Consider the following 57671-nt stretch of genomic DNA (forward strand, 5'->3'; position numbering starts at 1 on the left):
GGGTCTGTAAATTAAACTCTGTCCGATCCATCAATCCCTCTGGGGCTAGCCCCAGAGGGATTGGGATTTAATTCCAAGGGAATCCTCTCCCCAAATTTAATATAAAGTTGCTGGACCACCAGGCTCCAATTCTGCAGGGGCGATGTCCATTTCTTCTCGATGTTCCTGGTGGCCAGGTAGACCAGCTTGAGCAGGGCCATATCGTTTGTAAAGGCCCCTTTGGTCTTGGTGACCTTGCGTACCTGGCGGTGGAAGCCCTCCACGGCATTGGTGGTATAGATCAGTTTGCGGATGGGCGGGGTGTATTGGAAGTACTGGGAGAGCTCTTCCCAGTTGTTCTGCCAGGATTCAATGACCACGGGATATTTGCCTCCCCATTTTTCGCCCAGGGCCAGGAGTCCGTCCTCGGCCACCTCCTTACTGGTGGCCCGGTATACCTCTTTGAGGTCCCGCATGAACTCCTTTTGGTCCTTTGAGGCAATATACCTGAGGGAATTGCGTATCTGGTGTACAATGCACTTCTGTACCTGGGTCTTTGGGAATATGCTGAGTATGGCCTCGGTAAAGCCCTTCAGGTTATCGGTACAGGCAATAAGGATGTCCTGCAGTCCACGGTTGTTCAGGTCGGTCAGCACCTGGAGCCAGAAGTTGGCACCCTCGCTCTCGGAGATGTACATGCCCAAAACTTCCTTATATCCCTCCTTGTTGATGCCAAGTATGTTATAAAGGGCCTTGTGCTCGATCTTCCCATCGACCTTTACCTTGTAGTGCATGGCATCCAGCCACACGATGCAATAGAGGGGCTCCAGGGGACGGTTCTGCCACGCCTTTACATCGGGGACGATCCGATCGGTGATCTGGCTTAAGACCGTATGGGAGATCTCCGTATCGTACATCTCCTTGATATGGGACGAGATGTCGCGGTAACTCATCCCAAGGCCGTAGAGCCCGATGATCTTCTCCGAGAGATTGTCCGCCAGGATGGTCTGGCGTTTCTTCACAAGTTCCGGCTCAAAGCTGCTCTGGCGGTCCTGCGGGGTATCGATGTCGAAGGTCCCAAAACCACTTTTCAGCGTCTTTTTTCCCTTGCCATTGCGTTTGTTGCCCTTGGTGCGCTCACCCTCGTCCAGATGGCCGTCCATCTCCGCCTCAAGGGCCTTCTCGATCACATTCTTCAGCATGGGGGCAAAGGCGCCTCCCTCACCGAAAAGGTTCTTGCCCGACATGAACTGCTCGAGCACCTTCTTTTCAAATTCTGTCTGTTCTTTCTTTGTCATGGTACTGTCTGAATAAAATTAATACTTCTAATCTTTTTCAGACAGAGTTCAGTTTACAGTCTCGAAAGGTAATCAACTTGTTGAAGGTTATGGAGAACTGGATGATACCGGCATGGCATTTAAGGATAAAGAAACCATCAATTTCACCTCATCCATGCCTTTAATAAAATCCGAATGTGATTAAAATTATCTTTATTTCCCAATCCTATTTTTATGAAACATCGTTTCCCTTTTCAGTTTACTTCTATTCTCTTTATTTTGATGCTTCAAGTCAACCTAAAAGCTCAAGAAATGGAACTTCCGTATAAAGAAATACCTGATTATCCCTCCAACTATGCTTCGGGAAATGTTGTTTCCAGAATGATTGACGGATTAGGTTTTCGTTATTATTGGGCCACGGAAGGACTTACCGAGAAGGATTTATTGTACCAACCTTCGGAAGGAGGGCGCACGGCAATGCAAACGCTAACCCATATTTTTAGCTTATCCCAATCCATTTTAATGACCAACAAAGGGGAGCACATTATCCGAGCGGATGACATAACGGATTATTCCTTTGATGAATTACGCAAAATGACCTTGAGCAATTTAAAACAAGCCAGTGATTTGGTATTGGGCAAAGACATTGATGCCTTGCAGGAACTCATCATTGTTTTTCGACAAGGAGAGAACACCTCGGAGTTTCCCTATTGGAACATGATCAATGGTATGATTACGGATTGCATCCATCATACCGGTCAAGTAGTTTTGATGCGACGTGCCAGTGGTAATCCACAAAACCCCAATGTAAACGTGTTCTTGGGAAAGACCAAAGAGTAACGTCCAACCTTAATCCACCACCACCTTATAGGTTGGATCTTCCAGAACATTCACTTCGATAATATCGTCGGCATTGGCCAACAATCTCCTACAGTCTCGGCTTAAGTGCTTCAAGTGTACTTTTTTGCCCACTTTTCGATAGCGTTCCGTGATCTTGTTCACGGCCTCAATGGCGGACATATCCACCAACCTGCTTTCCGCAAAGTCAATCACCACTTCTTCAGGATCGTTCAGTACATCAAACTTTTCGGCAAATAATGTGGTGCTTCCAAAGAATAGAGGACCGTATATTTCATAATGCTTCACACCTTCGTCATCCATGCTTTTTCGGGCACGGATGCGTTTTGCGTTGTCCCAAGCAAATACCAATGCGGAAATGATAACGCCCACCAAAACAGCTAGAGCCAAATTATGAAGGAAGACAGTCACCAAGGTCACCAATACCATTACCAATACATCGGATTTTGGCATTCTACGGAAGGTCTTCAAACTCGCCCATTCAAAGGTTCCCAGTGCTACCATAATCATCAGACCTGTAAGGGCGGCCATGGGTACCTTTTCAATCAAGCTGGAACCGAACATGATAAAGACCAACAACATCAAGGCAGCAAAAATACCTGATAGTCGAGCCCTTGCCCCATTCGAGGTGTTGATCAAACTCTGCCCGATCATAGCACAACCACCCATACCGGAGAACAATCCAGAGAGAATGTTCGCTGTTCCTTGAGCAACAGCTTCTTTGTTGCCACGACCACGTGTTTCGGTAATCTCATCCACAATATTCAGGGTCAACAAACTCTCAATCAAACCAACTCCCGCCATAATTGCGGCAAAAGGAAATATAATCTGCAAGGTTTCCCACGTAAAGGGAAGATCAGGAATATGAAAAGGAGGAAATGTTCCTTGAATGGAAGCGATATCCCCAATGGTGCGTGTATCCAATCCAAAGAAGAACACAATACCGAATACCAAAAGAATAGCGGCCAAGGACGCCGGAATTACTTTAGTGAGCTTGGGGAGTCCCCAAATCACCACCATGGTCAACAGTACCAATCCCAAGAAAATATAAAGGGTACTTCCACTCAACCATTCACCGTCGACAGTCTTGAACTGGCTCATCTGCGACATGAAGATGATCACAGCCAACCCGTTCACAAATCCAAAAATCACGGGATGAGGCACCAAACGCATTAATTTACCCAGTCGAAGAATACCAGCCAACAATTGTAAAATTCCTGCAAGAATCACGGTGGCAAAAACATACTCCACTCCATATTGCTGCGCCAAGGTAACGATGACAACCGCCACAGCTCCAGTAGCTCCAGAGATCATTCCCGGTCTACCTCCCAAAATGGAAGTGACCAGTCCCATTACAAATGCCGCATACAAACCGGTCAATGGGGATAGGCCCGCGATAAAGGCAAAGGCGATGGCTTCGGGCACCAAGGCAAGTGCAACGGTTAAGCCCGATAAAATTTCTGTGCGATAGTTTACTTTTTGAGAAAAATCAAAAAGGTTGAGATACTTTTTCATGGCTTCTTTCTTGAAGCGCGCAAAAGTAGCATTATTAAATGCAAGACCCTAATCGCACGGAAATTTTTAAGGATTTGATAATCTACCAGTTAGTCAGCCCCAATAACTTTTCTCCGAGCGGACTTAATTTGGCGGTTTCGTATTTGGTTTGCTCCCATTTTCGTGGATCTCCTGGAAATGCGTAGCCTTCGGGAGCAATTCTATTTTTCCATGAATTGATGCGCCATTGTCGCATTTCTTCATTGTCTTCCTCAGCGGGCATCATGGAAATGTATTGTGCAATCCGAACCTTGTCCCCTGAATTGTTGGGCCGGATTCCATGTGGCTGGGTACTGTTAAAAATCAGAAGGTCTCCAGCTTCCAGTTTTACCTTAACGATTTTGTCCTCCAATCCAGTGATGTCGGGTTGAAAATGGTCACGGTCTTCGGGTTGGGTCAGTTTCCAAGTATCATAATTTCGGTACAGCCAAGGTATGCACTGGAATCCGCCCATGTTCTCATCGGTTTGATCGGCAAGGGCCAATACACCCTGTACATTTTGAGGCTTGGTCTCCGGATCGTAGTCCCAATGAATGAACCCTTTTTTGTTCTCTCCCGGACGTTGCGGCATGTTCAAGTTGGCCCGATCTATGGTCACCCATAACTTTTCCGTTCCCCAAATGTCCACAAAGGCTTCGTATACTTTTTGTGTTTGTCTGTTGTTCCATAAAAGTTGATTGTTATATACTTCTACCATTCCAGTTCCCGTGAGTTCTTTCATTTTCATCTCCGCTCGGGGAGGCGCGTACCAGGTTTCTGGGTCATTCGGGTCTTTTTCATCAAACTCCCATAAAAAATCGGCGGTCGCCTTGGCTTGTTCCTTTGGAACGGCATTTTTGATTACGATATACCCATTTTCCATCCAAAACGCCCAGTCCTCTTCGGAGAGCACGCGTAATGGTTTGCCATTAGATCTATCATTTAGCTTTGTTTTACTGCTGGTTGCCGTAGAGGGGTTTCCAGGAATTGCTTCGTGGGCCTTATTGGCCATTTCCATTTTTTGCTGCATGTTATTTCTATTTTTTTAGTTGCAAAATGCTATACCCCAAAACTATGGGAGCAGATAAGCGGTTTCCACCCTAACATTGACCACTATTTGAACTATTTTGACTTTTAATGATTATTTTTATAAATAATTGACCAATAAAATGAAAATTCAGCTTGAAAACATACAACCCAACGAGAAGAGTTCCTTCCATTTATTGCACAATCCCAAGTTGAACGATCTCTTTTTTTGGCATTTTCATCCGGAGTTTGAACTGGTCTACATCGAGGGTGCAAACGGCAAGCGACACGTAGGGAGGCATATCTCCAATTTTAAGGGAAGTGACCTTGTTTTGATTGGTTCCAATATTCCCCATTTGAATTTTGATCATGGTATTAAAACCGAATATCACAAGGAAGTTTTGCACATCAGTGCGTCCCTTAAAGAAAAGGTGTTTACCGAAATAGAGGAACTGGAAGACGTGTATGAGTTGTTGGACAAGTCACAGCGCGGCATAGCTTTTTATGGTAAAACCAAGGAAACTGTGGGGGGCATAATGAAGCGATTACAAGGAATGAGTCGGTTTGAACAGTTCCTTAAAATTTTACAATTGCTCAAGCTTTTGGCCAAGAGTGATGATTATACGCTGTTACATCAAAAACCAATTATAAACGAAAAGGCCAACAAGCATCAGGAACGTTTGCAAAAGGTGTATTCCTATATTGACGAAAACTATTCCAGAAAAATAGCCTTGGAGGATATTGCGGCATCCATCAATTTAGGTAAAGAAGCTTTTTGCAGGTATTTCAAAAAGAACACTGGGAGCACTTTTACCCATTTCTTGAACCAGTATCGGATTACGCAAGCCAAACGCTTATTGTTGACCGGTAGGAACATTGGCGAAACTTGTTATGAATGTGGTTTTGAGAGCTTGTCTTATTTTAATCGGACCTTTAAAAAAATCAGTGGAGAGAATCCATCGGATTATAAAAAGAGAAACAAATGAAAAAGAACCGCCCCGAGCTTAATTGCCCAGGGCGATTCTTAACTAAATAACCAACCAAAAAAACTGTTTGTACAGTCGAACAAAACTGTTCTTCCTTACTTATCTCGTTGACGGGTAACGTCCATTACAGGGTTATTGGTCTTTGAACGTTTTTTACTTGTTCCGTCGCTTGATTTCAAATATTGAATGTATCCTCTTCCTGTAAATTCATACACCGTTCCGCTGGATACATGGTACAACTCTATGGTACTATCATTGATAACGTACAACTCAAAATAATCATTGCCCAAGAAGTCATAATCGAGTGTTAAAGTTTTGAGCGATCCATCGTTGGCCACATCATACACTTCATAATCTCCTTCATAGTCCCACTGCACATTGGCGAGTGAAATACCCTTTGCATCCACCGAAGACCTGAAATACCCGCCTCCATCATCAAAAAACTGCAAATAGTTCTCCTCATCAAATTCGTTCAGGGCACCGACTTCACTGGTATAGGTTTTCTCCCAAACTTGGTATTCCTGTAAAAAATAGTGGATGTTATCGTAAAATATGAAGTCGTAATCAAAGTTGTTTTTTTGATACCCTTCCAAAATATAGGAAGTATCCGAACGAGGGTCGTAGATTTCCAACGTATTATTATCCAAAGCGATAACTTCCAATAACCAAAGTCCGTCTACATCATGGTCTATTTCCACTTGACCACTATAGGTGGCGTAGGCACCCACATCAATACCAAGACCATTGCCTGTTTTGCCAAGACCTGAAAGGTTGTTATTGGCATACACGATTCCCCTATCAAAAGAAATGGTAAAAGCTCGCTGTAAAAAGGGAACTTCACCGTTTCCGCGGGTTTCGTTGATATCCACATACCAAAGATCATGAGATTCCAAAACCAAGGCGGTATTGATTGGTGGTTCTGTAATCAAATCATCTTCCACAATAACCTCGGTGTAACAAGAACTGGCCATTAGACCAATAAACAAAATTCCAAAGAGTAGTTTTCTATTTTTCATAATCGAGGTTTTAAAGTTCTCTTTACATAAACCAAGCACTGTGCCATAATTTTTAACTCTTTGATAATCAGAATATAATAGGCTGATAAATTTATTTTTTAGCTTTACACACTAATTTGGATGCATGAAAGACAAGCTTACGTTTGGAGTTTTTGGAGGTGGAAGTTGGGGAACGGCCATAGTGAAGATGTTGACCGAAAATTTGGATGAGGTCAATTGGTATATGCGAAGCGATTCCGCAATTCGTCACATTAAAAAAGAATGGCACAATCCTAACTATTTGAGTTCCGTGGAATTTGACGTGGACCAACTGAAGATGAGCTTTGACATTAATGAGGTTGTGGAAGCCTCCGACGTGCTCATTTTTGCCATTCCTTCTGCTTTTTTGGATAGGGAATTGCAGAATTTGACGGTTTCCTTGAAAGATAAAATCATTTTTTCCGCCATTAAGGGGATTGTTCCCGAAAGCGGACGGATTGTTGGAGAACATTTCAATGAGAAATATGAAATCCCTTTTGAGAACATCGGTGTAATCACGGGACCTTGCCATGCCGAAGAGGTGGCCTTGGAGCGATTATCTTACCTTACCATCGCCTGCGCTGATGCCGACAAGGCCAAAATGGTGGCAAAACATTTAAAGAGCGACTATATCCGTACCAAAATCTCCGATGACATTATTGGGACCGAATACGCTGCCATGCTGAAGAACATTTATGCCATTGCCGCGGGCATCGCGCACGGACTCGGCTACGGCGACAATTTCCAAAGTGTGTTGATGAGCAATGCCATCCGTGAAATGAAGCGTTTTATTGACCGCGTGTACAAAATGAAGCGTAACATCAATGCATCGGCATATCTGGGTGATTTATTGGTAACGGGATATTCCACATTCAGTAGGAACCGTATGTTCGGGAATATGATCGGTAAGGGCTACACCGTTAAAAGCGCGATGATGGAAATGAACATGGTGGCCGAAGGCTACTACGCGACCCAAAGTGCCCATGACCTTATGGACAAACTGCAAAAGAAGTCCAAAACACCCATCATAAACGCAGTGTACCAAGTACTTTACAAAAACAAGAATCCCAAAAAGGTATTTGAGAAGTTGACAGAGAAGTTGGATTAACCCCGCTCCAAAGAAAAATCGGAATGCTCCTTTAATTGCGCATCCAATTCGGTTGAAAAGGCCTCCATTTCTTCTACAGAGTAGTTGTATGCCTTCTGGAATTCCTCAAAAACAGCAGCTTTGTTTTTTCGAACGCTGTCGATATCAAAATAAAGTCGACCGGTTCTTCTAATGAAAAAGTCCAGTGGATTCAAAGCCATTTCGTGGGCTATGGCAAATTGAGCCTCAGCCTTGATCATTCGCTCTTTCGGCTTGTCTCCCTTTATCTTGGCATATAGTTCCAAAATGGATTCGGTCTGCTTACCATACGTCGTTACCAAATACCACGTTTCGTATTTGGCAAATCCATCAGCCTGGAGTTGCTCTTGTAGTTTGGAAATGTATTTTTTAACGTGTTTGAACTTTTTAAAATCGTTTCCGCAGAGTGGAATTTTGTCCGTGGTGCAATGCTCCAGTTTTACTTCATGGTCTTCTTCCATTTTTTTGGCGATACGGTTCACGGTTCTTTCGGCCATTTTTCGGTATCCCGTCAGCTTTCCTCCCGCAATACTGACCAATCCCGTTTCGGAAGTGAAAATTTCATCCTTTCGGGATAGTTCTGAAGCCGATTTACCCTCTTCGTGAATCAGCGGTCGCAGTCCTGCCCAAGAGGAAATAATGTCATCCAGCTCCAATTCAATGTTCGGGAACATATTGTTGACTGCCGAAATCAGGTATATAGCATCGGCAAGTTCGGTGGTCACATGGTCCTTATCGGAATTGTAATTGGTATCAGTGGTCCCAATATAGGTTACTTTGCCTCGTGGAATGGCGAACATCATACGTCCGTCGGGAATATCAAAATACACGGATTGCTTTACCGGAAGTTTTTCCTTTGGAAACACCAAATGGACTCCCTTGGTCAAATGCAGTCGCTTGCCTTTTTTGGATTGGTTCACACTTCTAAGCTCATCCACCCATGGTCCAGCAGCATTGATCACATATTTTGACGAAACATTGTACTCTTCTCCGAACACTTCGTCCGTGAACTTTACCCCTGCTACTTTTTCATCCTCGTAAATAAAATCGGTAACCTTGGTATAATTGAAAATCTCTGTGCCAAATTGAAGACTGGTCTTTAAGTTTTCCAAAGTCAATCGAGCGTCATCCGTTCGGTACTCAGCATAGTAGCCTGCGCCGTTCAATATTTTTTTGGGCAAAAGGGGCTCCAATTTCATGGCCTCCTTTTTCTCCAACATCTGTCGTTTATCATCCCCGGAAACCTGGGCCAAAATATCGTACACTTTTAGTCCGATGGATGTCAACCATTTTCCGTAGGAACCGCCTTCGATAAGAGGAAGCAACATTTTTTCCGGAAGCACCAAATGCGGGGCCAATTTATGTACGATGGCTCGTTCGGAACCTACTTCTTTTACCAACCAAAAATCGAACTGCTTTAAGTAACGTAGACCACCATGAATCAATTTGGTGGATTTGCTACTGGTGCCAGAAGCAAAATCGCCTTTTTCGAGCAACAATACCTTCATCCCACGAGAAGAAGCATCCAAAGCAATACCCGCTCCTGTGATTCCCCCTCCAATTACCACTAAGTCATAGGCAGTCTTCGCCGCCTTCTGCAGGTTCTTTTTTCTATCTACGTTGGAAAAAGCAATGTTCTCGCCCATGTTTCTATGTGTTGAATTCGTATTCGCGTTCCACCTTGCAAATCCTGACCTTATACCAGGAGTACCATGTTTTTATACCATTTTTCTGAGCCTGTCTATGGTCCACATTGGCTTTCCACTCGGCAATGGCCTCCAAACTTTCCCAGTAGCTTACCGTAATGCCCAGTCCGTCCCGGGCACTTTCGATATCCAAAAAGCCAGGTTGTTTTCGGGCCAGCAGTTCCATTTCTTCCGCCATTTCAGCATATCCTTGGTCCCCCTCGGTTCTATGACTGGAAAAAATTACGGCGTAGTATGGTTTTTGCAGTTCCATTTAGCTGATGTATTCTTTCTCCAAGAAATAATTGACCAAGGCCTCCTTCATCAAAACGGCTTGCTCTCCTGCCTTAAGTGGCGGCAATTGCTCCTTCATGGTATAGTGTGGCCATCCATCATCATCAAAAAAATCAAAATCGTAGTAGCCATAAGGCTCCAATAGCCTGCAGATGGCAATATGCATCAAATTGACTTTCTCGTCCTTTTTAAATTTACGATGAAAATTACCGAGTTCCTGAACGCCTACCAAATAGACAATTCCGTCCAGCTCCAGCGGGTCTCCATCCGAAAATTGGGCAGAGAGTTTCTCCACCAAAAATTCCCATCGTTCCTTTAATTGATCGTCTCTTGACATGTGTTTTGCTATGAGTACCAAAGGTACAAATCAATATTCTATATTTGTTAAAACCCTTGTATGAGCTTTTTGGATATTATCATCGGTATTCTTTTGGTCTGGGGCCTTTACAAAGGCTTGAAAAATGGCCTTTTTGTGGAATTGGCTTCCCTGATCGCCTTGATCGCGGGAATATACGGTGCCATCCATTTTTCATACATCACGGGCGATTATCTTGCCGAGCGATTTGATTGGAGCGACCAATATCTTAAAATCGCAGCATTTCTGATTACTTTCTTTGCCATTATCATTGTGGTAAACTTGGCCGGAAAATTCTTGACCAAGATTGCCGACTTTGCCATGCTCGGACTATTGAACAAAATCGCCGGGGGCATTTTTGGGGCACTGAAGGTTGCCGTAATCTTAGGGGCATTCCTCATTTTCTTCGAAAAACTTGCCTCCCCGTTGGGTCTCATCAATGAGGAAACCAAAGAACAATCCGTTTTTTATGAGCCTATCAAGGAAATAGGGGATTTGGTGTTTTCCTATGTGTTCGATGATGACGAAACCGTTCCCTCCGAAGAAATTAAAGCCAGGGAAGAGATCATATAAACGGTGCGTTTTTTTCGATAAATGGAATTGTATTCTTATTCAAACCAACCGTTCAGTCCAGTATATTGTATTTCAACGTGATAATCCGTCCTAACATGGAAATTTCATGGAAAAGGACAATGTCTCCCTTAGCTTAGCGAACGAGAACATTAGGGAACTTAGAACACTCCCGGAAAACACCCCGAAAATGAAAAAATTATATGGCACGTTGCTGGTCATAGTATTTGCTGTTGCCCTAAGTGACTGCAGCACATCAACCATTCAAGAAGAGACGCATGATTATACTGAAGCAACCCTAGGGAATGAGAAAATCACTGTGGACCCAAACACAATGGAGACTGAAGTAATGACCCTTGTAAACAACCACAGAAGCTCGAAGGGCCTTCCCATGTTGGAAAACAGTAGTACAACATACAAATATGCCGAAGAGCATAACGACTACATGATTTCCAAAAACAGTCTAAGTCACGATAATTTTCAATCCCGTGCGGAAAAGATTGCCGAAGAAACCCATGCGGTCAGTATATCTGAAAATGTAGCCAGATACTATACTTCCGCAGAAAAAACCTTGGAGGGTTGGCTCAACAGTACATCCCATAAAAAAGCAATGGAGGGGGACTTTACCCACACAACGCTTAGCGTACAATTGGATAAGCAAGGTAGACCCTATTACACACAGATTTTCATGAAGGTGGAATAACCACTCAAAAATATATCAGATAAAGACCCGCTAATCAGTGGGTCTTTTTTGTTAATCGCTATGTTGCCAGCGAGGTTTTTTTTACCTTTCGTAAAATCTTTGAACATGGCAATACAGGCACCTTTCAACCTAAATAAATGGATTGAGGAGAACCGAGACACCTTAAAACCGCCCGTTGGCAATAAAAACTTGTACAAAGAGTCCGGCGATTATATTGTAATGATCGTGGCAGGACCCAACGCTCGAAAAGACTACCACTACAACGAGACCGAGGAACTTTTTTATCAATTGGAAGGCAACATAGAGGTTCACATTCAAGAAGATGGTCAAAAAAGGACCATGAAGCTTGGGCCTGGCGATATGTACCTGCATCCCGCCAAGGTACCGCATTCCCCTGCCCGCCAGGAGGGTTCCATTGGGTTGGTCATCGAGCGTAAACGGGCACATCTGGATGCCGATGACGGATTGCTTTGGTTCTGCGACAACTGTAACCACAAATTGTACGAAGTGTACTTTAAACTGAATGATATCGAAAAGGATTTTCTAGGTCATTTTAAGCACTTTTACGGTTCGGAAGAGTTGCGTACCTGCGATAATTGTGGAACCGTCATGCCGGTTGACGAACGTTTTGTGGCCAAAGAAGAATGATACTCCTTTTCGCAAAAATCGTTATTGGGATTGTGGCATTGCTCCATATCTATTTTTTATGGTTGGAAATGTTCGCATGGACCACCAAAGCAAAAAAAGTATTCCGAACCCTAAAGGAAGATTTGTTCGAACCCACAAAAACACTGGCTGCCAATCAGGGACTTTACAATGGTTTTTTGGCCGCAGGATTGATTTGGTCCCTCATCATTCAAGATGATGCATGGCAAATTTATGTGGGGCTGTTCTTTTTGGGCTGTGTATCGGTAGCAGGTATCTATGGCGCAATAACCGCTTCAAAAAAAATATTTTGGGTTCAGGCGCTTCCAGCGCTGATTGGAATTCTTCTCTTGTTGGTCCATCAATTCCTGTAAACCGTTTATTGGCTTGAAGATTATTTGTATTTTTGTATAAATATAACAATTCATCCATAAAAAGTTATAAATGTCAAAAACAGCAACTGCTTTTGGAATAGAAGAAGCCCTAAAAGAATTAGGCTTAAATCAAATAAACAATGGTACTTCCACAGGAAAAAACTGGTTTTCCGAAGGAGAAATCATTGAATCCTACTCGCCCGTTGATGGTGCCTTGATTGGTAAAGTAAAAGCTACCACCCATGAGGATTACGAGAAAGTCATCAATACAGCTCAACAAGGTTTTAAAGAATGGAGAACCATGCCCGCTCCACAGCGAGGGGAAATCGTTCGAAAATTTAATGATGAGCTTCGCAGATTAAAGGAACCACTGGGCAAATTGGTTTCCTATGAAATGGGCAAAAGCTACCAAGAAGGCCTGGGAGAAGTACAGGAAATGATAGATATCTGTGACTTTGCTGTAGGGCTCTCACGTCAATTGCACGGACTTACCATGCACAGTGAACGCCCCGGGCATAGAATGTACGAACAATATCATCCGCTAGGTGTAGTAGGTATTATTTCCGCATTCAACTTCCCTGTGGCCGTTTGGTCATGGAATACAGCCTTGGCATGGGTGTGTGGCGATGCCTGCATTTGGAAAGGTTCCGAAAAAACACCGATGACCTCCGTAGCATGTCAAAATATAGCGGCTCGTGTGTTCTCCGAAAATGGTGCACCTGAAGGGATTTCTTGTTTGATCACAGGTAACTATAACGTTGGTGGGTTCATGACGAAGGACGAACGCATTCCATTGATTTCCGCAACAGGCTCTACCCGAATGGGAAAAATAGTGGCCAAAACCGTGGCAGAGCGTCTCGGAAAAACCCTATTGGAACTTGGAGGCAATAACGCCATCATCGTAACACCTGATGCCAATATCAAAAACACCGTAATCGGTGCGGTATTTGGTGCCGTGGGTACCTGCGGACAACGCTGTACCTCAACGCGGAGGCTCATTGTACACGAAGATGTATACGACAAGGTCAAAAACGCCATTGTGGACGCCTATAAACAAATACGTATTGGGAATCCGTTGGATGAGAAAAACCATGTAGGACCACTAATCGATAAAGATGCGGTAAAGAATTACCTGAACGCCCTTGAAAAAGTTGAGGCCGAAGGTGGAAAAGTCCTGGTTGAAGGTGGAGTGCTGGAAGGCGAAGGCTATGAAAGCGGTTGCTACGTAAAGCCTGCCATTGCCGAAGCGGAAAACCACTTCGAAATTGTTCAACATGAAACCTTTGGACCCGTGCTGTATATTTTGAAATACAGCGGGGACCTACAGAATGCCTTGGACATGCAAAACGGGGTCAGACAAGGCCTTTCATCAGCCATAATGACCAACAATCTCCGTGAAGCCGAGCGTTTCCTTTCCGTTGAAGGTTCGGACTGTGGTATTGCCAACGTGAATATTGGTACTTCCGGTGCCGAGATAGGAGGGGCCTTTGGTGGTGAGAAAGAAACCGGAGGAGGCAGAGAAAGTGGTTCCGATGCATGGAAGGTTTACATGAGAAGACAAACCAACACCATCAACTACACAACAGAACTTCCGCTTGCACAAGGTATCAAGTTCGATTTATAACAAAAAAAGCCGCCCATTTAGGGTTCAATCTAAATGGGCAGTCTTTAAAACCAGTTTAACTAACTCAAACTTAACTTTAAACCCTATTCCAATGCCGGAACTTAGTCGGGAGAAATAGGGTTCTTTACCTAATATTTGGCCTGAATTTCCAAATATTTTATCAAGAAATTAAATGGTATCTTACCAGTGGTCGTAAAAACTGTATGGTTGGCACTTTTTATTCCATTTCTAGATTTTGATTTTTCCTACAAAACTTCATTTCTTCTCCATCACAGGAATTTTTGAAGGCCAAATCCTCTGCTTTTAAGATTTTTTTAATATTTTAAATGAGAAGTTCTTACAACTCATTTATTATGGATTGGATAGGTTCAACAATGTGGTATTGGATTGTATTGGCCATCACAGGAATCATTTCTGGGGTTCTTGGCTATTTTTTTGGAAAATCCGACACACCCTCCCTGCAGGAAAAATCCTTTGAGATCAATTCCCTTGAAATACAAAATGCCAAGCTAAAATCCGATTTGGAAACTTGTCGAAAACGACTCGATTCATACACCACAACAAGCAAGGAGCTCCAACTTGATAAGGACATCCTCACAAGAAAAGAATCGTTCTCGTTTGATGCGCAACATGCCAAAGCTGCCTTAGGAAAAACCATTAAGGAAAATGATTTGAAGCTCGTGGAAGGCATAGGCCCTAAAATCGAAGGGCTCTTCCACAATTTTGGAATAAAAACTTGGAAAGAGTTAGCGGAAACCTCTGCAGACAAATGCCAAGAAGTACTCGACTCAGGTGGGAAACGTTATCGTATCCATGATCCCGCCTCTTGGCCCATGCAAGCTAAAATGGCCTACGAAGGGCATTGGGAACAATTATTCGAATGGCAGGAAAAACACCGTGCCGGTAAGTACTAAACAGGTAGACTGACTTGTCTTTCTATAACATTCCGTTGGCCTCTACCCATTTAAAGGTATACTGTTGTTGGGAAAATTGCATCCGCTCGGAGATACGCTGTAACCGTTCTGGAAGTTTCATCAAATAAACCCTTGCTTTTTCCGCTTGATCGGACAGTCCTCGAAGGTTTCCTATATCCCAATAGTCGTTGAGCTTTTTCAGAATATCGATATAGTCCTGCGAAGTATACACCCCTAAACGTTGTGCACAATTCGAAAACTGCTCAAATGCCTCGCCAATAGTTCCGCCAGATTCACGTAGAAAATGGGCAGGCATTACTATTTTTTTCTTCATCATATCGGCAAAGGCCAAGACCATTCCGTCCGGGTCTTGCCCCATGATGGTCTTTACGAACTCTCGATACGCCAAATGATGTCTCATTTCATCTCCAGCGATGATAGTGCACATTTTTGCCAAAAGCGGGTTTCCTTTCTTCTTGGCCATTTTACCCACTCTTTTATGGGAAATATTGGTGGCCAACTCCTGAAAAGTGGTGTAGACAAAGTTCTTGTATGGGTCTCTATCCGTTCCTATGTCAAATCCATCGGAAATCAAATGCTGTGTGGTAATCTCAATTTCGCGCATATTCACACGACCCGATAAGTATAAGTACTTGTTCAAGACATCGCCGTGACGATTCTCTTCTGCGGTCCAGGCACGCACCCACTTGCTCCAGCCATTGTCCTTACCATTATGCTGATCTATGCCTTCCACATCCATCAACCAAGATTCATAGGTCGGCAAGGCTTCTTCGGTAATGGTATCCGCAACGAGTGTTACCCAAAAATCATAGCCAAGTTCCTTGGCTTCCCCTCGAATTTTTTCCACTTCATCAAAAAATTTATCACTTTGGGAGTCCGGCAAAAAATCAGTGGGTTGCCATATTTTTTCTGTTGGAATCAAAAATTCATCGATAAACCCTTCTACTTTGGGTTCAATCGCCTGCATTACTTCCAATCTTACATTTTTAATCGACATAGTACGGGGTTTTTACAAAGGTCTTTATAAAATAATGAAAGGAGATTAATTTCTTCCTCTTTCTCCTGGATAAAATGTGTGTACGGGATCACTTTGCCAATATTCCTTGGTTTCCACGTCCAGCATGGTCAGCCCACCCTTGAACGCTGCACCGGTGTCCACGTTCCAAACATTGGCTTTGTTCTGGGGTTGCACCACATCGCTTTTGGATAAGGGAGTATGGCCGATAAAGACTTCCTTGTAGTGTGTCAATCTTTTAGGGAATTTAGCATCCGATGGCTCTAAACTTGGATCCATTGCTTTGGCCAGTTCCCATAAGGTTCGATCCCAATAAAAGGTTTGCTCAAAATATTCATAGTCAATGCCCTTGAGGTTGGTATATCCTGCATGCAGGTACAAACGGCTGTCCTCGGCCAAATAGTGGTTCTTCAGTTCCGCATAAAACTTGAGATGTATCTCCCATTTGTCCCTGTCAGTGTTTAGATAAGATTCCCGAGTTGCCGTACCTCCATGGGCCAACCACTGTGGATTTTCTTTTTGATCCAAGAGCCAAGCCCTGCAAAGTTCATCATGGTTCCCTCGAATAAATGTACAGGTATACTCGCTTTGCAATTGAATCAAAAAATCGATGGTCTCCACTGCTGTGCTCCAAGCATCAACATAATCTCCCAAAAAAATAATATGATCTTCTGGAGTAACCTTGGCCCTCATCATCAATTGTTCCAAAGCCCGTACCCCAGAATGAATGTCGCCCACTACCAGTGTTCGCATAGAAAAGTTTTTGGCAATATTACACACAAATGCTTGGCCTATAAAAAATCATAGCGGCTTTATCACGTATTTAACCTAGAATTCAAATAAACCTAACTGATTTTTGGACATGGTATCAAATTCTATGTACCTTAGAATAATATGAAAAAAGTATACTGCATTGGTGAATTGTTGATAGACTTTGTTGCTGAACGGCAAGGAAGTGACCTTTCCAAGGCCAACGAGTTTACCAAAAAAGCAGGAGGTGCCCCAGCCAATGTAGCCTGTGCTATTTCTAAGCTAGGAGGAAACGGGGTTTTTATCGGATGTGTTGGCGATGACCCATTCGGCAAGTTTCTTTTGGAAACCCTGAAGAATGAAGGAGTGGATATCTCACTGACGCAGCTTTCGGATACTTTTACTACGCTTGCCTTTGTTTCACTCTCCGAAGATGGGGAACGTGATTTTGTTTTTAGCAGGGGAGCCGACAAAGAACTCAAATACAATCCCAACCTGCGGAAGAATCTTCCCGGTAACATTCTTCATTTGGGAGCCGCTACGGCACTTTTGGGTGGGCCTTTGGAAAAAACGTATGCCAAATATCTTTTTGATGGTCTAACCAAGGAAATGTTCATCTGTTTTGACCCCAATTTCAGGATTGACCTTTGGAAAGATGACGAGGAAACCTTTATAAAAAAATGCATGCCCTTTGTGGAGAAGTCCCATCTATGCAAGTTCAGCATGGAAGAAGCACAGCTTATCTCCGGAAAAGAGGATTTGCACGAAGCCTGTGATGTACTTCACAAAGCCGGAACTAAAATCATTACCGTGACCTTGGGCAAAGATGGAACTTTATTGAGCATGAACGGCACCAAAAAAGTGATTCCGAGCATGAAGGTGACCCCTGTTGACACTACGGGAGCTGGTGACGCTTTTATTGGATGTCTACTATATCAAATATCGGATTTGGGAAATTTTGACCCCGTATTCGAGGACTTTTCACTCGTTGAAAAAATGGTCGCCACGGCCAATAAGGCAGGAGCCATCACTACAACAAATTATGGGGCCATTGTGGCTTTGCCCACAAAAGATCAGCTCGAAAAGTAGATGAACCAAGCCAAGTTACATAGACTGCTCTCCCAAAAAGAGAAGAATGATCGAGAACAATTTGATCAACGATTGGCCACTAACCTTACCTTGATTCAAAAACAGTTCTTCTCCCTCTACCCCGAAGAGCAGCATGAAAAACATATTCAAAAGCTATTGAAGCTTCTTCCCAAGTTGTTTTTGGAGCGGCCAGAAGCATTGCGCAAGCAAGACTTGAAACGGTTGCAATCGGGCAACTGGTACCAGTCCGAAAAGCTGATGGGAATGCAGCTTTATGTGGAGCACTTCAATAAAGACCTAAAAGGGCTAAAAGAAAAAATACCTTATTTCAAAAAGCTCGGGGTCAACTTTTTGCATTTGATGCCCATCACTAAAAGGCCCGCGGGAGAAAGTGATGGTGGCTATGCGGTAAACAGCTATCTGGAGGTAGACAGAAAATATGGTTCCAAAGAAGACTTACTGGAATTGACCACGGCATTTCGTAAAAACGGTATCTATTTGATGCTCGATTTTGTGGTCAATCACACCTCCAATGAATTTTCCTGGGCAAAAAAAGCCAAGAAGGGTGATAAAAAATATCAAGGTTATTACTACACCTACGAGGACCTCACTATACCGGCCGAGTTTGAAAAAACCCTGCCAGAAGTGTTTCCCGAAACCTCTCCGGGCAATTTTACCTATATCCCCGAAATGGAAAAATGGGTGATGACGGTTTTCAATAGCTATCAATGGGACCTCAACTACACCAATCCCCAAGTGTTTTTGGAAATGCTGACCAATTTGGTAAAGTTAACGGATATGGGAGTGGATGTCGTACGCTTTGATGCTCTGGCTTTCCTTTGGAAAAAAATCGGGACCATTTCACAAAACCTGCCCGAAGCGCACAATCTTATCTCGCTGTTCCGGATGTGCCTGCAAGTGGTGGCACCAGGCTCCATTCTTTTGGCCGAAGCCATTGTGGCCCCCACGGACATTGTGAAATATTTTGGGGAAGAAGAAAAAAAGGGCAACGAATGCGAAGTCGCCTACAACGCATCTTTGATGGCTCTTCTATGGAATTCCATTGCTACAAAAAAGACACAATTGCTTTACAAGAGTCTGATGCATGTCCCTTCCAAACCAAAAGATTGCACATGGATCAATTACATCCGTTGTCATGATGATATTGGATTGGGATATGAGAACCATCTCATCCAAGAATTGGGATGGAACCCAGAAATGCACCGGAAATTTTTACTGGACTACTATTGCCAACGTTTGGATTGGTCGCCAGCCATGGGTATGCTTTTTATGTACAATCCAAAAACAGGCGATGGCCGAATCACAGGAAGCGCGGCCTCTTTATTGGGACTTGAAAAGGCTATCAAAACCAAGGATGAAGACTTATTGGAATCGTCGGTGCGTAAAATTATCATGTTGCATGGCATTACATTGGCTTTTGGAGGAATCCCGCTGATCTACGCAGGCGACGAAATAGGAACACTGAACGACTATTCCTTCCAAAATGATGTATCCAAAAAAGGGGACGGCCGATGGGTGAACCGACCCATGCAGGATTGGGAAACCATTTCAAGTTTAGCTAATCAAGATTCGCCTCAATCAACAATATTTCATGCGCTTCAACAACTTATCCAAATAAGAAAGGGGAACTCGGTTTTTGCGGATCACAACAATCTTCAGCTTTGCCATACAGGGAACGACCATATTTTTTCTTTTGAAAGAACCCAAGGTCAAAACGGATTGTTGGTCATCTGCAATTTTGATGAAAACCCTCAGGTCATCGATAGCAGTTGGGTCAAAAAATTGGGGTACTTCAGTAAAGGAGAGCCGTTGGACTTGGTATCTGGCGAAAAAGTGGGAATGAACAGCGCACTTTTGGAACTAATGCCCTACCAAATGCTTTGGCTCATGAAATCCTAGGCGTACCTAACCTTTCTCAAAATCCGTTGTGACTCTTTCAAAGATTGATACACATGAGTATCGTAGGCTTTCAACAGTGCTCTGGAATTGTCCATTTTGTCCTTCGCCTCTTCAAAGCCATTTAAATAGCAAATAAGATAGGTGGCGGGCAAATGGGTGATATCCGTATGCTCGGAATCCGTCAATGGAATATGGTTTTCCAGTTTTTTGAGCAGCGCATTATTGGTATTGTACACGTGATACAGCGTTTTTTTATCAAACTGTGGGGGTTCAAATATAAGTTCGCTGTTGATGATGTATTTGCCATTGTCCGAAAATGTGATCGTCATTTCTTCCAAGGGGTAATATTTTTGCTGCGAGCCCAATCCCAATTGCACATATTCCAACGTTTTAAAAGAATCATCATCGTAGTTAATAGTGATTTCATCCAGAGCGGAATAGAATAATTTAACCTGTTCATTGATCAGTTCTATATCCACTCGGGAATAATAGATTTTCCCCTTTACTTTTTTCTTATTGCCCGCCCAACAGACCACAAATTGCTCTTTAAAGACTTTGTAATCACTTGTTAAGTCGGGATGTCTGGTATTGAAGAAATTGATAACGGCATCCAGCGTATACTCGATGTTGTTACGAGCGTGCTGCTCAATGGTGGCCACTTTTTCGGAATTGATGTCCTTCAGTTCAATATCAAAAGCTTTGGGCAGGCTGATACTTCCTTCACGGAAGAAAACCGCCCCTCCGTAGTACTTCCAAATATTTTTACGTAGGGCACAGACCTTTCCGTTGGACCTTATGGTGACCAACCCGATCACCTTGCCTTCAGGCAAATGGGGGAAAGGAATGTTTTCATAGGAAATCAGAGGTGGGTTGTCCAAATAGGCATTGACGAGGTTCTGGATTTTGCTGTCATCAAAAAAATCGACACCAACAATCGTATTGTCCTCATCCTCCACCCCAATCACAATAAAGGAATTGTTTTTGGGATTGCTGTTGGCCAAAGCGCAGACATGCTTTAAAAACTTGGCCTTGCCCTCCTTTTCTCCAATGGATATAAAACGCTTTTTGTCGTAAAAACTATTCTCGTCGTTGTGGGCCAATAAGTTTTTTACGAGTAGGCGTTTATTGATCATAGTTCCTTGTTCACAATTGTGCTGCTGGCCTGTGCTGTGGGCATTACCACAAGGTCGGCAATGTTCACATGATAGGGTCGGGTAACCACAAACAGAATAATGTCCGCAATATCCTCTGGTTTTAAGGGTTGAAAGCCTTTGTATACATTGGATGCCCTTTCGGAATCCCCCTTAAAGCGAACATCGCTGAATTCTGTTTCCACCAAGCCTGGATTAACGGCCCCTACTCGAATGCCATAGGCATTTAAATCTATTCGCATACCCTGGTTGATGGCATCCACGGCATGCTTGCTGGCACAATACACGTTTCCGTTCGGGTAGACTTCCTTGCCCGCTGTGGAACCAATATTGATGATATGGCCCGATTTCCGTTCCGTCATTTTCGGAACAATGGCCTTCGACATGTAGAGCAATCCTTTTACGTTGATGTCCAACATGGCATCCCAATCATCTGGGCTGCCTTTATCAATAGGGTCCAGACCGTGGGCATTTCCCGCATTGTTGATTAAGACATCTATCTCCGAAAATTCTTTCGGCAAACTTTCTATGGCCGAGAATACATCTTCGCGATTTCTCACATCAAAATTCAGCGTGAAAATAGCGGTGTCCCTGCCCAGCTCATTTTGAAGTTGTTCCAGACGTTCCTGTCTTCGTCCGCAAAGAATCAAATTGAAGCCTTGCTTTGCAAAAAGTTCTGCAGTTGCCTTTCCTATTCCACTCGTTGATCCTGTTATTAATGCTATTTTTGACATTGCAATTAAATTCTACGGAACATCGTGTCCTTGGCCCGCTACTAAAAGGGAAAACCAATCCTGAAGTTCCAATTCTATATTCACGGCTGCTGCCGATTGTTCAATTCTTTCCTTGTTCGTAGTTCCAATCACTGGGTGAACCTTTGCCGGGTGCTTCAATATCCAAGCCAGAAGCAATTGGCTTTCATTCGCATTATACTTATCCATAAGTGGCAGCATTGCTTCTTTTATCCGTTCTGTCTGCTCATCGGTTTCCCTGAAAAAGCTTCCCAACGGACTCCAGGCCATCGCCATTCTTTTATTGGTGATACAATCATCAAAAGTTCCATCGTACATAGGGTCGTGGTGCGTTAACGAAAACTCGACCTGGTTTCCTTCAACTGGAATCACATTGTTGAGCATCGCCACTTGTGAAGTCGTAAAATTGGACACCCCGAATTGCTTTATTTTGCCGCTTTGCAACAAATCCTGCGCAGCTTCTGCCATTTCATCTGGTTGCATTAGGGGACTTGGACGGTGCATCAAGAAAAAATCCAGATAATCCGTCTTCAACTTTTTCAAGGATTCTTCCGCTGACCAAATAATATAATCCTTATCGTACTGGTAGTGATTGATCTTGTTGTCCCTACCACGAGTGAGCTGAATCCCACATTTGGAGATCAACTGGATGTCCTCCCGTTTTATTCCGCTATCCCCAAAGGCTGCTCCAAAATCGCCCTCTGTGGAATAGCTGCCATAAATATCGGCATGGTCAAATGTAGTGAGGCCGCATTCGATGCTATGGTGCATCAATCCGATCATTTCTTTCTTGGAAAGTTTTTTTCCCCAACTTCCCCAAGTCATTGCTCCCGATATGATGCGGGAAAATTTTGTTGTCTGTTCCATATGCGCTGAAAGTATAAAATTAAACCCTTAAATCCTTCATAAAACTAGGGGTTTAGCGTTTTTTTTAACCATTAATTAACAGGCAGGTTTTAAATAAATTTTCATTTTGCACACCTTAGTAAAAACACCGACCTTAACACCAAACAATAAAAGTATACAATGGAAGAAAACACTACTATTGATATTAGTGCTGTGAATGAGAAAATTGCCCAAGAAAGCGCTTTTATTGACCTTTTAACGGTTGAAATGAACAAAGCGATTGTAGGGCAGACCCATATGGTGGAACGTCTATTGATCGGCCTATTGGGAAAAGGGCACATTCTGCTGGAAGGTGTTCCCGGACTGGCAAAAACTTTGGCCATCAACACTTTGGCTAAAGCCGTAAAAGGAAGTTTTAGCAGAATACAGTTTACTCCAGATCTTTTGCCTGCCGATGTTATTGGTACACTGATCTACAATATCAAAGAGAACGATTTCTCCATTAAAAAAGGACCCATCTTCGCCAACTTTGTCCTGGCAGATGAGATTAACAGGGCGCCTGCCAAGGTACAATCCGCACTTTTGGAAGCCATGCAGGAAAAACAAGTGACCATCGGCGACGAAACCTTTATTTTGGACAAGCCATTTTTGGTAATGGCCACACAGAACCCCGTGGAACAGGAAGGTACTTACCCACTTCCTGAAGCACAGGTGGACCGATTTATGCTGAAAACGGTAATCGATTATCCCAAACTCAACGAGGAGCAGCTTATCATTCGTCAGAATCTGAAAGGTGCCACCGAACCCATTAAGCCTGTAGTTTCCTTGGAGCAAATTCTAAGGGCACAAGAAACAGTTCGTGAGGTTTACATGGATGAAAAAATTGAAAAATACATACTCGACCTCATCTTCGCAACGCGGTACCCGGAAAAATACAACTTGGAAAGCTTAAAGCCACTCATCAGTTTTGGAGCCTCTCCAAGGGGTAGCATCAACTTGGCAAATGCATCCAAGTGCTATGCGTTCATCAAACGAAGAGGTTATGTGGTCCCCGAAGATGTAAGGGCCGTAGTGCATGATGTACTGCGTCACAGAATCGGAATCACTTACGAGGCCGAGGCAGAAAATATTACTTCCGAAGAAATCATCAACAAGATAGTAAACGAGGTAGAAGTGCCTTAGCGGTTCAATGTTTATCGGAATAAGTAGCAATACTTTAACCAACCCGAAAACCTATTTTTTTTGAACCAAATGGATACAAAGGAACTACTAAAGAAAGTACGCAAAATTGAAATTAAGACCCGACGTCTTTCCGACCATATTTTTGGTGGGGAATACCACTCTACGTTCAAGGGCCGGGGGATGACATTCAGTGAAGTTCGCCAGTATCAGTTTGGTGATGACGTACGAAGCATTGACTGGAACGTGACCGCGCGCTACAACGAGCCCTACGTAAAGGTTTTCGAAGAAGAGCGGGAACTTACCATGATGCTGATGGTGGACGTCAGTGGGTCCGAACTTTTCGGCACCTCTAACCAGTTCAAAAAAGAAATCATTACGGAGATTTCCGCTACACTTGCTTTTTCTGCGCTTCAGAACAATGATAAAGTAGGTGTAATCTTGTTTTCCGATGAGGTAGAGCTTTTTATCCCGCCCAAAAAAGGAAAAAGCCACGTACTCAGAATCATTAGGGAGTTACTGGAGTTTCATCCAAAAAGTAGTGAGACCAATCTTGCAGAAGCATTGAAGTTCCTGACCAACGTGATGAAGAAAAAAGCCATTGTTTTTGTGCTTTCCGATTTTATCGCTGATGATTACGACAATACGCTTCGGATTGTGGGAAACAAACATGATGTTACAGGAATTAGAGTTTATGATGAGCGTGAGGAAGCCATACCGAACCTTGGAATGGTGCAAATGCAAGATGCCGAAACAGGCGAGATACAACTGGTGAACACCCAATCCAAACAAGTACGTTCCGCTTACGGACAACATTATAAAGACAAAGTTGCCTATTTTACCAATTCCTTTAACAAGTCGGGATGCGGTGTGATCAATTGCCGGGCGGATGAAAGTTATGTGAAAAAGCTGTTGGGCTATTTTAAACGAAGAGGATAATGCGAATGGACAACCTACATACAATTGGAAACTTAAATAGTGCCAAATTTATCTTGGTCACTTTATTGTTTCTGATGCTTTTGCCTGCGGTCGGTTTTTCGCAAGCAGAACCCAAGGTAAGTGCTGAAGTGGATACCTTGGCCATCAAGATTGGAGAACAAATCCAATACAAAATAACGGTCGAGGCAGATTCCACCGATGTTGTTTTCTTTCCCGAAGGCCAGACCTTTTCCCCATTGGAAACCGTGGAGGCCATAATGGCGGATACCCTCAAAAATGACAATAAGCTCATTCTTCAAAAAATATATTCCCTCACTCAGTTTGATAGTGGCGCATATACCATTCCAGCTCAGCGAATCGCCGTCAACGAACAACCCTTTTTCACGGATTCCTTCCAAGTAAAGGTTGCCGATGTGGTCGTGGATACCACCAAACAAAAGATGTACGACATCAAACCTTTGATTGAGGTAGAGCGAAGTACAGCTGATATGTGGCTTACCGCACTTTGGATTCTTTTGGGGCTGATTGTGGTCGGCGGATTGGTCTATTGGTTCTTTTTACGCAAAAAGCCGTTGACCGAGGAAGAAAAAGTAGCCTTGCTCCCACCCTACGACCGTGCATTGATAGAGCTGAAAAAGCTGGAGAATTCCAAATACCTGATTCAGGATGAGTACAAGCAGTACTATTCCGAGCTTACCGATATTGTTCGCTCCTATTTGGAAGAAGATGTGCACGTGACCGCCATGGAAAGTACCACCTCGGAACTCATTACCAAATTGGAAATGTTGCGTGATGCCGGGGAGCTCAAGTTGGAGGATGATACCCTTCACCAATTTCAAAAAATATTACAGACTGCCGATTTGGTCAAGTTTGCCAAAAACAAGCCCGCTACGACCGTAGCCGAACAGGATAGAAAATTGGTCGAAGAAATCGTGACCAAAACCCACGAAGGACTTCCAGAACCTACCGAAGAAGATTTGTTGTTGGATGAGGAATACCTGGAGGAACTCGCGAGAAAAAAACAACGCAAAAGAATTTACTGGGCCGCAGCCATTTTTGCTGGAATCATTGTTTTGGGCGGCATTGGGTCAACCATTTATTTTGGGACCAAAAAAGTACGTGACACCGTTTTTGGATACCCCACCAAGGATTTGTTGGAAAGTGAGTGGGTGGCCAGCTCGTACGGTTACCCTCCCGTTCAGATAGAAACACCAGAAGTTTTGGTGCGTCAAGAACTGGAGCTACCAAAGGAAACCGAAGAGCTCATTAAGGAACTTCAAGCTTTTTCCTATGGCAGTTATGTTGGCATTTTTTCCGTCAGTACAAGTTCCATCACTTTTAAAGATCAGGAAGAAGAACCCCAATTTGAAGCCGTAATTGGCTCGACCTTGTCCAATTTTGAACAATTGGGCCTTAAAAATATAATTACCAAACAAGAGGAGTTTGTTACCCAGTCTGGAGTGAAAGGCATGAAGACTTATGGTACGGGCACGTTGGAACGACCCAATGGAGACTCCAAGAGGGCCAAGTACAACATTCTCACCTTTGGCGGTAAAGGTTTTATCCAACAGGTAGTGATCACTTGGGAAGAGGAGGATGAATATGCAGAACAGATCGTAGACCGAATTTTAGGAAGTCTTGATGTAAAAACACAAGTATAAATGTTTGAGAATATAGAATTTGCAAATCCTGAATTTTTCTGGCTGCTGTTGTTGCTGCCGTTGGCTTTGCTATGGTATTTTTTCAAACGGAAAAATGAAATGGCATCCCTCCGTATTTCCAGCATCAAAGGATTTACGGTCAAGAGTTGGGCATCAAAATTAAAACCTGTGCTGTTCGGAATACGATTGTTGGCCTTGGCAGCCATCATTACGGCTTTGGCACGACCTCAAACGGAGGATATTTCAACACGGACAAAAACCACGAAGGGTATCGACATCGTGATGGCAATCGATGTATCTTCCAGTATGTTGGCCCGTGACCTAAAACCCAATCGATTGACCGCCTTGAAGGAAGTAGCGGCCGACTTTATCGAGGGTCGCCCAAACGACCGAATCGGATTGGTAAGCTATGCTGCTGAAAGTTATACCAAGACACCCATTACCAGTGATAAAGCCATTGTATTGAATTCTCTAGAGGAAATCACATATGGCGTCCTGGAAGATGGTACGGCCATAGGAATGGGACTTGCCACATCGGTAAACCGACTAAAAGAAAGCAAGGCGATCAGTAAAGTTATCATTCTTTTAACGGACGGTGTCAATAATTCTGGCTTTATTGAACCTAGAACCGCTGCCGACCTAGCCGTTGAATTTGGCATAAAAACATATACCATAGGCATTGGCACCAATGGAAATGCCCTGTCCCCCATCGCTTACAACAGAGATGGATCCTACCGATACGGAATGCGACAGGTGGAGATTGATGAGGAATTGTTGGAAGAGATTGCAGATGTAACCGGAGGAAAGTATTTCCGAGCCACGGACAACGAATCTTTGGAAGCCATTTATGACGAGATCAACAAGTTGGAAAAAACGGAAATAGAAGAATTCAAATATTATAAATACGAGGAAAAATTCAGGCCATTGATTTTCTTGGCGGGAATTTTATTGCTGTTGGAATGGGCATTGCGAAACTCCATCTTTAAAAGTTTTATTTAGCGAATGATTCAGTTTGACGAAAAAATATACTTCTACCTCTTGGCCATAATTCCAGTTATGGCCCTGGCGTTCTTTTTTCTTCAAATCTGGAAGAAAAAAACACAAAAACGTTTTGCCGATTCGAGTCTCTTGAAGCGTTTGGCACCTAATAAATCCAGCTTCAAGTCAACCCTGAAACTGGTATTTTTATTGGGCGGGCTCGCATTTTTGGTATTAGGTCTGGTCAATCCAAAAATTGGGACCAAACTGGAAACCGTAAAACGTGAAGGTGTCGATATCGTATTCGCCCTTGATGTTTCCAAAAGTATGTTGGCAGAGGATATTGCCCCAAACCGATTGGAAAAATCAAAGCGGATTGTTTCGGAAATCATCAACCAATTAGCCAGTGATCGAATCGGGATAATCGCCTACGCGGGGCAGGCATACCCTCAATTGCCCATCACTACCGACTACGGTGCGGCAAAAATGTTCTTGCAGAGCATGAACACCGATATGCTCTCGTCACAAGGAACCGCAATCAATGCGGCCATAGATTTGGCAAGTACTTATTACGATGACTCGCAACAGACGAACAGAGTGCTTTTTATTGTTTCGGATGGTGAAGACCACTCCGAAAGCTCTACCATCAATGCCGTTGAAAAAGCAACCCAAAATGGCATCCGTGTGTATACCATTGGAGTAGGAAAGGCCAAAGGAGCACCGATTCCCATCAAACGGAACGGCATCGTGGAGAGCTTGAAGAAGGACAATCAGGGCGAAGTGGTCATTACCAAACTGAATGAGGACGTATTGACAGAGATTGCCGACAGGGGCAATGGTGAATATATTGATGGTTCCAACACGGAAAATGCCGTGGAATTCATCAAAGAGGAACTGAACCGAATGGACAAAACAGAGTTTGAAGCCAAGCAATTCGCTGAATACAAGGACCAATTTCAATGGTTTCTGGCCGCAGGCTTTTTATTTCTATTTTTGGACATCTTCGTTTTGGATAGAAAAACACAATGGTTGAAAAAACTGAATCTTTTTAATGAGCATGATGATGAGCAAGATTAAGTTGATGTTTGGACTATTGCTATGTTTTGGCGCGGTCCAAGCCCAAGATGACATTACCGAAAAAGCGAACAAGGAAGCAGAGAAGGCCTTACAAGCCTCTACGAACATAACCTACGAGGCCAATGACAAGTTGACTTCCAATGATTTTGTTACTGCTGAGGCCGACTACAGGAGAGCCATATCCAAGAGCAACAAAAATGCGGCGGCAAGATTTAATCTTGGTACTGCCTATTACAACCGAGAAAGTTTTGGGGAAGCCTTTGGACGCTTCAAGGAAGCCAGTGATACGGCCGATGACAAAGGAGAAAAACATAAAGCCTTTCACAACATGGGCAATGTGTTCATGAAGCAAAAAGACTATAAACAAGCTGTAGAAGCCTACAAACAAGCCCTTAGAAAAAATCCTAACGACGACGAGACCCGTTACAATCTTGCCTTGGCCAAGAAGATGCTCGAAAAACAGCAGGACGAGCAAAAGAACGACCAGAACCAGGACGATCAAGATAAAAAAGACCAAGAGAACGAGGACAAGGATAAAAACCAAGACCAGAACAACGAAGGCGGGGATAACGAAAAGAAAGACGAAGGCGAACAAAAAGAGGACGAAAACAAAGATAAGGGAGATCAAGGAGAAAATGGAGAAGACAAGCCTGAGGAAAACCAAGAGGGCGACGGCGATAAGAAAAAGGAGCAGGAGAAAAAGCCGAATGAAGGAGACCAACCTGAAGGTAAAAAACAACAACCAAGACCCAACCAACTTTCCGAACAGCAGATTCAGAATTTGCTAGAGGCCATGCAAAACGAAGAGAAAAAAGTGCAGGAGAAAATGGAGGCCCGAAAAGTTCGCGGCAAGAAAGTTAAAAACGAGAAGGACTGGTAATGAAACTGTTGAAAGGCAACATATTGCTCTGTTTGGGAATGTTCCTGTTATCGGGACTGTATTCCCATGCCCAGGACGAAACCGAAGGGATTGAGTTCACAATGAACTTGAGCAAAGAGGAATTGGGCATCAACGAGCGTCTTCGGGTGGATTTTACCATGAACAAGGATGGTGACAACTTCAAACCACCCCAATTTGATGGCTTTAATGTGATAATGGGGCCATCCCAATCCATTAGTTCGTCTTGGGTAAATGGTAAACGTAGTTATTCCAAGACCTATACTTACATTCTAAAACCAACAGCAAGAGGGAATTTTACCATCAATCAGGCCACCATCGAAATTGATGGACAAACCTACAAAACAACACCTCAAAAAGTTGAGGTCACGGCTGCGGTGGACAAGCCCAACTCAGAGAAAACCGTGGATGATGTTGCCGATGAAAGTTTGCATTTGGTAGCAGAGGTTTCCAAAGGAAATCCTTACCTGAATGAAGCTGTAACGGTCATCTATAAACTTTACGTGAGTCCCAACATAAGTGTCACGAATTACCGTCCGCTGGACAATCCTACCTATAACAATTTTTGGAGCCAGGATATTCCCGTAACCAAGCACACGGCACAAAACGGAACGTATCAAGGCAAACCATACCGCTATGTGGTCTTGAAACGAGTAGTGCTCTATCCTCAAAAATCAGGTCAGTTGGATATTGAACCCCTTTCCTTGGAAATATTTGTGGATGTTCCGACCAACCGCAGGGACTTTTTCGGTGGTCGAATTTATACTTCTACCAGCAAGACCGTTTCCGCGGGCAAAAGAACCATCAATGTAAAACCATTGCCCGAAGCAGGAAAACCTGCAGATTTTAGTGGTGCGGTCGGGGATTTTGACTTTTCCGTGACCACCAGCAAAACCCAATTGAATGCTTCTGAATCGCTTCAGGCCAAGGTCGAAGTTTCAGGAAAAGGGAACTTAAAACTGTTCCAACTTCCTGAACCGGAGCTTCCAAGTGCTTTGGAGGTATATGACCCTGAATATGAGGAATCCATCAATACCTATAGCTCTGGAATGGAAGGAAAGGTATCGAACAATTATACCATTGTACCATCCTTTAGGGGAAAATATCCAATTCCGAGCATCTCCTTTAGCTACTTTAACCCCAACACGGGCAGTTATGAGACCATCAATTCGGAAGAAATCAACATAGAGGTTATCGAAGGCCCTACGAGCAATACAACCAATGCTACTCCGGCAGCAAACAAACAAGCCGTAGTTCCAATTGGCGAGCAGTTTCATTTCATCAATATAAACCCAAACTTAAGTGCTATTGGGGTAGATCGTTTCTTTGGATCCAACCTGTTTTTCATCCTGTTATTGGCCCCTTTGTTATTGATTCCCATAGCTATTTTCACATTCAAGAAAAGAGAGGCGATCGCAAGCGATGTGGTGGGCAATAAGATTAAAAAAGCAAACAAACTGGCCAGAAAATATCTGTCCACCGCCAAAAAGGAACTGGGCAATAAGGAAGCTTTTTACGTTGCCTTGGAAAAAGGGTTGCACAACTACCTGAAGGCCAAATTGCACATAGAAACATCGGAGTTCAGCAAGGATAAAATCACAAGTATCCTATCCGAAAAGAATGTTGAAAAGGAAGATATTGAAGGGTTCATTGAATTGTTGACCAGTTGTGAAATGGCTCGTTACAGCCCTTTCTCCAATGTACAGATGCAGCAGGATTATGAAAAGGCAAGTGAAGTAATCTCTAATTTGGACAAACAGTTATGAGCATAAAAAAGATGACCTTTTTGGTGTGTTTTCTTAGCCTCTCTTTTGGTTTTGCCCAAAATGAGACGCTGTTCAATGAAGCTACGGAGCTTTACAACAATGGTGAGTACTCCGCTGCCATAGAAAATTATGAGGAAATCCTGGAAAACGGCGAACACTCCGCTTCACTATACTTTAATTTAGGTAATTGCTACTACAAGCTCAATTCCATAGGACCCAGTATATATTACTATGAAAAAGCTTTGCTTTTGAGTCCAAACAATGAGGAAATCAAGAATAATCTACGTTTTGCCCAAAACATGAGGTTGGACGCTATTGAGGAAATGCCGAAAACCGAATTGTCTCGTATTTATAATTCAATCATTGGTATGTTCACGTCAGATCAATGGGCCTATTTGGCAGTGGCATTGGTCTTTTTATTTGTTCTAGCCTATATGGCCTATTACTTTCTTAGGCCTGCTAACCAGAAACGGGCTGCCTTTATTACTAGTATGTTGTCCCTTACCTTGAGTGCAGTGAGTCTATTGTTCGCTTACCTGAACCATCAACAAAACAAGAACGATGATCCTGCCATCGTGTTTGCCAAAGAAGTTAGTGTCAACTCGGAGCCAAATACCAACAGCAACACCGTATTTACCATTCACGAAGGCACCAAAGTGAACATTTTGGACAAGCTTGATGAATGGAGGAGAATCCGTATTGCGGATGGGCAAACAGGATGGTTGTTGGCAGATAACATTAAGTCATTGAAAGATTTTTAGTATTTTAAACCAATAAGTCTACACCTTACGTTAATTTTGTGACAATCATTTGATAATGCGAATACTGGCCATACCTTTTATTTCCATCATGATGATATCAATTTTGTTGACATCATCTTTCATTCCCCTTTTGGGGCAGGAATACAGTACTGCCATTATTCTTGGTTCTTCCGAAGAAGAGAACAATTCTCACGACACCTCCAGTAGTAACATCTTTGACGCGAAATACTTTTTGTCCAAAAGCTTCTTTACCACTAACCCAACACAGTATCAAGAAAAACGAGACAATGCATCAGGTTACTTATTTGCTGTATTGGAATTTACCCTTGAAACTTTAGATCCTCCTCCCCGAAAACTGGTTTAACACCCATATTCATTGTTTAAACCAAGTTTTAACCGTCTTCTACCAAAAGCTTATCTATGTAGAGGACTAATCTTACTTTATCAATATGTTCAAGTATATAAAAAATGACTTACCTGCTAGTATTGTGGTCTTTTTTGTGGCACTACCGCTATGTTTAGGTATTGCCCTGGCCAGTGGTGCCCCCTTGTTTTCGGGACTTATCGCAGGTATAATCGGAGGAATCGTTGTAGGTGCACTGAGTGGTTCCCAAATTGGGGTCAGTGGCCCCGCTGCCGGACTTGCAGCCATAGTTTTAACGGCAATTGGCACCTTGGGAGGGTATCAAAACTTTCTGGTTGCCGTCGTTTTGGGTGGTGTTATCCAACTTATATTCGGATTTCTGAAAGCTGGAATTATCGCCTATTATTTTCCGTCTTCGGTAATTAAAGGTATGCTTACCGGTATCGGAATCATCATCATTTTAAAACAAATACCACATTTCTTTGGATATGATGCCGACCCGGAAGGGGATTGGGCTTTCTTCCAAGTGGATGGGGAAAATACCTTCAGTGAAATTATCAACTCCATTAATTTCATCAGCCCGGGAGCGACCCTGATTGCTGTTGTTGCCTTGGCCATACTTATTCTTTGGAGCCAGGTATTGACGAAAAAATCCAAGATTTTTGAACTTATACAGGGACCTTTGGTCGCGGTGGTCATAGGTATCGTTTACTATTCCTTGACACAAGGCAATGATACTTGGGGGATTTCCTCGGATCATTTGGTCAAGGTTCCCGTGCCAGATAGTTTTGAATCCTTCTTGGGCTTTTTCAGTTTCCCAAATTTCTCTGCCATATCCAATCCAGAGATATGGATAACAGGCTTTACCATTGCATTGGTAGCCAGTTTGGAAACATTGCTCTGTGTGGAAGCAACGGATAAATTGGATCCTGAGAAAAGAACAACCCCCACCAATCGTGAACTTAGGGCACAAGGAGTCGGGAATATGCTTTCTGGTTTGGTAGGAGGTCTTCCGGTCACACAGGTAATTGTTCGTAGTTCGGCCAATATCCAATCCGGAGGTAAAACAAAGGCATCCGCAATCATTCACGGGTTCTTCCTTTTAGGCTCGGTTATTTTAATCCCTACTTTGCTCAACATGATTCCATTGTCCGTTTTGGCGGCCATATTATTTATTGTAGGGTATAAACTTGCAAAGCCGAGTTTGTTCAAAACCATGTACCAGGCAGGTTGGAAACAATTTGTTCCTTTTGTGGTAACCGTGGTAGGTATCGTGTTCACAGACCTTTTGGTCGGAATCAGTTTAGGACTTGGTGTAGGTATTGTGGTTGTGCTGATCAAGAGTTACCAAAACTCCCACTTTTTGCACATCGAGGATAAAAGTAATGGGGCTCATAAAATTAAAATGACCCTTGCGGAAGAAGTTACCTTTTTCAACAAAGGTGCGATTCTGAAAGAGTTGGACAGTCTTCCTGAAAATTCCTATCTTGAATTGGATGTTAGGAAAACACGTTTTCTTGATAATGACATCGTGGAAATCCTTGAAGATTTTTCAAGCAAAGCGAAGAGCAGGAACATTGACATCAAAATCATTTCGGAGAAAGGAGAAGTTGAAAATCCGGATAGTTACATCGAATTCTTTAATCTAAGACCGAAAAAATCGGCATAAAATATAACTATGAAAGCACACACTAAAGAAACACAATCAACGATGACGCCTCAAAAGGCCATCCAATTTTTAAAGGAGGGCAATGAGCGTTTTCAACGAAACCTAAAAGCGAATAGAAACCTTTTGGAGCAAGTGAACGATACTAAGGATGGTCAATTTCCCTTTGCGACCATTTTGAGCTGTATCGATTCAAGGGTATCAGCAGAGCTTGTTTTTGATCAAGGGCTGGGAGACATCTTCAGCATCAGAATCGCAGGAAACTTTGTAAACGAGGACATCTTGGGAAGTATGGAGTTTGCCTGTAAATTGGCTGGAACAAAAACCATCGTGGTCCTAGGGCACACAAGCTGCGGCGCTGTAAAAGGAGCTTGCGACCATGCTCGCCTTGGCAACCTCACGGCATTGATCAACAAAATAGAACCTGCAGTAGCGGCCGTAGAAGAGCCCAAGGATGAATCCTTGCGAAACTCTAAAAACCTGGAGTTTGTGGATGCGGTATCCGTCAAAAATGTTGAGATGACCTTGGAGAACATCAGAAATCAAAGCGATGTCCTCAAAGAAATGGAAGACAACGGAGAAATTGCCATAGTCGGTGCCATGTATGACATCTCCGATGGTAAGGTAACTTTCTTGTAACCTATTATAACTTAAAGTAAATAAAAGCCGATGAGATTGTTCATCGGCTTTTTGTGTTTTTAAAATTGTTATATTCAGGCGGTAGAAACACAGCCTAAACCATGTTCAAACATCTGAGAGGAGATTTATTTGGGGGGATTACCGCTGGCATTGTAGCCTTGCCCTTGGCCCTGGCTTTTGGCGTGAGTTCTGGACTAGGACCAAGTGCCGGTTTGTACGGTGCCATTTTCATCAGTTTTTTTGCTGCGCTTTTTGGGGGAACCAACACTCAAATATCCGGCCCCACCGCTCCAATGACTGCTGTGAGCATGGTGGTCATTGCAGGAATCATAGCTATTAATGATGGAGATATCAATAAGGCCCTTCCTGCCATCCTTACGGTTTTCTTATTAGCTGGAATCATGCAGATTGGTTTGGGCCTATTGGGCATGGGGAAATATATAAAGTACATTCCATATCCTGTTGTTTCGGGCTTTATGACCGCAATCGGGGTCATTATCCTGGTTACCCAAATATTACCTGCCGTAGGGTACTACCCAAAAGAGGATGAAGCCTATGTCAATCAATTTATGCCCGAGGCCGAAGAGGAGCTCTTGGAAAATATATTGCAGGAAGAAGCTGGGGAAGGGATTTTGGTTTTGGAGGACTTTACGGAAACCATCAAAAGGGCCGAAAAGATCACAGAAGCAGATATGGTTAAGGAGGCAGCTACTTTGGCTTCCAAAGAGGCTTCCGGGGTCATGGGAACATTTAAGGTATTGCCCAGGGCTCTTAAAAACATTAATTGGCTCGAATTGGCGCTGGCCTTGGCAACCATCATCATTATTTACGGTTTTAAACGAATTACGACGGCCATTCCCAGTACGTTGGTCGCTTTGATCGTTGTTTCCGGACTAGCTTTCGGATTTGGATTGGACTACAGACCCATTGAACAAATTCCAAGCGGGTTGCCCATTCCCAACTTGGAAATTTTTACTGCCTTTGAGCTTGACGTGATCACACCCTATATTTTTACCGCACTTACCTTGGCTTTGCTTGGCGCCATTGATTCATTACTTACCTCCGTGGTCGCGGACAATATGACCCAGACCAAACATAAACCCAATAAAGAGTTGGTGGGCCAGGGCATTGGAAACAGTATTGCCGCTATTTTTGGGGGTCTTCCCGGTGCTGGGGCCACCATCAGAACGGTGGTAAACATCAATTCTGGAGGAAAAACCAGGTTATCTGGCATGATTGCCGGCGTACTTTTGCTCATTATCCTGCTTGCTCTGGGTCCCGTAGCATCACAAATTCCTGCTGCAGTATTGGCGGGCATTTTGGTAACCGTAGGTATTGGCGTGATGGATTACAGAGGTTTGAAAGCTATTCCACATTTACCCAAAGACATAAAATTAGGGCCGCTAAAATTGAGTTCAGAGGTCATCATCATGTTAGTGGTCATGGTGTTGTCATCCATTTGGAACTTGGTCTATGCTGTAGGAATCGGCTTGGTCATCGCTTCTCTGATGTTCATGAAAAAAATCGGAGACCTTACCGCTCTGCGCTCGAATGTGAGGGCTTTGCGTGAAGAACCTTGGTCCGATGAGAAAAATATCCCTCAAAAAATCAAGGATGAAGTTTTTATCAAACATATCAAAGGCCCTCTGTTCTTCGGATCCACGAATGAATTTCAACAACTGGCCTCTCAAATTCCCGAAAATGCCTCAACAGTGATTATTCGAATGGGAAGAATGCAGTACATGGACCAAACAGGGTTATATGCCATGGAGGATGTGTTGCAGGATTTAAAGCGGAAGGACATTCAAATAATTTTGGTGAATATTTTAGATCAGCCCCGATACATGTTGGAACGTATCGATATTATCCCAGACCTCATCCCAGAAGAACACATCTTCAAAAATTTTAAATCTTGCTTGGATTGGGTGGATAAAAATTTAAACCATCATGAATAACGCCTTTTTTGATGCTCTTTCAAGAATTCCCTAAAGATTCAGGTCCCGTTTATTTGGAAACCATGGAGGGCCAGTTTCCAGTAGAGCCCTTCAACACGTTCAGCAACCTTATTTTCATGTTTCTGATAATTTACTGGGGCATCAAAGTGTATCGAAATCCAAAACAACATCAATTTTTAGCATGGGTACTTCCCATTATAGGAATCAGTTATGTGGGCGGGACGGTCTACCATGCCACGCGTAGCCATGAGTTTTGGCTTCGTTTGGATTGGATGCCCATCATGTTGCTCTGTGCTGCTGTGGTCATCTATTTTATTTTTAAGCTCGTGAAATCATGGTGGCAACGATTAATATGGGTCATCATACTGCTCGGAGCTTCCTTTTTACTTCGGATTCTTCCCATCCCTATAGGATTGAGAATCTCTTTGGGGTACGTGATTACCGCGGCGACCATTCTTATTCCCATTGCTTGGTATTTGATAAGAACCAAAGGGAAAAACATAACCCTAGTGGTTACGGCCTTTATAATTTTTGCCATCGCTATTTTCTTTAGAAGCATTGATCTTCATCAAGATTTCTTCCCCATGGGCACCCATTGGTTATGGCATCTTTTCGGTGGAATTGCAGTACATTTCCTAATTGCCTATATATTCAAGGACAATTTGCTAAATTTGTCCGCCAATAGCGTAAGCCATCATGATTGATACCATAAAGGAACATATCGCCGAAGTAGAAAAATTCACTTCGAACTCTACAGAAGAAATTGAAGCTTTCCGAATCAAGTATTTGGGGAAAAAAGGGCTTTTGAACGGTTTCTTTGCCGAATTTAAAAATGTGCCCAACGAGCAAAAAAAGGATTTTGGCAAGGTTGTCAATCAATTGAAAAATGCCGCCACCGATAAAGTCAACGAGCTTAAGGAATCCTTGGAAAGCCAATCCGAAGCTGCCGGCAAATATGGCGACTTGACTCGACCTGGAGAGCCTATTGAAATTGGTTCCAGACATCCTATTTCCATTGTGAAAAACCAAATCATCGATATTTTTTCCAGAATTGGTTTCAATGTATCCGAAGGGCCTGAAGTAGAAGATGACTGGCACAACTTTACAGCATTGAACCTTCCAGAATACCACCCTGCACGTGATATGCAGGATACGTTTTTCATCCAGACCGACCCGGATGTCTTGCTACGTACCCATACCTCATCGGTACAGGTACGCTATATGGAAGCCAATAAACCGCCCATCCGGACCATTTCTCCTGGAAGGGTGTATCGGAACGAGGCCATCTCTGCCCGTTCGCACTGTTTTTTCCATCAAGTGGAAGGCTTGTATGTGGACAAGAATGTATCCTTCGCGGATTTGAAACAGACCTTGCAGTATTTCACTTCTGAAATGTTCGGCAAGTCAAAAATTAGATTGCGCCCATCTTACTTTCCTTTTACGGAACCCAGTGCGGAAGTTGATGTGTACTGGGGCTTGGAGACCGAGACCGATTACCGTATGACCAAGGGTACAGGATGGCTGGAAATCATGGGTTGTGGTATGGTGGACCCCAACGTACTGAAGAATTGTGGCATAGACCCAGAGGTATATTCCGGATTTGCCTTTGGTATGGGAATAGACCGTATTGCATTGTTGCTTCATCAAATTTCGGACATCCGCTTGCTCAGCGAGAATGATGTTCGTTTCTTGGAACAGTTCAAAAGTGCATTGTAACCCAAGCCATGAAAAAGGATATTGAAATCCCTGTTGCCAAGGATGTACATGTTGCCGTGGTTCGTGAGTGGAACGATGAATTTCTATCCAAAGATTGGAACGCCTATCTCATCAACAACAGAGCGGATGCCATTGAAATGACGATTGTGGTGTCCAAAGGATTTGATGATGACACAAAAACCTCCACGATGCGACATGGCATTGGGGTTGTTGAGGCGAAGTCCTTTAAAAAAATTGAGTTTCTACAAGAAGAAGTGCTCGCACTCAACAATGAATTCTTTGTTACCTTCTTTGCCGAGAACAAACTTTTTGAAAAAAGGTTCCTATTTCCCAAACATTCCATTTCGGAAAAACACCTAACCAACATCCCCATCATAGAAAAAGAGGGTATTCTTTCCGAAGGTTAATGCTTGTTTTCATGCCCATAATTTTCTTTTAACAAACATTTAAGTTCTTTTAGTTCGGTTTGTTCCGAACCAATTTTATCTTTGCGCCTTCAAAATCCATTATATGGAATATTCGAAGGAAGAAATCATTGAAACCTTAGGGGTGCATTTGGAGCAGGAACATAACCTGCCACCATTGGCAGCCCGTATTTATGCCATTTTAATCTTAACGGACCAAGACGGACTCTCCTTTGAGGACTGCTTGGAAAAAAGAGGGGCCAGCAAAAGCTCCACTTCCACCTCTTTGAACCTTTTGTTGAACATGGGGGTAATTACCTATTTCACTAAACCGGGAGACAGAAGAAGGTACTTTAAAACGGCAAAGAAGAAGACATTTTTTCTCTCCAAGCTTCAAGAAAACCTGAAGCGTGTAGAAAGTGAAAAGCACATTATCACGCTGGTAATGGACTATCATAAAAAGTATAGTCCAAAAAAGTATGAAGAAGGACAGGTAAGAACCCAAGTTTATCTGGAATACGTCAACGAAAAAGAGAAGACCTTGAAAAAGACAATCAAAAAACTAGAATCAATTTTAAACGAGTAATCACTCCAACATCCATAAACGTAACAAAGCAAGTTCGTACATGAAAACAATCAAATCAATCTTAGTATCAACAGTTTCACTTTTGATTTTATCCTGTGGGGGCAAAAATCAGCAGCAAGCTGCAGCAGGCCCCCAGACCCCCTCGCTTAAAGTAAATACTTTGGAAAAGCAGGACATCACTATATACAAATCATATTCCACCAACATTCAAGGAAAACAGAATGTGGAAATATGGCCCAAAGTTTCGGGCTTTGTCCAAAATATTTATGTGGAAGAGGGCCAACAGGTAAAAAAAGGACAATTATTGTTCAAACTGGAAACACAAACGCTTTCACAAGATGCTGAAGCAGCCAAGGCTGCCGTAAATGTTGCCCAAGTAGAAGTGAACAAACTGGTCCCGCTTGTTGAAAAAAACATCATCAGCGAAGTACAATTGGAAACTGCCAAAGCCCAATTGGAACAGGCCAAAAGCAACTACAGTAGTATTACCGCCAATATTGGATACTCCAATATCGTTAGTCCCGTAAATGGGTACATCGGCGAGATTCCCTACAAAGCAGGAGCATTGGTAAGCAGTACCATGGGCGAACCATTGACCGTGGTTTCCGATATAACCGGTATTCGCGCCTATTTTTCAATGACCGAAAAGGAACTATTGGAGATGAAGAGCGAAATGGCCGATGGTGGTTCAACTGTTTCGGCCGAAAACACGCCCGAAGTGGAATTGGTAATGATCAATGGCGAAACGTATCCTCAAAAAGGAAAAATCGCCATGGTCAACAATATCATCAACCCAACAACGGGAAGCGTGACCCTACGAGCGGACTTTGACAATCCCAATTTATTGTTGAGTTCAGGAAGTACTGGAACCATCAAGGTCCCATCCACCTACGAGGACGTTTTTGTCATCTCCCAATTCGTAACTGTTGACCTGCAGGGCACCAAAATGGTGTATGTGCTGAATGATGACAATACGGTAAAAACCGTTCCCTTGAACATCGTGGCCCAAACCGATAAGGAGTTCATCGTAGCGGAAGGTTTGGAAGAAGGAAGCACTATTGTTACCGAAGGTGTATCCAAACTTAAGGATGGACAGACCATCAATCCAGTAAAGCAATAATTACCATCAATCACTTATAGAACGAATTATATATGTTCCAAAAATTTATAGATCGTCCTGTACTCTCCACAGTAATATCCGTGATCATTGTGATTTTGGGTATTCTGGGTCTGAGTACATTACCCGTAGAACAATACCCCGAGATTGCCCCACCAACGGTACAGGTAAACGCCAACTATACCGGTGCGAATGCTGAAACAGTACTGAAAAGTGTGGTTATTCCATTGGAAGAGCAAATCAACGGTGTGGAGGGCATGACCTACATGACCTCATCCGCCAGTAACGATGGTACGGCCAACATCAGTGTGTTTTTCGAGCTTGGTGTCGACCCAGATATTGCTGCGGTAAACGTACAGAATAGGGTCGCACGGGCCAATAGCTTGCTACCACAAGAGGTTATAAATACTGGTGTAACCACCCAAAAAGCACAGAACAGTGCCTTATTGTTTTTCTCTATTTTCTCCGAAAATGAGGATTACGATGCCACCTTTGTGGAAAACTATGCGAAAATCAACCTGGTTCCCCAATTACAACGAATCAAAGGGGTTGGTAACGTTAACGTATTCGGATCCAAGGATTATTCCATGCGTATTTGGATCTCTCCCGATAAAATGGCTGCCTATGATTTGGTGCCCGCTGATATTCAAGCAGCGTTGCGCGAACAGAATACCGAAGCGGCAACCGGTAAGATCGGAGAGAATGCCGATGGTATATTTGAATACGTAATGAAATACAAAGGGCGTTTGTCCGAAGTCAAGGAATATGAAAACATCATTCTTAGAACAACGGATGATGGTGGTTTCCTCCGTCTAAAAGATGTGGCCGAAATAGAACTCGGCGCACTGAGCTACGTAAGGAAAAACTCAGGTATGGGAAACCCCGGTGTTGCTGTGGGGGTGTACCAAACCTCAGGATCCAATGCCAAGGAGATCATCGATGAGATCGAAACGATTTTGGAAGAATCCAAAGCAGATTTCCCATCAGGATTGGACTATGTAATTCCGTTTAACTCCAAGGATTTCTTGGATGCTTCCATAGATCACGTGGTACAAACCTTGATCGAAGCATTTATCCTGGTATTTGTCGTGGTGTTCCTGTTCCTCCAGGATTTCAGGTCCACGTTGATTCCAGCTATTGCGGTACCCGTAGCCATTGTAGGTACTTTTTTCTTCCTGCAATTGTTCGGTTATTCCATCAACATGTTAACGCTTTTCGCCATGATCTTGGCCATTGGTATTGTTGTGGATGACGCGATTGTGGTAGTCGAGGCAGTACATGCCAAACTGGAGGATGGAGCCGATTCGGCCAAAACCGCCACCAAGAACGCAATGAGCGAAATTTCTGGGGCCATCATCTCCATTACCTTGGTCATGTCAGCGGTATTTATCCCCGTTTCCTTTATTCAAGGTTCCTCGGGAGTATTCTACCAACAGTTCGGTATTACTTTGGCGGTGGCCATTTTGATTTCGGCCGTGAACGCTTTGACGTTGAGTCCAGCCTTGGCGGCATTGTTCTTAAAGCCACATGATCATGACAAAGGGAAAAAGAAGAATTTCTTGGCCCGATTCTTTAGGGCTTTCAACGTTGGTTTTACAGCAATGACCAATAAGTACACCAACACCATTGGCACCTTGGTAAAACGTAAATGGATTACCCTTGCACTCCTATTGGGCTTTAGTGCTCTAGCTATATTCCTATTCCGTTCCACACCATCTGGGTTTGTACCCGATGAGGACCGTGGGATGATTTTTGCCAATGTGAGCATGCCCCCTGGAACAACCATTGAAAAAACGGAGGAGACCATCATGAAGCTGGATTCCATTTATGAGTCCATGGATGTAATCGATGCCAGGATGAGTGTGGCAGGTTTCAGTTTGCTGAACCGGGTAAGTGCTGGATCGTATGCTTTCTCCATTATGAAATTGAAAGACTGGAGCGAGAGGGATGCGGACTCCTTATCCGTAAACGCAACGATGCAGAAACTGTACGGAATCACAGCGGGTTTCAACGATGCACAAATCATCTATTTTACCCCTCCAAGTATCCAAGGATTCGGTACCAGCTCTGGTTTCGAAGTGCAGCTTCAGAGCAAAACAGGTGAAGATTGGAACTCCATCAACGATGTAAAGAATCAGTTTTTGGGAGCGCTAAATGCACGACCTGAAATCCAATACGCCATTTCCCAATTCGACCCTGGTTTCCCTCAGTACGACCTGGATATCGATATGGAAAAAGTGAAAATGGCCGGATTGACCGCAACTGACATATTCAATGCGCTTCAAGGTTATTTTGGAGGTATCTATGCCACCGACTTCAACAAGTTCGGGAAGCAATATCGTGTAATGATTCAGGCCAAACCTGAGGACCGTGCCAACGAAAACTCCTTGAACCACATTTTTGTCAGGAACGCCAACGGGGAATCCGTTGCGGTAAGTCAGTTTGTGGACCTCAAAAAAATATATGGTCCAGAAGTGGTACAGCGATTCAACTTGTTGAGCTCCGTGAGTATTACCGGTGTGCCCAATCCAGGGTACAGTACAGGTGATGCCATTACAGCGATTGAAGAAGTAGCGGCACAGGTGTTGCCGAATTCCTATACCTACGATTATTCCGGTTTGACAAGGGAAGAAAGTAATGCAGGTTCGCAGACCATTCTCATTTTTATCTTGAGTTTGGTATTCGTTTACTTCCTGCTGAGTGCACAGTATGAAAGTTATATTTTACCACTTTCCATATTGTTGTCGCTACCGTTTGGTATCGCAGGAGCTATCCTTTTTATCAACGTAGCTGGTTTGCAGAACAATATTTACTTCCAGATCGCACTGATCATGTTGATTGGTCTTTTGGCCAAGAATGCGATTTTGATTGTGGAGTTTGCATTGCAACGTAGACGGGCAGGGCTTTCCTTATTTGACGCTGCCGCTGATGGTGCACGTGCAAGGCTTCGTCCAATTTTGATGACATCCTTCGCATTCATCTTTGGTCTATTACCATTGGCACTTTCCTCAGGAATCGGTGCCATCGGGAACCAATCCATTGGTGTGAGTGCCGTTGGGGGAATGTTAGTGGGAACCATACTCGGTGTATTTATCATACCCGTACTATTTGTAGTGTTCCAAGCCTTGCAGGAACGTATTTCCGGCAAGCCCGAAGAACTTCAACATATTGACAACGCCTAATTATCCTTTGATCGAACAAAGTATATCATCCATGAAAATAAAATCCACATATAAACTGCTCTTGGTACTTACAGCGCCACTTTTGTTGCAATCCTGCTTTGTGGCCAAAAACTACTCAAGACCAGAAGTCGAGACAGAAAATCTCTACCGAACCGATAATCTGCCACAGGACAGCGTTTCCATGGCCGATGTATCATGGAGGGACCTATTCAATGACGAGCAATTGAAATCTTACATTGAGCAAGGTCTGGAGAACAACATAGACATCCGTATTGCGCTACAGAATGTTGTGGCCGCCGAAGCTTACGTAAAACAAGGTAAGGCCGGTTACTACCCGACGCTTTCGGGAACTGCCAGTTTTACGAGGACCAAAAACTCCCAAAACAGTCAGTTTGGTAGCTTTTTTACCAGTGCTTTGGAGCAATACGAATTGTCTGGCAGCCTTTCGTGGGAAGCCGATGTTTGGGGCAAGATAAGAAGCAATAAACGCGCCTTTGGTGCTTCATATCTGCAGAGTGTTTCTGCCCATCAAGCGGTAAAAACCAACTTGATTGCCAGCATTGCTTCCACTTATTATCAATTGTTGGCTTTGGACAAACAACTGGAAGTTTCCAAACAGACTCTGGAAGCCAGAAAGAACAGTTTGGAGACGACGGTTGCCCTGAAAGATGCAGGACAGGTAACGGAAGTTGCCGTGAAACAAACAGAAGCCCAGGTCCATACCACGGAAATCATTGTGATCGACCTTGAAAACAATATCAAATTGTTGGAAAACGCTTTTAGCATCCTCTTGGGCGAGGCACCACAAAAAATTCAAAGGGGAAGCTTGGACAATCAGGCCATTGATACGGAATTACGTACGGGAGTTCCTTATCTGTTATTGGCGAACCGTCCCGATGTGATGCAAGCGGAATATGGCCTTATCAATGCTTTTGAATTGACCAATGTGGCCAAAAGCAGTCTGTATCCATCATTGAGTTTATCCGCTTCTGGAGGATTCCAAAGCTTGGAATTTGACAATTGGTTGGATGCCAGCTCACTCTTTTCCAACTTGGTCGGCTCTTTGACACAGCCCATTTTTAACGGAAGACAGCTCCGCACCCAGATGGAAGTGGCCAAAGCACAACAACAGCAGGCCTTACTGAACTATAAACAAGCCTTGCTTACCGCAGGTAGGGAAGTTAGCGATGCGCTATACACTTACGATGCGGAAACCCAAAAATTGGAGGCTCGCTCCAAGGAGTTGGACGCCTATGCAACGGCCGAGGATTATTCGGAGGAACTGTTGAACAACGGTCTGGCCAACTATTTGGAAGTATTGACCGCAAGACAAAATGCATTGAATTCTGAACTGAACTATGTGGATTCCCAATATGCACGACTGAGTGCTATTGTGGAATTGTACAGAGCATTGGGTGGAGGTTGGAAATAAAAAAATGGTAGAGGGCAAAAACGATATACTGGTCTATGCTATAGAGAACTTCACCAAATTTGGAAGCAAGCGGTTCTCCATGGATGAATTGGCCAAAAACCTCGGTATATCCAAAAAAACGCTCTACAAGCATTTTAGTAGTAAAGAAGAATTGGTCAAGGAAAGTTTATCGTATTACTTCGGTAAAATCCGTGCCAATATCGACAACTACATGCTCAGTAATCCCAATGAAGAGCAGCCACTTATTACCATAATATACATTTACAGGCAAGGGTTGATCACTTTTCAGGAGATCAACCCTTCCTTTCTTCATGGACTCAACAAATATTACCCTAAAGCCTACAAGGTTTATTCCCAGCTAAAACACGGCATTGTTTGGGATGTTGTATGTCCACTGTTACAAAAAGCACAGCAACTCAATCAGGTTAGAAGCAACGTAAATGTTGAGTTGGTCTGTACACTTTTTTTGTCCCGAATGGAAGAAACCGTGTATTCAAAGGCCAATTTATTCGATGAATACAGCATCCACGAATTACTTGACCATATCATTATCAACAACCTACGGGGCATTCTCACTTTGGAATATCTTCAAAAAAGCCCCTTACAATAGCATCCTTTCTTAACAATTTTTCAAAAAAACCTAGGCAATTTTAACACATCTGTTCTTAATGGGTTGATTTTTACGTTTTTACCATTGTTTTTAGGAAAACGATCGCGTATTTTTAAATTCTTCTAAAACAAAAAACCAATGGGAACTACAACTAACATCAACAGACGCGATTGGATAAGAAAAAGCGTGCTTACCGCAGGTGGTGCAATGGCATTGCCTTACATAGGATTGGCTGAAACACCAAAAGCTCCATTGACCTTGGATGCCGAGGGAAATGCAGTTTACAGCCCTTTCTTTAAAGAATATTTACCGAAACCCGAAGATGCACTGCCGGAATTGGCAGCAAAACTCAATGCCAATGAGAATCCTTACGGACCATCTCCAATGGCTTTGGAAGCCTTTAAAAATTCAGCTGCCGGAGGAAACCGGTATGCTTGGAGGGAACTCTACCAATTAATCGGAAAAATCGCTGATTTTGAAGGTGTAAAGAGCAAAAACGTAATGATGGGACCTGGTTCTTCCGATTTGTTGGAAAAAACAGCTATGGTCTTCTTTATGAACGGAGGCAATGTTGTTTCCGCCGACCCAGCATACATGTCGCTTATAAGGGTAGCGGAATCCGTAGGAGCTACTTGGAAACCCGTTCCATTGAAAGATGATTGGTCTCACGACCTTAAAGCGATGGAAGAGGCTATTGACGACGAAACAAAACTGGTATACATCTGTAACCCCAATAATCCAACAGGTTCCATGACCGACCATGAAGAACTCGTGGATTTCTGCTCTAGGGTTTCAGAAAAAGTTCCTGTGTTTATCGATGAAGCCTATCTATGGTTCCTTGATGATGGGGCAAAAAAGAGTATGGTTTCTCTAGTGGAACAAGGTAAAGATGTGATCATTGCCAGAACATTCTCCAAAATACATGGTATGGCCGGTCTTCGTGTCGGATATATCGTTGCCTTGGAAGAAACCTTGGGAAGAATACAAAAAATCACTCGTGGAGGCATGGGAATCTCTTTGCCATCCATATACGCCGCAATGGCCGCAATGGACGATGAAGCATTTATAGATAAATCACGTAGCCTCAATGCCGAATGTAGGGATTATGTTTACGAAAGTCTGGAGAAACTAGGTATCACTTCGTACGTGCCTTCATCCACCAGTTTTATCATTTTCCCTATTGAAATGGAAGGTAGAGCATTTTTGGAACAGATGACCGAATTGAAGGTCGGTGTTCGTGCTTTCCAGTTTATGGACCAAAACTGGTGCCGAGTCAGTATGGGAACCATGGACGAAATGAAAACATTTACCGCTGCACTCAATAAAGTGTTGGTATAGTGGATATAGGAATTCAAAAAACCATTGTATTCCTTTTTTTCATCTTTATTGGGGTTTTACTTAAAGTTAAGTTTAAATCCAAAGAAGAGATTACAGGAATCAAAAAAGTCATTCTCAACCTAGCCTTGCCCGCAACGATTTTTATCGCATTGTTGGGTGTAAAGGTAGAGTTGCATCTATTAATATTGCCCTTGTTGGCGCTTGGGCTCAACCTACTGTTGTTTTTTTCCATGCCCTTGATATTGCCCCTTATGGGTATTGGCAAAGGGACACCGGAGTATAGAACCGCTAAGTTGCTGGTTCCCTCCTTGGCACCGGGTCTATCTTCCTTTCCATTTATCTTGGAGTTTTTGGGAGATGAGTATTTGGCCAAAGCAGCCATGTCAGATTTGGGAAACAAGGTCTTTGTACTGTTCTTTTTGTACTTGGTGGCGATGAACTGGCATTACAGCCTTCAATCCAACGAAAAAAGAAATGGTGGAACCAAGCTGAAACCATTGATCAAGGCCATGATCTCAGAACCGGTAAATGTATTTATCGGCGCAGCCTTGATTTTATTGGCATTTGGATTACACATGGATTCCTTACCTTTCTTTATGAGTGAAACACTCGAAAAACTCAGCTTAATCATGACACCTTTGGTGTTGTTGTTCATAGGGTTGGCCGTAAAGATCAAAAGGAAACAATTTTTCCAGATTTTCTCACTGTTATGTACCCGAGCAGGGCTCGTACTATTGATATCAGGAATTTTTGTGACCTTGACCGGAATTGAAGCAAGGAACGAAATATTGTTGACCATCGCTTTTGGTTTGAGTGCCTGTAGTTTTTGGCCCTATGCCCACATAGCGGCCGTGGATAGCATGGAAATGGACAAAAAATCCAAAAAGAAGACCTTTAGCAGCGACTTTGGTGTGGCAATCCTCGCATTGTCATTTCCTTTGTCAACGATGTTGATTTTAGCAACATTGAACAGCGGGTCGTTCTTTGTGAACCCATTCAATATTTTTATGATAGCCGTTGTGCTTCTTGCTGTTGGATTCAGCATCCCATTGATCAGCGGTGTCGGTAAAAAAAAATGGTCAGAGCAAAAATTAATAGATCATGAAATAAATTCTGCGGCCACTGAAAAAGCTGCCTGATTTATTAATAACATCAACTGTATGATGACCACCTGGTTTTTAAAATCAGGTGGTCATTTTCTTTTATGGATGATTTTCTTCGCCACCATCTGTTTTTAAAACAATCCTTCTGGCCGCATTGGCAATCAACCCGATGCTTAACCAATACGTGCTTAAAATAAGGATACTGGAATAGTCAAAATCCGTTTTGAATTTGGCAATGGCAATCATGGTATCTGAAAACATAAAAAGTAGAACAGCTATACCTATCCAAAGAAACTCCTTTCGTTTTTCCCTTAGGAAAAGACCGATTCCCTGCCACGCCATAAAACAAATGACCACCACATAAACCGTCACAGGGACCATGAATTGCCCCAATCCAGGCTTTAGCCAAAAGAAAAGTAACCCGCCGATAACATAGAGAGTCACAAAGGAGGCCCAATGGGACCGGAACCCTTTCAAATTTATAAATCCAAAGGCAAACAAGAGGTGCGCCATCAAAAAAGCAGCGAGTCCGAACACAAAATAAGCTGGAAACATCAAAAGTATATCTCCCATCAAACAAAATAGCAACGCAGCGAGCATGATACTTTTGAACCTAGAATGCTGGCTTTTGGGGACAACGAACAACAAAGAAATAACCAGAATAGTGGTCAACGGCTTTAAGACCAGATAAACTGTTCTATGGCCCAACAATTCCATAATCATTGCTAAAATAGCACTGACAACAATCAACATATTGATGATTGCCCCATATTTTTGGAATTGTGCTACCACGTCTTGAACGGCTTTTTGCTTAACTGGGAATTATAATATTGCACTTGACCTGTAACTTCCAGGCCCAACCAATCAGGCTTCTCAAAACGCTCCTCTTCATGCTTGAGTTCCACTTCTGCCAAAACAAGTCCTTTGTTTTCGCCCAGAAACTCATCCACCTCAAAAACATGGTTCCCAAAAGGTACTTCAAACCGTGTTTTTTCCAAAATTCCCGCCTCACAGAGGTCAATTAAATTAGTGGCTTCAGATGCGTTGATTTCTGCCTCCCATTCAAATCGTGTAGTGCCCGATTCGTTGCTGGCTCCCTTTACCGTCAAAAAACCTTTGTTTCCTTTTATTCGTACCCTAACGGTTCTGTCTGGGTCCGTATTCAAGAATCCTTGTACAATACGGGTCTGAGATGTAGCCTTTTTTTTATAGGCGTCCGACTTTACTAAAAACTTCCGTTCTATTTCCAAATGTTCCATCAAACTAAATATACCCTAAATTTGAAAATGGACTTTGATTTTCCCTTAAGAAAAATTATTCATGTGGACATGGATGCCTTTTATGCGTCCGTGGAACAGCATGACGACCCAGAGCTAAAGGGCAAGCCTATTGCTGTTGGGGGAGGGTCCAAACGTGGCGTGGTCTCCGCTGCAAGCTACGAGGCACGAAAATATGGGGTGCGAAGCGCCATGGCAGGCTCCATTGCCCGCAGAAATTGTCCTGACCTCATATTTGTAAAACCCCGGTTTGATCGCTACAAAGAAGTCTCCCAACAGATTCGAAGCATCTTTTTCGAATACACCGATTTAGTGGAGCCCCTTTCCTTGGACGAGGCCTATCTGGACGTGACGGAAAACAAAAAAGGGAACCCATCAGCAACTTTGATCGCAAAAGAAATACGGCAAAAAATACTTGAAAAAACCGGTTTGACCGCATCTGCAGGAATATCCATAAACAAGTTCATTGCGAAGGTCGCAAGTGACTACAACAAACCCAATGGCCAGAAAACGGTCAACCCAGAGGAAGTGATTGATTTTTTGGAAAACTTGGACATTCGAAAATTTTACGGTGTGGGCAAGGTCACTGCCGAAAAGATGTACCGTTTGGGAATTTTTACGGGAAAAGACCTCAAAGGAAAATCATTGGAGTTCCTCAAACAGCATTTTGGAAAAAGCGGAGGTCATTATTACAATGTGGTAAGAGGAGTCCATTTGAGCAGTGTAAAACCGCATCGCATTCCCAAATCAGTGGGGGCGGAGCGTACTTTTTTTGAAAACTTGAGCAGTGAGATCTTTATGCTTGAAAAGTTGGAAAACATTGCCAACGAACTGGAAAGAAGGCTTCAAAAATCAAAGATTGCCGGGAAAACCGTCACTTTGAAAATTAAATACAGTGATTTCACATTGCAGACCCGAAGTAAGACCCTCCCCTATTTTATCGCCAGCAAAGATTTGATTCTGGAAACGGCCAAGGAACTTTTATACCAATCCACCTTGGAAAACTCAGTTAGGTTATTGGGTATTTCTCTGGCCAACCTCAACACCGAAAAAGAAAAGGAACAGCCCACTAAAGAGTCAGTGTTGGTTCAGCTCAAATTTGATTTTTAAAAAAAGGTTGTCCGAAAGCTTTGTGTCTGTAAGGTTGATCGCAGTCGAAAACTAATATACGTTCTCGACTGCGCTCGAACTGACAAAGTCAACACTTTTAAATGTTCCAGACAACCTCTTCAATTAATTTTTGATATCCGTTTCCACTAATTTTTGATATCCGTTTCCACGGATTCTACTGCAGGTTTCTTGGGATTGCCATCGGCATCGATTTCTATGATGTCGTCAAAACCAAGTTCATCTAACTTATCAATGATTTCGGCCCTATCTCCTACCATAAACCAGTTTACCTTTCCTGGCTGTACCACTTCGTTGCTCACTTTTCTGATGTCGTCCACGGAAAGGTTCCTCACGTTCTGATCGTATTTTTGATAGTAGTCATCCGGAAGATCATAACGAACTATATTTTTTACCGAATTGTTCACTGAACTATTGGTCTCCCATTGACCAGGAAGTTTCAACACCTGATTGGTCTTTACTTTCTCCAATTCTTCACTGGTTGCGGGGCGTGTGGATGTGAACTCGGATATTTCCTTTCTTATCTCAGTCACGGATTCCGCCGTTTTGTCGGTTTGCACTGGGGCATAAACGATAAAAGGGCGCTCCTCTTTGGAACCAAGTACAAATCCTCCAGCTCCGTAGGACCAGTGTTTATCTTCCCTTAAATTCATATTGATTCGGGAAGTGAAATCCCCTCCAAGAATACTTACCATTTGTTCCAAGGCTATCTCAGAAACATCGCCATACTTTTCGGTCAAATGTCCTGCCAGAATCACTGATTGTTGGGACTCTGGTCGGTTCATTAAATACAGTGTGTTCTTGGAATTGGTCTTGGGTTCGTTGAAGGTAATGGTGGGCACATCGCCTCGCTTCCATTTGCCCAATGTTTTCTCCAACTTGGATTTCAACTCGCTCATTTCCACATCTCCTGTAACGATCAAAGTGGAGTTGTTGGGCTTGAACCAAGTGTTGTAGAACTCGACCACATCTTCCCTGGTCAACTCAGAAACAGTTTCTTCATAACCCGTTCCAGTATATGGGTTGCTGTATGGGTGGTCATCGCCGTAAAGATATTTGTTCATTACCCGAAGTGCCATGCCGATAGGTTGGGATTTCTCTTGTTTTATGTTGTTGATTTGCTCCTTTTGTAACCTATCAAACTCCTTTTGAGGGAAAACAGGGTTGAGGACCACATCCATGAACAGATCTAAACTGGCATCCAAGCTTGGTTTTAAGGTACTCATGTACACATTGGATTCATCTTGACTGGAGAAAGTGCTCAAAGATGCTCCCAACAATTGAAGTTGTTCGTTTATTTCCAAAGAGGTCATATCCTTGGTCCCTTCATCCATCAAATTCATGGCCAAACTTGCCGTTCCGGGGCTGGACAGATAATCGGTCTTGTATCCTGCATCCGCAACCAAATTTATGATTACCGTAGGTACGCCTTTTCGTTGTGCCAATACCACATCGAGTCCGTTCGAGAGTTGCATACGCTGCAATTCCGGAAATTTGGAGCTTTTAGGTGTCCCTAGTTCTGGCAACTTGCTTCTGTCTACAGAGGACTCTACAATATCATATTCAGGAAATGGTCGGCAAATCAAGATGTGCTTTCCTTTGCTAAGCCATTTTTCCGCTGTTTTCCTTAAGTCTTCGGCAGTAGCTTCTTCTACATATTCCAACTGTGTTCTGTAGTAGGATGCATCTCCGTGATACGTTTGATTGGAAGCGAGTATGTCAGAGACTCCTCCAAATCCACCAATTCGTTCCAATCCTTTGATGAAACTGGCAAAGTAACTGGCCTTAACCCTTTTGAGTTCATCCACTGTGGGGCCTTCTTTGATAAACCTTTCGATTTCGGCCTCCAGTTCCTTCTCCAGCTTTGCTGGGTCTTCTCCTTGTTTCACGTTCAAATACGTGATAAACTGGCTTGCAATTTCACTGGATGATTGAAAAGAAACCGCGGAACTGGCCGATTGATCTTGGTAGATGAACTTTTGGTACAATCTTGAATTCTTCCCACTGCTCAATATAGCGGAAATCAAATCAAAATGAAGGTCTTCCTCTGAGCCAAAGGGAGGTGTGTTCCACGCAAAAAGCACTCTGGTCTCGGGTACACGGTCTTGGTATTCTTGACGTGAATCGTAAATCTTATTGGGAATGTTTACCTCTTGCCGTTCCACTGTCGGGCCTGAGGGTATGTCACCAAAATACTTGATCACTTTTTGATGCACTTCTTCTGCATCAATATCCCCTGCCACGGCAACTACCGCATTGGCAGCACCGTAATAGGATTTGAACCATTCTTGAACGTCTTCCAATGAGGCTGCGTTCAAATCTTCCATTTCGCCGATAACGGTCCAGGAATATGGATGTCCTTTAGGGTACATGGCCTTGGTCAAATAATCCCACTGCATTCCGTAAGGCTGGTTTTCCCCTTGTCTTTTCTCATTCTGAACAACGCCTCGCTGTTCATCCAGTTTTTCCTGGTCAATGGCTCCCAACAAGTGTCCCATCCGGTCAGATTCCAAAAACAACACTTGATCCAAAGCGGAAACAGGCACGTTCTGAAAATAGTTGGTCCGATCGTTGTTCGTAGTCCCGTTTAGGTCGGTTCCCCCAATGCTTTCCAAAGCTTGGAAATAATCGGTGTTGTAGTTTTCACTTCCGTTGAACATTAAATGCTCAAAAAGGTGGGCAAAACCACTTTTCCCCGGTTTTTCGTTTTTTGATCCTACATGGTACCAAACGTTTACCGCCGCAATGGGTGCTTTATGGTCCTCGTGAACCAAGAGCGTAAGGCCGTTTTTAAGTGTATACTTTTTGTAATCGATGTCAATGTCATCTGCTTTAAACTGAAATCCTTGTCCAAAGCCCACGGAGCAGGACAAAAGGCCCACAATAGAGGCCAGAAGTAACTTTTTCATTTAGGTAGTGTTTTAATTTGATTGATAATAATGAACAATACAATATAGGAAATTGTTTGCAACAAACACCATTTTAAACAGTTAGCTTAGGAAAAAGCTTTCTTCCTAAAGAAAAAACACCCCTTTTTAATCTAAAAAAGTTGGTTTTACCGTCATCAGGGTATCTGTTTAATTGCTCGGCCCAATATTTCTTTATTACTTTGTAATGCCATCGACCACCATTAACTCTATTCTTACTGATTTTATGCAACGAAATAAATTGCACGAGCACATCATATCCTCAGCGGGAGATCTTTTCTATTCCCAAGGATATAATTCAACGGGGGTCAACGAAATCATAAACAAATGCGATATAGCAAAAGCCACGCTGTACAGTCATTTTAAATCCAAGGAGGATATCTGTGTGGCTTATCTGAATCAGCGTCACAGTGCTTTCATGGACAGGCTTAAAAGCTATGTTGAAGACAGAAATGAAAGCAGGAGCCAACTATTGGCCATTTTTGATTTGTTACGGGACATGTACCTCGAAGAGAATTTTCAGGGCTGTTGGGGGCTTAAGACATTAGGGGAATTATCTCCGGACCAAACCATGATTCTTAACGTGATTCAGCAACAAAAAAAGGAACTGCTCCTTTTTTTGGGTGAGATTGTAGGCGATACCATTTCCAATTTGTCCAAAGCGGAAACGGAAAAAATATCGGGAGGACTTTATCTTTTGTACGAAAGTGCCGTTACCGAAAGCCATTTGTTTAAAAACGACTGGCCCATTTTTATGGCCAAAAGTATAGCCCCTGCACTGTACCAAGATGTGGAGTTGAAATAAAGGAAAATGTCAGTTCGAGAGCAGTCGAGAACTATGTATGCCTTGTTTTGACAAAACGACTCGACTGCGCCCGATGTGACATTCATATCAGTAATGTTGATATTTATTACCTAAATTTTCATTAGGCTCCTACAGCTTCCAAGGGTTGTGCCACTGGAAAATCAACAGGGACTTTTGTAGTGCTGTGTACGTAGTTGGAGATGGTTTTATCTCCCACTAAAACGATAGTATCAATGAGGTTTTCCTTGGTCCATCCTGCAGCGAAGAAATCATCTACCACTTGTTCGTCTGTTGCACCCCTGTTTTCCGTAATGTTTTTGGCCAATTTTGCCAAAGCATCCAATTTCGCATCAAAAGAGGCTTTGCCCGCTCTCAATTCCAAAATCTGCTCATCCGTAAAACCGTTCATTTTTCCAATAGCAGTGTGTGCGGATAAACAATAGATACAGTTGTTCACTTGGCTCACTGCCAAATTCACGACTTCTTTTTCCTTGGCCTTCAATGAAGTTTTGGCATTGGAAAGGCCTAAATAATTACCCAAGGCATTTTCTGAATGGGCATAGGTGGCAAAAAGGTTGGGAACAAAGCCCACTGCTTTTTCCAAGTTGTCAAAAATAGCCTGATTGGCCGCACTTACTTCTTCTCTTTTAGGTACATTGATTGTGCTCATAATTGTAATTTTTAATATGAATTGTTGTTAAATGGATTAATACGTCTGTACAAAAGGTTGCTCTGCATCACAATAGAAATCGTGATGGTACTTTTGCTCACAGTGTTCCGAAACCGTTACGGTAGGCGCATCGGTTTTCTGTGATGTTCTGAAAATCTCAATGAGATTGAAAATGGATTTTTCCGTGGGTTTCATCTTTTATCTGTTTTTTAATTACAGGGCAAAGATGCCCCCAAAAGAGGGGTGGGTGTTAGGAAGGATTTCCCGACGGCTTGACCAATTTTCCCTTAGGCCACCAAAAGCAGGTTTTCACGGTATTCCGACGGGGTCATTTGGGTCATTTTTTTAAAAAAACGACTAAAATGAGCAGGGTCGTTAAAGCCAAGTTCAAAGGCTATTTCCTGATTTTGCTTGTCCGTGAAGTTGATAAGTCGCTTGGCCTCCAAAGCAATTCGCTCCAGAATGATCTGTTGGGGGGATTTTTGATTGTAGATCGCAAAAAGGTTGGAAAGTGTTTTGGGTGACTTGTGCAGCAAATCAGCACAATCCCCCACCTTGCGTTTTGTCTTAAAATGCATATCCACCAAAAAGTTGAATCTTCGGATGGTATCAATTTGTTCGTTCCCAAGTGTTTTTACAATGAGTTGTTCCTTGGCCAAACGCGTGCTCATGATAATCAATCTTTTGAGGAGCATTTGAAGCATATCGCCTTGGATATTGTCCGGTGTGGAGAATTCTTCAATGAACATATCGTGCAATAGATTGAACTTGCTCAATTGTTCCTGTGGAATGGTAATGATCGGGATGTCCTGTGTTCCAAAAAACAGGATTCCATTACAAGACACCTCACTATCATGATCTGATATACAATAAAACTCCCTGTTGAAAAGTATGGCCGATAGCGGCAAATGGGTTTGAACATAGGAAACATACTGTAGATAGGTTACGGTAATCATTTGGTCGGGCAACAATTCCAAATCCATTCCATCTATCTGAATGGTTAGTGGGCAATTGTTCCTATTCCACAAAAATTTGATGGTCCTGGAGGTTATGGAGAATCGTTCCTCATCCCTTTTGATATCATCTGTAAACCCTAAAATGGCCCCTAACCTGGAATCGTTGTACTCGTGTCTCATGAATAAATTGCTCGGTTGTTGAGCCATTAGTCCCTCTTGGCCATCCTTACTTACAATATAGACGGCCTTTCTTCCTATTTTGGGCCAATAAAAAAGGCGTGCATAAAAAATGTACGCCTTTTAAATTTTTTTGATTAAAAACTGTTAGAAATTACAGCTTTCTATTTCTGTTACACGCAAGGTGTTTACCATCCCTTTTTCCTTGATAGGCATGGCCGCCAGGCTTATTAGCATATCTCCCACGTCGAGGAATCCTTTTTTGCAGGCTATCTGGTTCACATCTTCAATAGTTTGGTCCGTAGACACAAATTTATCGTAATAGAATGCTTTTACGCCCCATAAAAGGTTCAACTGGGTCAATATTCTTTTATTCGATGTAAACACCAAAATATGTGCAGCCGGTCTCCAAGCTGAAATCTGGAAAGCGGTGTATCCACTATTGGTCAATGTGGAAATGGCCTTTGCGGAGATTTCGTTGGCCATAAGGGCCGCATGGTAACAAACTGACTTGGTAATATATCTTTTGGAACGAATATGTGGTGGGTTCTGAGGCACTTTGATCAAGCTGGAATTTTCAACGCTCGTTACTATGCTTGCCATTTTCTCAATTACCTGCACGGGATAGTTACCAACAGAGGTTTCCCCAGAAAGCATTACAGCATCGGCACCGTCCATTACGGAATTGGCCACGTCATTAACCTCAGCTCTTGTTGGAGTTAAACTGGTAATCATGGTTTCCATCATCTGGGTGGCTATGATTACTGGAATTCTACCTTTTTTGGCACTCAAAACCAATTTTTTCTGAACCAATGGAACTTCTTGTGCCGGTATCTCCACACCCAAGTCGCCACGAGCCACCATAAGTCCGTCCGAGGCCTTAACGATTTCGTCTATATTTTCCAGCGCTTCCGGCTTTTCGATTTTGGAAATCACAGGGATTTTGTGCTCTGTGTGCTCCTTGATCAAGTTATGGAGATCATATAAATCTTGTGCATGGCGCACAAACGATAATGCAATCCAGTCAACGTCTTGTCCAATGGCAAAAATGGCGTCCTTAATGTCCTTTTTGGTAAGAGCTGGCAAAGAAATATTCGTGTTCGGAAGGTTTACCCCTTTTTTGGATTTCAAGGGACCTCCTTGAATAACCGTAGCTACCACCTCATTATCTCCATTGGTTGATTTCACTTCAAAAATCAGCTTTCCATCATCCAGCAAAATTCGTTCTCCGGCTTTTACATCCCTTGGAAAACTTTGGTAGTTCATGTATACTCTTTCGGCCGTGCCCTCAAAAGGCTCTCCTGTAACAAAAGTAACTTCATCCCCAGGGGAAACTATGGCCTCACCGCCCATTACACCGACCCTTAGTTTAGGGCCTTGTAAATCGGCAAGTATGGCTGTGTTGATTTCCAACTCCTCATTGAGCTCCCTTATCATTTTGATTCGTTCGGCAACATCTTCGTAAGCAGCGTGGGAAAAATTGATTCTAAACACATCCACACCGGCCAGGATCATTTCCTTAAGAACTTCCTTTTTACTGGTGGCGGGCCCCAGGGTCGCTACAATTTTAGTCTTCTTTCTAGTTGGCATTTTTAAAAGATTAAATTTCTTTTTGATTTTAAGTTTGTCGTGTCCAATGGATATGCGGTAATTACCTTGGCTATTTGGTTTATGGATTTTATTTTTTGGGCAAACATGGTTTCATCCGCTGCATCAACCTTCAAAAAATAGTCCACTTCCTTACGCTCTCTCACTAGGTAATCGGTTCTCTTGGAAATATTGTTCTCAAAAAGTCCCAATGAAGGAACCTCTTCCTCAACTTCGCACTTGTTC

At 43.1% G+C, this 57671-nt stretch carries 55 protein-coding genes (1 of these 55 running past the window's edge); 35 read left to right on the plus strand and 20 right to left on the minus strand.

Going from position 1 to position 57671, the window contains the following annotated elements:
* Positions 1-11: 11 nt before the first annotated feature.
* Positions 12-1277, minus strand: coding sequence for an IS256 family transposase (locus EO132_RS01645; protein ID WP_127136011.1), 1266 nt, complete (start codon positions 1275-1277; stop codon positions 12-14).
* A gap of 213 nt (positions 1278-1490) precedes the next feature.
* Here EO132_RS01645 and EO132_RS01650 point away from each other — a divergent pair, with 213 nt between their 5' ends.
* Positions 1491-2096: a DinB family protein gene (locus EO132_RS01650; RefSeq protein ID WP_127136311.1), complete on the plus strand. Its 606-nt coding sequence runs from the start codon at positions 1491-1493 to the stop codon at positions 2094-2096.
* Between the two features lie 9 nt (positions 2097-2105).
* Here EO132_RS01650 and EO132_RS01655 read toward each other — a convergent pair whose 3' ends face one another.
* On the minus strand, positions 2106-3629 hold the full coding sequence (locus EO132_RS01655) for a SulP family inorganic anion transporter (protein WP_127136312.1): 1524 nt from the start codon (positions 3627-3629) through the stop codon (positions 2106-2108).
* An 82-nt stretch (positions 3630-3711) separates the two neighbouring features.
* On the minus strand, positions 3712-4677 hold the full coding sequence (locus EO132_RS01660) for a phytanoyl-CoA dioxygenase family protein (protein WP_127136313.1): 966 nt from the start codon (positions 4675-4677) through the stop codon (positions 3712-3714).
* 139 nt (positions 4678-4816) lie between these two features.
* Between EO132_RS01660 and EO132_RS01665 the strand changes: the two genes are divergently transcribed.
* Entirely contained in the window at positions 4817-5659 is an 843-nt protein-coding gene (locus EO132_RS01665) for an AraC family transcriptional regulator (protein ID WP_127136314.1), read from the plus strand.
* A gap of 95 nt (positions 5660-5754) precedes the next feature.
* Here the strand turns inward: EO132_RS01665 and EO132_RS01670 are convergent, their stop codons facing one another.
* Complete coding sequence (locus tag EO132_RS01670; protein ID WP_127136315.1) at positions 5755-6675, minus strand: nicotinic acid mononucleotide adenyltransferase; 921 nt, start codon at positions 6673-6675, stop codon at positions 5755-5757.
* Positions 6676-6799: 124 nt separating this feature from the next.
* Here EO132_RS01670 and EO132_RS01675 point away from each other — a divergent pair, with 124 nt between their 5' ends.
* Complete coding sequence (locus tag EO132_RS01675; RefSeq protein WP_127136316.1) at positions 6800-7801, plus strand: NAD(P)H-dependent glycerol-3-phosphate dehydrogenase; 1002 nt, start codon at positions 6800-6802, stop codon at positions 7799-7801.
* Here the strand turns inward: EO132_RS01675 and EO132_RS01680 are convergent.
* Genes EO132_RS01680 through EO132_RS01690 form a run of 3 tightly spaced genes read right to left on the minus strand, consistent with a single transcriptional unit; the run spans position 7798 to position 10135 of the window.
* Complete coding sequence (locus EO132_RS01680; RefSeq protein ID WP_127136317.1) at positions 7798-9465, minus strand: glycerol-3-phosphate dehydrogenase/oxidase; 1668 nt, start codon at positions 9463-9465, stop codon at positions 7798-7800. The genes EO132_RS01675 and EO132_RS01680 overlap by 4 nt on opposite strands.
* Positions 9466-9469: 4 nt before the next feature.
* Positions 9470-9778, minus strand: a complete 309-nt coding sequence (locus EO132_RS01685; RefSeq protein ID WP_127136318.1) for an antibiotic biosynthesis monooxygenase family protein — start codon at positions 9776-9778, stop codon at positions 9470-9472.
* Entirely contained in the window at positions 9779-10135 is a 357-nt protein-coding gene (locus EO132_RS01690) for a hypothetical protein (protein WP_127136319.1), read from the minus strand.
* Between the two features lie 60 nt (positions 10136-10195).
* Here EO132_RS01690 and EO132_RS01695 point away from each other — a divergent pair, with 60 nt between their 5' ends.
* The 6 genes from EO132_RS01695 to EO132_RS01720 all read left to right on the plus strand — a co-directional run bounded on the left by EO132_RS01695 (position 10196) and on the right by EO132_RS01720 (position 14983).
* Positions 10196-10726 carry a CvpA family protein gene (locus EO132_RS01695; RefSeq protein WP_127136320.1) on the plus strand — a complete coding sequence of 177 codons (531 nt, stop codon included), beginning with the start codon at positions 10196-10198 and terminating at the stop codon, positions 10724-10726.
* Positions 10727-10832: 106 nt separating this feature from the next.
* Entirely contained in the window at positions 10833-11426 is a 594-nt protein-coding gene (locus tag EO132_RS01700; protein WP_127136321.1) for a CAP domain-containing protein, read from the plus strand.
* Positions 11427-11531: 105 nt separating this feature from the next.
* Entirely contained in the window at positions 11532-12074 is a 543-nt protein-coding gene (locus EO132_RS01705; protein ID WP_127136322.1) for a 3-hydroxyanthranilate 3,4-dioxygenase, read from the plus strand.
* Positions 12071-12445, plus strand: coding sequence for a DUF1304 domain-containing protein (locus EO132_RS01710; protein ID WP_127136323.1), 375 nt, complete (start codon positions 12071-12073; stop codon positions 12443-12445). Before EO132_RS01705 ends, EO132_RS01710 begins: the two co-directional genes overlap by 4 nt.
* Before the next feature lie 70 nt (positions 12446-12515).
* The gene (gene amaB / locus EO132_RS01715; protein WP_127136324.1) at positions 12516-14069 is read left to right on the plus strand and encodes an L-piperidine-6-carboxylate dehydrogenase; all 1554 of its coding nucleotides are present in this window, start codon (positions 12516-12518) and stop codon (positions 14067-14069) included.
* 326 nt (positions 14070-14395) lie between these two features.
* Positions 14396-14983 (plus strand): hypothetical protein, encoded by a 588-nt coding sequence (locus EO132_RS01720; RefSeq protein ID WP_235856356.1) that lies wholly within the window; start codon positions 14396-14398, stop codon positions 14981-14983.
* Between the two features lie 22 nt (positions 14984-15005).
* Here the strand turns inward: EO132_RS01720 and EO132_RS01725 are convergent, their stop codons facing one another.
* Positions 15006-16001: an acyl-ACP desaturase gene (locus EO132_RS01725; RefSeq protein ID WP_127136325.1), complete on the minus strand. Its 996-nt coding sequence runs from the start codon at positions 15999-16001 to the stop codon at positions 15006-15008.
* Between the two features lie 45 nt (positions 16002-16046).
* Positions 16047-16772: a metallophosphoesterase gene (locus EO132_RS01730; protein WP_127136326.1), complete on the minus strand. Its 726-nt coding sequence runs from the start codon at positions 16770-16772 to the stop codon at positions 16047-16049.
* A gap of 141 nt (positions 16773-16913) precedes the next feature.
* Between EO132_RS01730 and EO132_RS01735 the strand changes: the two genes are divergently transcribed.
* A complete protein-coding gene (locus EO132_RS01735) occupies positions 16914-17858 on the plus strand; it encodes a carbohydrate kinase family protein (RefSeq protein WP_127136327.1) in 945 nt (314 codons plus the stop codon).
* Complete coding sequence (locus EO132_RS01740; RefSeq protein ID WP_127136328.1) at positions 17859-19778, plus strand: amylosucrase; 1920 nt, start codon at positions 17859-17861, stop codon at positions 19776-19778.
* Here the strand turns inward: EO132_RS01740 and EO132_RS01745 are convergent.
* Genes EO132_RS01745 through EO132_RS01755 form a run of 3 tightly spaced genes read right to left on the minus strand, consistent with a single transcriptional unit; the run spans position 19775 to position 22548 of the window.
* Complete coding sequence (locus EO132_RS01745) at positions 19775-20911, minus strand: ATP-binding protein (protein ID WP_127136329.1); 1137 nt, start codon at positions 20909-20911, stop codon at positions 19775-19777. The genes EO132_RS01740 and EO132_RS01745 overlap by 4 nt on opposite strands.
* Positions 20908-21663: an SDR family NAD(P)-dependent oxidoreductase gene (locus tag EO132_RS01750; protein ID WP_127136330.1), complete on the minus strand. Its 756-nt coding sequence runs from the start codon at positions 21661-21663 to the stop codon at positions 20908-20910. Before EO132_RS01750 ends, EO132_RS01745 begins: the two co-directional genes overlap by 4 nt.
* Positions 21664-21675: 12 nt before the next feature.
* Positions 21676-22548 (minus strand): aldo/keto reductase, encoded by an 873-nt coding sequence (locus EO132_RS01755; protein WP_127136331.1) that lies wholly within the window; start codon positions 22546-22548, stop codon positions 21676-21678.
* A 159-nt stretch (positions 22549-22707) separates the two neighbouring features.
* Here EO132_RS01755 and EO132_RS01760 point away from each other — a divergent pair, with 159 nt between their 5' ends.
* The 22 genes from EO132_RS01760 to EO132_RS01865 all read left to right on the plus strand — a co-directional run bounded on the left by EO132_RS01760 (position 22708) and on the right by EO132_RS01865 (position 47934).
* Positions 22708-23709, plus strand: coding sequence for an AAA family ATPase (locus tag EO132_RS01760; protein WP_127136332.1), 1002 nt, complete (start codon positions 22708-22710; stop codon positions 23707-23709).
* A gap of 69 nt (positions 23710-23778) precedes the next feature.
* Positions 23779-24645, plus strand: coding sequence for a DUF58 domain-containing protein (locus EO132_RS01765; protein WP_127136333.1), 867 nt, complete (start codon positions 23779-23781; stop codon positions 24643-24645).
* Positions 24645-26306 carry a hypothetical protein gene (locus EO132_RS01770; RefSeq protein WP_127136334.1) on the plus strand — a complete coding sequence of 554 codons (1662 nt, stop codon included), beginning with the start codon at positions 24645-24647 and terminating at the stop codon, positions 26304-26306. The genes EO132_RS01765 and EO132_RS01770 overlap by 1 nt, the downstream gene beginning before the upstream one ends.
* Positions 26307-27305 carry a vWA domain-containing protein gene (locus EO132_RS01775; protein WP_127136335.1) on the plus strand — a complete coding sequence of 333 codons (999 nt, stop codon included), beginning with the start codon at positions 26307-26309 and terminating at the stop codon, positions 27303-27305.
* 3 nt (positions 27306-27308) lie between these two features.
* Complete coding sequence (locus EO132_RS01780) at positions 27309-28361, plus strand: VWA domain-containing protein (RefSeq protein WP_127136336.1); 1053 nt, start codon at positions 27309-27311, stop codon at positions 28359-28361.
* A complete protein-coding gene (locus EO132_RS01785; protein ID WP_127136337.1) occupies positions 28348-29241 on the plus strand; it encodes a tetratricopeptide repeat protein in 894 nt (297 codons plus the stop codon). Before EO132_RS01780 ends, EO132_RS01785 begins: the two co-directional genes overlap by 14 nt.
* The gene (locus EO132_RS01790; RefSeq protein WP_127136338.1) at positions 29241-31025 is read left to right on the plus strand and encodes a BatD family protein; all 1785 of its coding nucleotides are present in this window, start codon (positions 29241-29243) and stop codon (positions 31023-31025) included. Before EO132_RS01785 ends, EO132_RS01790 begins: the two co-directional genes overlap by 1 nt.
* On the plus strand, positions 31022-31786 hold the full coding sequence (locus tag EO132_RS01795) for a tetratricopeptide repeat protein (protein ID WP_127136339.1): 765 nt from the start codon (positions 31022-31024) through the stop codon (positions 31784-31786). The genes EO132_RS01790 and EO132_RS01795 overlap by 4 nt, the downstream gene beginning before the upstream one ends.
* An 88-nt stretch (positions 31787-31874) precedes the next feature.
* Positions 31875-32150, plus strand: coding sequence for a hypothetical protein (locus EO132_RS01800; RefSeq protein WP_127136340.1), 276 nt, complete (start codon positions 31875-31877; stop codon positions 32148-32150).
* 85 nt (positions 32151-32235) lie between these two features.
* Complete coding sequence (locus EO132_RS01805) at positions 32236-33819, plus strand: SulP family inorganic anion transporter (RefSeq protein WP_127136341.1); 1584 nt, start codon at positions 32236-32238, stop codon at positions 33817-33819.
* Positions 33820-33828: 9 nt separating this feature from the next.
* On the plus strand, positions 33829-34455 hold the full coding sequence (locus tag EO132_RS01810; protein WP_127136342.1) for a carbonic anhydrase family protein: 627 nt from the start codon (positions 33829-33831) through the stop codon (positions 34453-34455).
* Between the two features lie 101 nt (positions 34456-34556).
* Positions 34557-36410, plus strand: a complete 1854-nt coding sequence (locus tag EO132_RS01815) for a SulP family inorganic anion transporter (protein WP_127136343.1) — start codon at positions 34557-34559, stop codon at positions 36408-36410.
* Positions 36411-36421: 11 nt separating this feature from the next.
* Positions 36422-37114 carry a hypothetical protein gene (locus EO132_RS01820; RefSeq protein ID WP_127136344.1) on the plus strand — a complete coding sequence of 231 codons (693 nt, stop codon included), beginning with the start codon at positions 36422-36424 and terminating at the stop codon, positions 37112-37114.
* A complete protein-coding gene (gene pheS, locus EO132_RS01825) occupies positions 37107-38126 on the plus strand; it encodes a phenylalanine--tRNA ligase subunit alpha (protein ID WP_127136345.1) in 1020 nt (339 codons plus the stop codon). Before EO132_RS01820 ends, pheS begins: the two co-directional genes overlap by 8 nt.
* Before the next feature lie 8 nt (positions 38127-38134).
* Positions 38135-38533, plus strand: a complete 399-nt coding sequence (locus tag EO132_RS01830) for a hypothetical protein (RefSeq protein WP_127136346.1) — start codon at positions 38135-38137, stop codon at positions 38531-38533.
* A 103-nt stretch (positions 38534-38636) separates the two neighbouring features.
* A complete protein-coding gene (locus EO132_RS01835; RefSeq protein WP_127136347.1) occupies positions 38637-39116 on the plus strand; it encodes a GbsR/MarR family transcriptional regulator in 480 nt (159 codons plus the stop codon).
* A gap of 40 nt (positions 39117-39156) precedes the next feature.
* Positions 39157-40236 carry an efflux RND transporter periplasmic adaptor subunit gene (locus EO132_RS01840; protein ID WP_127136348.1) on the plus strand — a complete coding sequence of 360 codons (1080 nt, stop codon included), beginning with the start codon at positions 39157-39159 and terminating at the stop codon, positions 40234-40236.
* A gap of 32 nt (positions 40237-40268) precedes the next feature.
* On the plus strand, positions 40269-43415 hold the full coding sequence (locus EO132_RS01845; RefSeq protein ID WP_127136349.1) for an efflux RND transporter permease subunit: 3147 nt from the start codon (positions 40269-40271) through the stop codon (positions 43413-43415).
* Positions 43416-43446: 31 nt separating this feature from the next.
* A complete protein-coding gene (locus tag EO132_RS01850; RefSeq protein ID WP_127136350.1) occupies positions 43447-44847 on the plus strand; it encodes an efflux transporter outer membrane subunit in 1401 nt (466 codons plus the stop codon).
* A 4-nt stretch (positions 44848-44851) separates the two neighbouring features.
* The gene (locus EO132_RS01855; protein WP_127136351.1) at positions 44852-45457 is read left to right on the plus strand and encodes a TetR/AcrR family transcriptional regulator; all 606 of its coding nucleotides are present in this window, start codon (positions 44852-44854) and stop codon (positions 45455-45457) included.
* 138 nt (positions 45458-45595) lie between these two features.
* On the plus strand, positions 45596-46795 hold the full coding sequence (locus EO132_RS01860) for a pyridoxal phosphate-dependent aminotransferase (protein ID WP_127136352.1): 1200 nt from the start codon (positions 45596-45598) through the stop codon (positions 46793-46795).
* On the plus strand, positions 46795-47934 hold the full coding sequence (locus tag EO132_RS01865; protein ID WP_127136353.1) for an AEC family transporter: 1140 nt from the start codon (positions 46795-46797) through the stop codon (positions 47932-47934). Before EO132_RS01860 ends, EO132_RS01865 begins: the two co-directional genes overlap by 1 nt.
* 63 nt (positions 47935-47997) lie before the next feature.
* On the opposite strand, the gene EO132_RS01870 is transcribed toward EO132_RS01865, so the two are convergent.
* The gene (locus EO132_RS01870) at positions 47998-48690 is read right to left on the minus strand and encodes a lysoplasmalogenase (protein WP_127136354.1); all 693 of its coding nucleotides are present in this window, start codon (positions 48688-48690) and stop codon (positions 47998-48000) included.
* On the minus strand, positions 48684-49157 hold the full coding sequence (locus EO132_RS01875; protein WP_127136355.1) for a CYTH domain-containing protein: 474 nt from the start codon (positions 49155-49157) through the stop codon (positions 48684-48686). Before EO132_RS01875 ends, EO132_RS01870 begins: the two co-directional genes overlap by 7 nt.
* Positions 49158-49184: 27 nt before the next feature.
* Here EO132_RS01875 and dinB point away from each other — a divergent pair, with 27 nt between their 5' ends.
* Complete coding sequence (gene dinB, locus EO132_RS01880; RefSeq protein WP_127136356.1) at positions 49185-50285, plus strand: DNA polymerase IV; 1101 nt, start codon at positions 49185-49187, stop codon at positions 50283-50285.
* A gap of 146 nt (positions 50286-50431) precedes the next feature.
* Here the strand turns inward: dinB and EO132_RS01885 are convergent, their stop codons facing one another.
* Positions 50432-53212: a M16 family metallopeptidase gene (locus tag EO132_RS01885; RefSeq protein ID WP_127136357.1), complete on the minus strand. Its 2781-nt coding sequence runs from the start codon at positions 53210-53212 to the stop codon at positions 50432-50434.
* Between the two features lie 244 nt (positions 53213-53456).
* Between EO132_RS01885 and EO132_RS01890 the strand changes: the two genes are divergently transcribed.
* Positions 53457-54035 carry a TetR/AcrR family transcriptional regulator gene (locus tag EO132_RS01890; protein WP_127136358.1) on the plus strand — a complete coding sequence of 193 codons (579 nt, stop codon included), beginning with the start codon at positions 53457-53459 and terminating at the stop codon, positions 54033-54035.
* 121 nt (positions 54036-54156) lie between these two features.
* On the opposite strand, the gene EO132_RS01895 is transcribed toward EO132_RS01890, so the two are convergent.
* From EO132_RS01895 to EO132_RS01910, 5 genes are all read right to left on the minus strand, one after another.
* Complete coding sequence (locus EO132_RS01895; RefSeq protein WP_127136359.1) at positions 54157-54705, minus strand: carboxymuconolactone decarboxylase family protein; 549 nt, start codon at positions 54703-54705, stop codon at positions 54157-54159.
* A 36-nt stretch (positions 54706-54741) separates the two neighbouring features.
* Entirely contained in the window at positions 54742-54900 is a 159-nt protein-coding gene (locus EO132_RS19135) for a hypothetical protein (RefSeq protein ID WP_164732260.1), read from the minus strand.
* Positions 54901-54992: 92 nt separating this feature from the next.
* A complete protein-coding gene (locus EO132_RS01900) occupies positions 54993-55841 on the minus strand; it encodes a helix-turn-helix domain-containing protein (RefSeq protein WP_127136442.1) in 849 nt (282 codons plus the stop codon).
* 144 nt (positions 55842-55985) lie between these two features.
* Positions 55986-57428 carry a pyruvate kinase gene (gene pyk / locus EO132_RS01905; RefSeq protein WP_127136360.1) on the minus strand — a complete coding sequence of 481 codons (1443 nt, stop codon included), beginning with the start codon at positions 57426-57428 and terminating at the stop codon, positions 55986-55988.
* Between the two features lie 2 nt (positions 57429-57430).
* Positions 57431-57671 carry the 3' portion of an IPExxxVDY family protein gene (locus EO132_RS01910; RefSeq protein WP_127136361.1) on the minus strand. 230 nt of this gene lie beyond the right edge of the window, so only the last 241 of its 471 coding nucleotides appear in the window; the start codon falls outside the window, past its right edge; its stop codon occupies positions 57431-57433.

The organism is Flagellimonas oceanensis (assembly GCF_003992595.1).
Classification (GTDB): Bacteria; Bacteroidota; Bacteroidia; order Flavobacteriales; family Flavobacteriaceae; genus Flagellimonas; species Flagellimonas oceanensis.

What these genes read in the sequence shown, in the direction of transcription:
- EO132_RS01645 (WP_127136011.1), bottom strand. Translation starts at nt 1,277, where the DNA reads ATGACAAAGAAAGAACAGACAGAATTTGAAAAGAAGGTGCTCGAGCAG.
- EO132_RS01650 (WP_127136311.1), top strand. Translation starts at nt 1,491, where the DNA reads ATGAAACATCGTTTCCCTTTTCAGTTTACTTCTATTCTCTTTATTTTG.
- EO132_RS01655 (WP_127136312.1), bottom strand. Translation starts at nt 3,629, where the DNA reads ATGAAAAAGTATCTCAACCTTTTTGATTTTTCTCAAAAAGTAAACTAT.
- EO132_RS01660 (WP_127136313.1), bottom strand. Translation starts at nt 4,677, where the DNA reads ATGCAGCAAAAAATGGAAATGGCCAATAAGGCCCACGAAGCAATTCCT.
- EO132_RS01665 (WP_127136314.1), top strand. Translation starts at nt 4,817, where the DNA reads ATGAAAATTCAGCTTGAAAACATACAACCCAACGAGAAGAGTTCCTTC.
- EO132_RS01670 (WP_127136315.1), bottom strand. Translation starts at nt 6,675, where the DNA reads ATGAAAAATAGAAAACTACTCTTTGGAATTTTGTTTATTGGTCTAATG.
- EO132_RS01675 (WP_127136316.1), top strand. Translation starts at nt 6,800, where the DNA reads ATGAAAGACAAGCTTACGTTTGGAGTTTTTGGAGGTGGAAGTTGGGGA.
- EO132_RS01680 (WP_127136317.1), bottom strand. Translation starts at nt 9,465, where the DNA reads ATGGGCGAGAACATTGCTTTTTCCAACGTAGATAGAAAAAAGAACCTG.
- EO132_RS01685 (WP_127136318.1), bottom strand. Translation starts at nt 9,778, where the DNA reads ATGGAACTGCAAAAACCATACTACGCCGTAATTTTTTCCAGTCATAGA.
- EO132_RS01690 (WP_127136319.1), bottom strand. Translation starts at nt 10,135, where the DNA reads ATGTCAAGAGACGATCAATTAAAGGAACGATGGGAATTTTTGGTGGAG.
- EO132_RS01695 (WP_127136320.1), top strand. Translation starts at nt 10,196, where the DNA reads ATGAGCTTTTTGGATATTATCATCGGTATTCTTTTGGTCTGGGGCCTT.
- EO132_RS01700 (WP_127136321.1), top strand. Translation starts at nt 10,833, where the DNA reads ATGGAAAAGGACAATGTCTCCCTTAGCTTAGCGAACGAGAACATTAGG.
- EO132_RS01705 (WP_127136322.1), top strand. Translation starts at nt 11,532, where the DNA reads ATGGCAATACAGGCACCTTTCAACCTAAATAAATGGATTGAGGAGAAC.
- EO132_RS01710 (WP_127136323.1), top strand. Translation starts at nt 12,071, where the DNA reads ATGATACTCCTTTTCGCAAAAATCGTTATTGGGATTGTGGCATTGCTC.
- amaB (WP_127136324.1), top strand. Translation starts at nt 12,516, where the DNA reads ATGTCAAAAACAGCAACTGCTTTTGGAATAGAAGAAGCCCTAAAAGAA.
- EO132_RS01720 (WP_235856356.1), top strand. Translation starts at nt 14,396, where the DNA reads ATGAGAAGTTCTTACAACTCATTTATTATGGATTGGATAGGTTCAACA.
- EO132_RS01725 (WP_127136325.1), bottom strand. Translation starts at nt 16,001, where the DNA reads ATGTCGATTAAAAATGTAAGATTGGAAGTAATGCAGGCGATTGAACCC.
- EO132_RS01730 (WP_127136326.1), bottom strand. Translation starts at nt 16,772, where the DNA reads ATGCGAACACTGGTAGTGGGCGACATTCATTCTGGGGTACGGGCTTTG.
- EO132_RS01735 (WP_127136327.1), top strand. Translation starts at nt 16,914, where the DNA reads ATGAAAAAAGTATACTGCATTGGTGAATTGTTGATAGACTTTGTTGCT.
- EO132_RS01740 (WP_127136328.1), top strand. Translation starts at nt 17,859, where the DNA reads ATGAACCAAGCCAAGTTACATAGACTGCTCTCCCAAAAAGAGAAGAAT.
- EO132_RS01745 (WP_127136329.1), bottom strand. Translation starts at nt 20,911, where the DNA reads ATGATCAATAAACGCCTACTCGTAAAAAACTTATTGGCCCACAACGAC.
- EO132_RS01750 (WP_127136330.1), bottom strand. Translation starts at nt 21,663, where the DNA reads ATGTCAAAAATAGCATTAATAACAGGATCAACGAGTGGAATAGGAAAG.
- EO132_RS01755 (WP_127136331.1), bottom strand. Translation starts at nt 22,548, where the DNA reads ATGGAACAGACAACAAAATTTTCCCGCATCATATCGGGAGCAATGACT.
- EO132_RS01760 (WP_127136332.1), top strand. Translation starts at nt 22,708, where the DNA reads ATGGAAGAAAACACTACTATTGATATTAGTGCTGTGAATGAGAAAATT.
- EO132_RS01765 (WP_127136333.1), top strand. Translation starts at nt 23,779, where the DNA reads ATGGATACAAAGGAACTACTAAAGAAAGTACGCAAAATTGAAATTAAG.
- EO132_RS01770 (WP_127136334.1), top strand. Translation starts at nt 24,645, where the DNA reads ATGCGAATGGACAACCTACATACAATTGGAAACTTAAATAGTGCCAAA.
- EO132_RS01775 (WP_127136335.1), top strand. Translation starts at nt 26,307, where the DNA reads ATGTTTGAGAATATAGAATTTGCAAATCCTGAATTTTTCTGGCTGCTG.
- EO132_RS01780 (WP_127136336.1), top strand. Translation starts at nt 27,309, where the DNA reads ATGATTCAGTTTGACGAAAAAATATACTTCTACCTCTTGGCCATAATT.
- EO132_RS01785 (WP_127136337.1), top strand. Translation starts at nt 28,348, where the DNA reads ATGAGCAAGATTAAGTTGATGTTTGGACTATTGCTATGTTTTGGCGCG.
- EO132_RS01790 (WP_127136338.1), top strand. Translation starts at nt 29,241, where the DNA reads ATGAAACTGTTGAAAGGCAACATATTGCTCTGTTTGGGAATGTTCCTG.
- EO132_RS01795 (WP_127136339.1), top strand. Translation starts at nt 31,022, where the DNA reads ATGAGCATAAAAAAGATGACCTTTTTGGTGTGTTTTCTTAGCCTCTCT.
- EO132_RS01800 (WP_127136340.1), top strand. Translation starts at nt 31,875, where the DNA reads ATGATGATATCAATTTTGTTGACATCATCTTTCATTCCCCTTTTGGGG.
- EO132_RS01805 (WP_127136341.1), top strand. Translation starts at nt 32,236, where the DNA reads ATGTTCAAGTATATAAAAAATGACTTACCTGCTAGTATTGTGGTCTTT.
- EO132_RS01810 (WP_127136342.1), top strand. Translation starts at nt 33,829, where the DNA reads ATGAAAGCACACACTAAAGAAACACAATCAACGATGACGCCTCAAAAG.
- EO132_RS01815 (WP_127136343.1), top strand. Translation starts at nt 34,557, where the DNA reads ATGTTCAAACATCTGAGAGGAGATTTATTTGGGGGGATTACCGCTGGC.
- EO132_RS01820 (WP_127136344.1), top strand. Translation starts at nt 36,422, where the DNA reads ATGCTCTTTCAAGAATTCCCTAAAGATTCAGGTCCCGTTTATTTGGAA.
- pheS (WP_127136345.1), top strand. Translation starts at nt 37,107, where the DNA reads ATGATTGATACCATAAAGGAACATATCGCCGAAGTAGAAAAATTCACT.
- EO132_RS01830 (WP_127136346.1), top strand. Translation starts at nt 38,135, where the DNA reads ATGAAAAAGGATATTGAAATCCCTGTTGCCAAGGATGTACATGTTGCC.
- EO132_RS01835 (WP_127136347.1), top strand. Translation starts at nt 38,637, where the DNA reads ATGGAATATTCGAAGGAAGAAATCATTGAAACCTTAGGGGTGCATTTG.
- EO132_RS01840 (WP_127136348.1), top strand. Translation starts at nt 39,157, where the DNA reads ATGAAAACAATCAAATCAATCTTAGTATCAACAGTTTCACTTTTGATT.
- EO132_RS01845 (WP_127136349.1), top strand. Translation starts at nt 40,269, where the DNA reads ATGTTCCAAAAATTTATAGATCGTCCTGTACTCTCCACAGTAATATCC.
- EO132_RS01850 (WP_127136350.1), top strand. Translation starts at nt 43,447, where the DNA reads ATGAAAATAAAATCCACATATAAACTGCTCTTGGTACTTACAGCGCCA.
- EO132_RS01855 (WP_127136351.1), top strand. Translation starts at nt 44,852, where the DNA reads ATGGTAGAGGGCAAAAACGATATACTGGTCTATGCTATAGAGAACTTC.
- EO132_RS01860 (WP_127136352.1), top strand. Translation starts at nt 45,596, where the DNA reads ATGGGAACTACAACTAACATCAACAGACGCGATTGGATAAGAAAAAGC.
- EO132_RS01875 (WP_127136355.1), bottom strand. Translation starts at nt 49,157, where the DNA reads ATGGAACATTTGGAAATAGAACGGAAGTTTTTAGTAAAGTCGGACGCC.
- dinB (WP_127136356.1), top strand. Translation starts at nt 49,185, where the DNA reads ATGGACTTTGATTTTCCCTTAAGAAAAATTATTCATGTGGACATGGAT.
- EO132_RS01885 (WP_127136357.1), bottom strand. Translation starts at nt 53,212, where the DNA reads ATGAAAAAGTTACTTCTGGCCTCTATTGTGGGCCTTTTGTCCTGCTCC.
- EO132_RS01890 (WP_127136358.1), top strand. Translation starts at nt 53,457, where the DNA reads ATGCAACGAAATAAATTGCACGAGCACATCATATCCTCAGCGGGAGAT.
- EO132_RS01895 (WP_127136359.1), bottom strand. Translation starts at nt 54,705, where the DNA reads ATGAGCACAATCAATGTACCTAAAAGAGAAGAAGTAAGTGCGGCCAAT.
- EO132_RS19135 (WP_164732260.1), bottom strand. Translation starts at nt 54,900, where the DNA reads ATGAAACCCACGGAAAAATCCATTTTCAATCTCATTGAGATTTTCAGA.
- EO132_RS01900 (WP_127136442.1), bottom strand. Translation starts at nt 55,841, where the DNA reads ATGAGACACGAGTACAACGATTCCAGGTTAGGGGCCATTTTAGGGTTT.
- pyk (WP_127136360.1), bottom strand. Translation starts at nt 57,428, where the DNA reads ATGCCAACTAGAAAGAAGACTAAAATTGTAGCGACCCTGGGGCCCGCC.